The sequence below is a fragment of the Shinella sp. GW821-FHT11G07 genome, from assembly GCF_058808115.1.
In genome coordinates this window covers 1-57671 of sequence record NZ_JBXARJ010000002.1, presented here as the reverse complement: position 1 = coordinate 57671, position 57671 = coordinate 1, and the positions used below count along the sequence as shown (strand labels likewise).

Here is a 57671-nt window from a genome sequence, read left to right as displayed (position 1 = left end):
TCGATCGTCACGCCGACGGTCGAATCGAGGCCGTAAAGCACCATGCCGAGGCTGTCGCCGACCAGCATGAAATCGACATGCGGGTCCATGAGCTTGGCAACCGGCGTCGTATAGGCGGTGAGGCTGACAATGGGGCGTTCACCCTTGAGAGCCTTGATGTCGGACGGCGCCAGACGGCGTTTCGCAGTGTGTACGCTCATGTCACGCTACCTTTGCAATTTTCACGTTTTTTGGGTCGATGACCCGGTTATCGAGGAGTTTCGTGCCCCCAAAGCGCACGAAAAGCAACAAAAGAACCGGCGTTTCGCCGATCGTGTCGATTTCGGCCAGTGTTTCCGGATCGCGGATAGCAACCACTTCCGGCCTGGCCAGCGGCTCGGAGCGGATGAAGGCGGTTACCCCCTCCTCCACTGCCTTCGTGGTGGTTTCGCCCGCAGCAATCAGCCGTTCGGCCTCGTCCAGCGCACGCGGCACGATGGCCGCGGCGGCCCGCTCTTGGGCCGAGAGATAGACATTGCGCGAGGAACAGGCGAGCCCGTCCGCCTCGCGCACCGTCGGTACGCCGATCACCTCGACGGGCTGGGCGAGGTCTGCGACCATGCGGCGGATGATGGTGAGTTGCTGGAAATCCTTCTCGCCGAAATAGGCGCGGTCCGGCCCGGCAATGTTGAAAAGCTTGGTGACGACCGTCGCGACGCCCGCAAAATGGCCGGGGCGCACGGAACCTTCCAGCTCGGCGCCAAGCGTCGGCACGTCCACCACGGTTTCCATCGGCCGCGGATACATGTCCGCAACGCCGGGGGCGAAGAGATAGTGCACGCCTTCCGCTTCCAGCATCGCCTGGTCGCGGGCGAGATCGCGCGGATACCGCGCAAGGTCCTCGTTCTGGCCGAACTGCAGCGGATTGACGAAAATGGTGGCGACGACGATGTCGTTGTCGGCACGCGCGCGGCGGGCAAGCTCCATATGGCCGACATGAAGATAGCCCATGGTGGGCACAAGGCCGATCGTGCGGCCGTCGAGGCGGTGCGGCGCCAACGCCGCGCGCAAATCCGCGATGGTGGTGAAAGTCTGCATCGACGGCTCCTCCTTGCTCTCGCCCTCTCCCGCTGGCGATGCCACCCACGCGGTCTCTGCGGACTGCTTCAAGGGGCGCCGTTTTCTATCTTGTGCAGCGCAAAAAGACAATCGGCAAACGGTTTTGTCACCTATCACCCAAGCCACTGGGCAGCTTTGCGTTTTGCGCACTGTACATTTCACCCAATCCCGAGTAGAGAGCGCGTCAGCACACCCGATACGAACGGGCGCAGAGTGCGGCGCCAGATCGCCGCGGAACCCGAATTCCGAAAGACCCCATATGACGAGTTTTGCAGGCCTCGCTCCGGCGATGGCAAAGGCGTTGGACAAACGCGGCTATACCACTTTGACGCCGGTGCAGATCGCCGTCTCCGATCCGAAGATCGGGAATACCGATGCGCTGGTGTCCGCCCAGACCGGTTCCGGCAAGACCGTCGCCTTCGGCCTCGCCATTGCCCCGACGCTGCTTGAGGGCGAGGAGCGCTTCGATCGCGCCGCAAGCCCGCTTGCCCTCGTCATCGCCCCGACCCGCGAACTTGCCATGCAGGTCAAGCGCGAGCTGGAATGGCTCTATGAAATGACCGGCGCCATCATCGCCTCCTGCGTCGGCGGCATGGACGTGCGCAACGAGCGGCGTGCGCTGGAACGCGGCACCCACATCATCGTCGGCACGCCGGGTCGTCTTCGCGACCATATTACCCGCGGCAACCTCGATCTCAGCGCCATTCGCGCCGTGGTGCTCGACGAGGCCGACGAGATGCTTGACCTCGGCTTCCGCGAAGACCTTGAATTCATCCTCGAAGCAGCGCCCGAAGATCGCCGCACGCTGATGTTCTCGGCCACCGTGCCGAAGGAAATTGCAGCACTCGCGAAAAACTACCAGCGCGACGCCATGCGCATCTCGACGGCCGCCGAGCGCGAACAGCATGTCGACATCGAGTACCGCGCCCTGCTCGCCGCCCCGGCGGACAGAGAAAACGCGATCATCAACGTGCTGCGTTTCTACGATGCGCAGAACGCCATCGTCTTCTGCTCCACCCGTGCGGCCGTGAACCACCTGACGGCCCGCTTCAACAATCGCGGCTTCTCGGTCGTCGCTCTTTCCGGCGAACTCAGCCAGAACGAGCGCACCCACGCGCTCCAGGCGATGCGCGATGGCCGCGCCCGCGTCTGCATCGCGACCGACGTCGCCGCCCGCGGCATCGACCTGCCGAACCTGGAACTCGTGGTCCACGCAGACCTGCCGACCAATCCGGATACGCTGCTGCACCGCTCCGGCCGTACGGGCCGCGCCGGCCGCAAGGGCGTCAGCGCGCTCATCGTGCCGCTCAGCGCCCGCCGCAAGGCAGAACGCCTGCTCCAGATGGCAAACCTCAAGGCAGACTGGGCAAAGCCGCCGTCAGCCGAGGACATCCTGCGCCGCGACGACGAGCGCCTGCTGGCCGACCCGATGCTGACGGATACGATCAGCGAAGACGAGATCGAAACCATCGACGCCCTCGTCGCGCGCTTCGATGCCAAGCAGCTCGCCGCCGCCGTCGCCCGCTTCTTCAAGGCAGGCCGTTCGGCCCCGGAAGACCTGATCGAAGTCTCGCTTGAACAGCGCAAGCCGCGCGAGCGCGGCAACGACTTCATTCCGACGGAAACCAAACGCCCACGTGATTCTTTCGGCTCCAGCGTCTGGGTCTCCGTTTCGGTCGGCCGCAAGCAGCGCGCCGAACCGCGCTGGCTGATCCCGATGCTTTGCCGCAACGGCAACATCACCAAGAACGAGATCGGCGCAATCAAGATGCAGCCGGAGGAGACCTATGTCGAGATCTCCGCCGATGCCGCCGATGGCTTCCTCGGCGCCCTCGGCCCGGCCAGCATGCTGGAGCGCGGCATCCGCGTGACCAGGCTGGAAGGCCAGCCCGACCTCGCGCCACAGCCCTATAGCCGCACGCCCGGCGAGAAGACGCAGCGTTATGACAAGCCGGTCCGCAGCGAAGAGCGCCGCGCCGACTGGAAGCCCAAGGGCGAATTCGAGAAGAAGGGCGGCTTCGACAAGAAGCCCCGCTTCGAGAAGAAGCGCGACGGCGACAAGCCGGACGGTGCAGCGGCAGCAAAGCCGCACTGGAAGGACCGCGACGACAGCGCCAAGAAGCCCGCAAAGCCCTTTGCCGGCGCAAAGCCCTTCAAGGGCAAGCCGGGGGAAAAATTCGCCAAGCCGGAAGGCGGCCCGAAAAAGCCGAAGACCAAGAAGCCGGACCGCTTCTGACAACATCCGTGGCGCGGAACTTTAATCTCCGCGCCACGTTACCCTCGCGCTTCTGCGGGGGATTTCATGGCACGAGATGCGGCGCGCGCCATCGGCGACAGATCGGGCGACGGCAAGGACGAATTCAATCGCTTCGTGACCGGCCTCGGCCGGGGTGTTGCCGGCGCGCTCTTTCTGGCGCTGCCCATGCTGATGACCATGGAAATGTGGTATCTCGGCTTTTACATGGCGCGCGAACGCCTGCTGTTTCTGCTCCTCCTCAATATCCCCCTGCTTATCCTGCTTGCCCATCGCATCGGCTTCGAGGAAACGTTTACCTGGCGCGAAGCGGTCCGCGACGCGATCATCGCCTATGGCATCGGCATCGTTACCAGCCTCGTGGTTCTGACAGCGCTCGGCCTCCTGCGCGGCGGCATGCCGGCGAGCGAACTCGTCGGCAAGGTCGCGCTGCAATCGGTGCCTGCCAGCATCGGCGCCATGCTGGGCCGCAGCCAGCTCGGCCATGACGACGGAGATCGCGACGACGCAAAGGAGACGCGCTATCACGGCGAACTGCTGATGATGGCCGCAGGCGCGCTCTTCCTGTCACTCAACATCGCCCCGACCGACGAGATGATGGTGCTCGCCTACAAGATGACGATCTGGCATGCGCTTGTCGTCGCCCTACTATCGATGGCCCTCATGCACGGCTTCGTCTATGCGGTTTCCTTCATCGGCGGGCATGAGCTGTCGCCGGAAACGCCCTGGTGGCACGCCTTCGTGCGCTTCACGCTGCCGGGCTACGTCATCGCGCTGTCGATCAGCATTTTCACGCTCTGGATTTTTGAGCGCCTCGGCGGCAGTTCCGCCGTCGAGATCATGCTGTCCGTCATCGTGCTCGGCTTTCCCGCCGCACTCGGCGCGGCTGCCGCGCGACTGATCCTGTGAGGCGACCATGACAAAATCCGAACAGGGCCGCCATCGCGAACGCCACGATCCGCACTGGATCGAATGGCTGACGGGCATCGTCTCCGCCCTCCTCGTCGCCGGCCTTCTCGGCTGGATCGGCTGGGAAGCCTTTACGCGCGAGGCAACGCCGCCGGACCTCACGATCGCCGTGCTGACGACGGAGAAGACGGGTGCCGGCTATCGCGTCGCCTTCGACATCCACAACGCTGCGACGACCACCGCCGCATCCGTCACCGTCATCGGGCGGTTGATGGACGGCGACCGAGTGGTCGAGGAAAACCATGTCGTCTTCGACTATGTGGCAGCCGAATCCAAAGCGACCGGCGCCATTCTCTTCCGCAACGCGCCGATGGGCCGCACCGTCGATATCCGCGCTGCAGGCTATACCGATCCTTAGAAACGACGTTGAGTTGTGGAGGATGCTCCGGAAAGCGGAACCAATTGCGCTGGCGTGGATTGAGCAAAGGTCAAATGCCTGTGTCCAGCGGTGAGGAGGACATGGCTGATCCCGCAAGGTTAGTACCATGGAAATGCCTGTTCTCATCCTGTTGACCACCCAGATCCTCTTGCCGGCCTTCTTCCTGGTCTGGCTCTGGCTCCCAACCCCGGCCGACAGGCTGGGCTGGACGATGCGGGTGTTCTACGGCGCCTGTTACCTCGCCTTCGTCTCCGTTATCGGCCGCTGGGATTTTCTGAGTTCGACGCTGGCGATCGCGCTGCCGGTCGTTTACATCGCCTGCGCTGCCCTCTCCTTCCTGCGCATCCACAATCGTCCATGGAATACGTCCACCTCGCTGTTCCGCACGCATGGTTTCACCGCGGCGATGGCGGTCTTCTTTCTTGCGCTGACCGCGCGGGCGCTTTCGGGCTACGGTTATCAGGAAACAGCGGTAAACCTTGCCTTCCCCTTCGGCCCGGGCACCTACTATATCGGCCAGGGCGGCAGCACGACGTCGATCAACCATCATCACACGGACCAGAGCCAACGCTTCGCGCTCGATATCGTCGCGCTCAATGCATTCGGCGCCCGGGCCAACGGCCTCATGCCGAAGAATCTCGCAGACTATGTCGTCTATGATCGGGAGGTGAAGAGCCCGTGCACCGGCGTCGCCATCTCGACCCATGACGGCGTTGAAAACAACCGCATCTCGCAGACGAATACGCAGGAACCGGCGGGCAATTACATCATCCTCGCCTGCGGCACAGCGCGCATCATGCTCGCGCATTTCGAGAAGGGCTCTATTGCCGTTACCGGCGGCGAGATCGTCACGCAGGGGCAACCCCTCGGCCGCGTCGGCAATTCGGGCAATTCCTCCGAACCGCATCTGCACATGCATGCCTATATCGGCGGGACGATCGACTACAATGCCGGTGAGGGTGTCCCCATGACCTTCGACGACCGCTTCCTCGTGCGCGGCTCCACCGTCACGATCCCTTGATGAGCACGAACCAGCCGTCCTCGTCGATCACCTCGACATTGAACTCTTTTGCCTTGTCGAGCTTGGAGCCTGCTCCCGGCCCCGCCACCACGAGGTCGGTCTTCTTGGAAACAGAACCCGCTACCTTGGCGCCCAACCGCTCCGCCATGGCTTTCGCCTCGTCGCGCGTCATCTTTTCCAGCGAACCGGTGAACACCACCGTCTTGCCGACGACCGGGCTCGAGGTCACGACAACGGCCTCCGCGGCCTCCGGCGTGACTTCCTCCAAAAGCCGAACCATCACATCGAGATTGCGCGGCTCCTTGTAGAACTCCACCATGGCCCGGGCGACGACCTCGCCGATACCGTCGATGCTGTTGAGTTCGGTCCACGCTTCGCCCGTCAGCGACGCTGAAGCCTTCATCGCCTCCTCGAAGGCGGCGTAGGTACCATAGGCGCGTGCCAGCAGCTTGGCGTTCGTTTCACCGACATGGCGGATGCCGAGCGCGTAGATGAAGCGGTTGAGCGCAATCGAGCGGCGGGCGTCGATGGCATCATAGAGTTTCCGCACGCTGACCTTGCCGAAGCCGTCGATGTTTTCGAGCTTGGTCAGAGAATCGGCCTGCCGCTTCTCCAGCGTGAAAATGTCCGGCGCGGTGCGCACGGCAAGCGACGGGTCCTCTGCCTCGAAGAAGAAATCGATCTGCTTGGCGCCCAGCCCCTCGATGTCGAAGGCGTTGCGCGAGACGAAGTGCTTCAGATGCTCCACGGCCTGCGCCCGGCAGACGAAACCGCCGGTGCAGCGGGTAACGGAATCAAGCCGACCCGTCTTCTCGTTGCGCTCGCGCACGGCATGGCTGCCGCAGACCGGGCAGGTTTTCGGGAACTGGTAGCGCTCGGTCTCCGCCGGCCGCTTTTCCATCACCACGTCCAGCACCTGCGGGATCACGTCGCCTGCGCGCTGCACGATGATGGTGTCGCCGATGCGGATGTCGTGGTCTTCCGCGCGAATGCGCTCGCCGTTGTTGCCGATGCCTTCGATATAGTCGGCATTGTGCAGGGTCGCGTTGGTGACGACCACGCCGCCGACCGTAACCGGCGTCAGGCGCGCGACAGGCGTCAGCGCGCCGGTGCGACCGACCTGGATGTCGATCTTCTCGACTGTCGTAAAGGCCTGTTCGGCCGGAAACTTGTGCGCGGTCGCCCAACGCGGCGAACGGGAGCGGAAGCCGAGGCGCTCCTGAAGCGCCAGCTCATCGACCTTGTAGACGACGCCGTCGATATCGTAGTCGAGGTCCGGACGGGCGAGGCCGATCTCGCGGTAATGCGCGATGATGTCATCGACGCGCGACAGCCGCTGCGTCATCGGATTGACCGGGAAACCCCAGGATTTCAGCACCTCGATCATGCCGAACTGCGTGTTCGCCGGCATCTCGGACATTTCGCCCCAGGCGTAGGCGAAGAAGCGCAGCTTGCGGCTGGCCGTCACCGTCGCGTCGAGCTGGCGCAGCGAGCCGGCGGCGGTGTTGCGCGGATTGACGTAGGTCTGCTTGCCCTCCGCCGCCATTTTCTCGTTGAGCGCCAGAAAGTCGCTCTTGGCCATGTAGACTTCGCCGCGCACCTCGACGACGGCGGGCGCGCCGGCCGGCAGGCGGTTCGGGATTTCGCTGATCGTCTGGACATTGGCCGTGACATTCTCGCCCGTCGTGCCGTCGCCGCGCGTTGCGGCACTGACCAGCCGCCCGTTTTCATAGCGGATCGACATGGAAAGGCCGTCGATCTTCGGCTCGGCGGTGAAGGCGATCGATTCGTCCGGCAGGCGGCCGAGAAAGCGGTAGACCGAATTGACGAAATCCCGCACGTCCTCATCGGAGAACGTGTTGTCGAGTGACAGCATCGGGCGGGAGTGGGTGATCGGCGCGAAGGTCGGCAGCGGCGCAGAGCCGACGCGTCGAGAGGGGCTGTCGTCGCGCACGAGGGCAGGAAAGCGCGCCTCGATGTCTTCGTTGCGCCGCTTCAGCGCATCGTAATCGGCATCCGAAATCTCCGGCGCGTCCTGACCGTGATAAAGCTCGTCATTGCGCGCGATCTCCGCCGCCAGAAAGGCCAGCTCCGCTGCGGCTTCGTCTTCGGTCAGGTTTTCGACAGGGGTTTTCGCGTTCGCCATGACGTGCTCCGGATTCGCATCAGGTTTTAGAGCAAAGCTGGCGAAAGAAAAGATGCGAGCGCCGTACGGTGCTTACAGACCACCGGAAAGCAGCCGCGCCGCCGCCGCCCTTGCCTCATCCGTCACGGACGCGCCGGCGAGCATGCGGGCGATCTCTTCCGTGCGCGCACCATCATCCATGCGAGCGACACGGGTGGCGACCGTCTCGCTGCCTTCGACCGGCCCCTTGGAGATTAGGAGATGGGTTGCGGCGCGCGCGGCAACCTGCGGCGCGTGGGTAACGGAGAGCACCTGCACGGTGGAGGACAGGCGCTTCAGCCGTTGACCGATGGCATCGGCCACCGCGCCACCGACGCCGGTGTCGATTTCATCGAAGACGAGGGTCGGGGCCGAACCACGATCGGCAAGCGCGACCTTCAGCGCCAGCAGGAAGCGCGACAGTTCCCCGCCCGAGGCTACCTTCATGATCGGACCGGGCCGCGTGCCGGGATTGGTCTGGACATGGAATTCGACGGTGTCGATCCCCTCTTCCGCGCCGCCGTCCGGATCGGTGGTGATCTGGACGGTAAAGCGGGCACGCTCCAGCTTCAGCGCCGGCAGTTCCGCCATCACCGCTGCGGCAAGCGCATCGGCGGCGTGGTGGCGCTTTTCCGAAAGCGATCGCGCAGCAATCTCGAAGGCGAGGCGCGCTTCGCTCAGCCGGGCCTGAAACTGCACCAGTCTTTCCTCGCCGGCGTCGAGATCGGCGAGGTCGGTAATCATCTTGGCGGCAAGCGCCGGCAGGCCGGTGACGGGAACGGAATATTTGCGGGCGGCGGCGCGAAGCGCAAAAAGACGCTCTTCCGTGCGTTCCAGCTCCTTGGGGTCATACTCCGTCTTGCGCAACGCGGTCTCGACGGCCATCTGGGCGTTGGAAAGCTGATTCAGCGCCTCATCGAGCAACTCAACCGTTTCCTCCAGAAGACCCGGGGCCTCATGGCTCTTGCGCTCCAGGCGGCGGACCAGCGCGGCAATCAGCGGCACGGGTGAGGCATGGCCGTTCAGGAACTCGCTTGCCTCGTTGATGTCGCCGGCAATGCGCTCGGCCTTCATCATGCGGGCGCGGGTTTCCGCCAGCGCGTCCTCTTCGCCATCCTGCGGTGAAAGAATTTCCAGCTCTTCGACAGAGGACCGCAGGTAGTCGGCCTCGCGGGCGGCGGCCTCCACCTTGTCGCGGTGACGGCGCAAGGTGCGGTCGGCGTCCTTCCACTGATGATAGAGCGTGCCGACGTCTCCCGCCGCCTCGCCGAGGCCACCGAAAGCGTCAAGCAGCAGGCGGTGCGCATCGGTATCGACGAGTGCGCGGTCGTCGTGCTGGCCGTGGATTTCGACGAGAAACTGCCCGGCCTGCCGCATCAGCTGCACGGAAACCGGCTGGTCGTTGACGAAGGCCTTGGTCCGGCCGTCGGCGGATTGCTGGCGGCGGAAAATGAGATCGCCGTCGTCATCGATGCCGTTGTCACGCAAAAGCGCGCGGGCAGCATGGCCCATCGGCACATCGAAAACGGCCGTCACCTGGCCGCGCTCTATGCCGTGGCGTACGAGAGACCCGTCGCCGCGCCCGCCGAGCGCGAGCGAAAGACTGTCGAGAAGAATGGATTTGCCGGCGCCGGTCTCGCCCGTCAGCACGGAAAGACCCGGCTCGAAAGCAAGGTCAAGCCGTTCGATCAGGACGATATCGCGGATCGATAGCTGCGCCAGCATGGTCCTGCCATATCTCTTGCGTCAGGCGCCGAGTAGGCTCTTGCCGGCACGCGAAATCCAGGAACCCGAATTTTCGCGCGGCTCGAGACCCTTCGACTGAAGGAGCTTGTAGCTGTCGGCATACCACTGGCTGTCGGGGTAGTTATGGCCGAGCACCGCGGCAGCCGTCTGCGCTTCGGTGTCCACGCCCATGGCGTAGTAGGTCTCGACGAGACGTGCCAGCGCTTCCTCGATCTGGTTGGTCATCGGGTACTTTTCGACGACGACGCGGAAGCGGCTCGCTGCCGCGATATATTCCTTGCGTTCCAGATAGTAGCGGCCAACCTGCATTTCCTTGCCGGCGAGCTGGTCGCGGGCAAAACGGATCTTCGTGTTTGCATCCTCGACATATTCCGATTCGGGATATTTTTCGACGACGGCCTGCATGGCTTCCAGCGTCTGCTGCGACGTGCGCTGGTCCTGCGTCACGCTCGGAATCTGTTTCCAGTAGGCAAGGCCGATAATATACTGCGCATAGGCAGCATCCGAGGATCCCGGATAGAGATTGAGATAACGCTTGCCGGCCGTTATGGCCTCTTCGTTGCGGCCCTGGCGGTAATTCGTGAAGGCCGACATGACGAGCGCCTTGCGCGCCTCTTCCGAGAACGGATGCTGGCGATCCACGGCCTCGAACTTGCGGCTCGCTTCGGTCACCTTGCCGGAATTGAGGTTGGCAAGACCCTGATTGTAAAGCACATCGGCGGATTCAGTCTCGCCGGCCAATTTCGAAATATCGATGTCCGGATCCGACTGGCACGCGGAAAGAACGACAGACGACGCCGTAGCGAAAAGCGTAAGATAGACAATGCGCGCCGTCTTCTTCACACCAACAGACCCTGCAACAACCATGTGATAATCCCAGTTCAACGGCGCCCCATGCGGACGGGCCGCACACGCGCCCCGCGTTTTATCTCCAAATGTGTGAAGACCGCAACGCCATGCCGGCGCATTAACGCATTTTTATGGCGGAGGTGCCTGGAAAGAAGCAGGAGAAACCACCCTACAGCGCCGCGCGTCATTTATGACGCGGCGCTGTAGCACTTTGAATATCTTCAAAGAGACCAGGGCGCGAATTCCGGCGCGTTGACGGCGATCAGTTCCCGCTGTCCGACGCGCGAGCGCGGTGCGGCGGCTTCGACGACTTCATAGGCCGTGCGATCGCTGAGCAGCGCCTTCAGCGCATAGGCGTTCATCTTGTGGCCACCGCGATAGGAACGGTAGCAGCCGATGAACTGCGCGCCGGCGAGCGCCAGGTCACCCACGGCATCAAGCGTCTTGTGACGGGCGAACTCGTCCTTGGCGTAACGCAGGCCTTCGACATTGATCACGGTGTTGTCATCGGAAATGACGACCGAGTTCTCCAGCGACGAGCCGAGCGCAAGGCCCGCAGCCCAGAGCCGCTCGACATCCCGCATGAAGCCGAAGGTGCGGGCGCGCGAAATTTCGCTGCGGAAGGTGGCGGGCGACAAATCACCCTTCCACGACTGCCGGCCGATCAGCGGGCAGTCGAAATCGATCTCGACTTCAAAACGCGTGCCGTCATAAGGCGAAAACTCCGCCCAGGAGGCACCGGCTTCGACGCGAACCGGCTTGATGATTCGAATGTAGCGACGCTTCACGGCGAGGGGCACAAGGCCCACCTCGTCGATAGCATCGATGAAGGGAGCAGCACTGCCGTCCATGATCGGCATTTCGGCGCCGTGCACTTCGATCAGCACGTTGTCGAGGCCGAGCGCATAAAGCGCGGCCATCACATGCTCGATCGTGGCGATCGACGTTGCCGGGGAGAAACCAAGCACGGTGCAGAGATCGGTATTGCCGACCTGCGAAGAGACCGCGCGGTATTCGCTGACGGTGCCGTCGTCGTGCAGGCGCTGGAAGACGATGCCGCTGTCGGCTTCGGCCGGATTGAAGGTGATCGACACGGCCGCGCCGGAATGGACGCCCGTCCCGGCAATCGTCACCGGGCTGGAAATCGTCGTCTGGAAACCGAGCGTACCCATCGTCATCTGCTTTCGCCTTGTCTTACTGTCGGCTCATTCATTGCCGACATTCATAGTTCATGGCTCAACGGAGCCCTTGGCCGGACGCGCTGCGTCCGCCGACAAAGTTCGCCCAAACGTCTGTGTGATTTGATACTCCGGCGATGCCGGCGACCCGAATCCTGACTGGCTCCTGTGCCTAGCCTGAATGTAGTAGGTCCCTCAGTGTCATACAAATCACTGTTTCTTTCGCTTTGTTACGCTTCAATGAGCGACTAACCCATTGAACAAAATGCGAAATAGAAAATGCCCGGACCGAGGTCCGGGCATCCTGTTACAGAGCCGTTTGGCCTGGCGTCAGTTGGACTGGCGACGCAGGAAGGCCGGGATCTCCAGCTGGTCGTCCTCACCGAGCGAACGCGGCTGCGGGTTGGCGCGGCCGTGATCGTCAAGCTGGCCACGGCGCGGTGCGTAGAGGCTGGCTTCCTGCGACAGCGGGCGGCGCTGCTGCTGGGCGGCGGGTGCTGCTTCCTGAGCGACCGGAGCTTCCTCATGGCGGCCGAGCGACGAGGTCAGGCGCTTCAGAAGGCCCATCGGACCACGCTCTTCCTGGTGTGCGACCGGCTGCGGAGCCGAACGGTGGTCGATCTCTGCCTTCACGACCGGGGGAAAGTCCTCGATCTTCGGCATGCGCATGGTCTGCGGTTCCTGGCGGATGATCGGAGCGGCAGGCTCGACGCGCTGCTGCATGACCGGAGCCGGCTGAGGCTGCTGCTGCACCGGAGCCTGACGCTGGACCACCGGCGTTTCAGCCGGAGCCGAGAACAGGCGGTTCTGCAGGCGGGCTTCTTCCTGAACCTGCGCAACCGGCTGTACCGGGAGCGGGCGGCTTGCTGGAATGGCCAGCTCGCGCTCAAGGTTTTCTTCCGAGGCGCGGATCGCTTCTGCAATCGGATCGAAGGCCGGCTGCTGAACGATCGGCTGCTGCAGGACGGGCTGCTGCTGCAGAACCGGCTGCGGAGCAGGCGCGATGGTCTGGGTCGGAACGGCGGCGGACGGACGAATTACTGGCTTGCTCTGGCTGCGAAAGTCAGCATTACGTGCAGCCACCTCCGAGGCCGCGCGGTCGATGCCGGTTGCAACAACGGAGACGCGGATCAAGCCTTCAAGCTCTTCGTCGAAGGTTGCGCCGAGAATGATGTTTGCGTCCGGATCGACTTCCTCGCGGATACGGGTTGCGGCTTCGTCCACTTCGAAGAGCGTGAGGTCACGGCCACCGGTGATCGAGATCAGCAGGCCCTGTGCACCCTTCATCGAGGTTTCGTCGAGCAGCGGGTTGGCGATTGCTGCTTCTGCGGCGGCCATTGCGCGGCCTTCGCCCGAAGCTTCGCCCGTGCCCATCATGGCGCGGCCCATCTCGCGCATCACCGAGCGAACGTCGGCGAAGTCGAGGTTGATGAGGCCTTCCTTGACCATCAGGTCGGTGATGCAGGCAACACCCGAATATAGCACCTGGTCGGCCATCGCGAAGGCGTCGGCGAAGGTGGTCTTGTCGTTGGCGATGCGGAAGAGGTTCTGGTTCGGGATGACGATCAGCGTGTCGACCGACTTCTGCAGCTCCAGGATACCCTCTTCAGCAAGCCGCATGCGGCGGCCGCCCTCGAAGTGGAACGGCTTGGTGACGACGCCGACAGTCAGGATGCCCTTGTTGCGGGCTGCCTGTGCGACAACCGGAGCAGCGCCCGTACCCGTGCCGCCGCCCATGCCGGCGGTGACGAAGCACATATGCGTGCCGTTCAGATGATCGATGATCTCGTCGATGCACTCTTCAGCGGCTGCACGCCCGACTTCCGGCTGCGAACCGGCACCAAGACCTTCGGTGACCGCGACACCCATCTGGATGATCCGCGTTGCCTTGGTCATGGAAAGCGCCTGGGCATCGGTGTTGGCGACGACGAAATCAACGCCTTCGAGGCCGGCGGTGATCATGTTGTTGACAGCATTGCCGCCGCCGCCACCGACACCGAAGACGGTGATGCGGGGCTTCAGCTCAGTGATGTCCGGCTTCTGCAGCTTGATAGTCATTCCAGTGTTCCTTTCGTTTCCGGCCGCTTCGCCCAGCCGGTCTATTCACAAAACTCAGATGTCGGTCTCTCCCGGCGGCTGGCCGCCGGAAAACCCGTCAGAAACTTTCCTTCAGCCACAGGCCCATGCGGGCGATGCGGCCGTTGCCACCTGTCAGCTGCGAGAGCATGCCGCCCTGCACAGCGTGTTCTTCCAATTCCGCGACCTGCGGATAGATCATCAGGCCGACTGCCGTCGAAAAGGCCGGGCCCTTCGCCGCCGTCGGCAGGCCGGACACACCCAGCGGGCGGCCGATGCGGACGTTGCGGGCGAGGATGCGGCGGGCGACTTCCGGCAGGCCGGTCAGCTGGCTGCCGCCGCCTGTCAGAACGATCCGCTTGCCCACGATCGGCGAGAAGCCGGAACGCTGGATGCGGTCGCGAATGAGTTCGAGCGTCTCTTCGATGCGGCACCGCACGATGCGCGACAGCAGCGCGCGCGGCACATGGGTCGGCTGGTCGCGGTCGTCCTCGCCGATCGGCGGGACGGTGACGATATCGCGCTCGTCGACAGCGTTTGGCAGCGCAGAACCGTGCACGACCTTCAGGCGTTCGGCATCCTCGATGCGGGTCGAAAGACCGCGCGCGAGGTCGGTGGTGACGTGGTGGCCGCCAAGCGAGATCGCATCGGAATGCACCAGCTTGCCTTCCGCGAAGACCGAGATCGTCGTCGTGCCGCCGCCCATGTCGATGCAGGCGCAGCCGAGTTCGACTTCATCGTCGACAAGCGCCGACAGGCCGCTGGCATAAGGCGTCGCGACCATGCCCTCGACGGAGAGATGCGCGCGGTTGATGCAGAGTTCGAGGTTCTTCAGCGCCGCGCGTTCGGCGGTCAGCACATGCATGTCGACGCCGAGCACGTCGCCGAACATCGAGAGCGGATCGCGGATGCCGCGCTCGCCATCCAGCGAGAAGCCGGTCGGCAGTGAATGGAGGATGGCGCGGTCCTGACGCAGCGACTGCTGGCCGGCGACGGCGAGCACCTTGCGCAGGTCGTTGGCATCGACTTCCTGGCCACCGAGATCGATGGTCGCGGTGTAGACGTCGCTCTGCAGGCGGCCGGCGGAAACGTTGACGATGAGGCTTTCAATGGTGAGGCCGGCCATGCGCTCGGCGGCATCGACGGCGAGGCGCACGACGCTCTCGACGGCATCGAGATCGGTGATGACGCCATTCTTCACGCCGCGCGACTTCTGGTGGCCAATGCCGATGACGTCGACATTGTGCGTGCGGCCCGGCAGGAGTTCACTTTCGGCACGCGGCGTCAGCCGGCCGATCATGCAGACGACCTTGGTCGAGCCGATGTCGAGGACCGAAACGACGTGAGCCCGCTTGGAGGAAAGCGGCTTCAGACGTGGCAGGCCGAAATGGGACGAACCAAAAATACTCATGTGCGCTTCGCTGCCTTCTTGAGGTCCTTTGCCCGTTGCTCGACCGCCGCATTGCGGCGTTCCAGCGCGCCTTCCGTCAGGCGGACCGTCGTGCGGTCCTCCAGGCGGAGATCGACAGCGGCGACATCCCGTTCCAGAAGCCCCTGCTCCGCCTCCAGCGTCGCCAGCACGTCCATGGCGCGCGGCACGTTCAGCTCCGGCAGCTTCACGACGATGCCGTTGTCGAGGCGCAGATCCCAGCGCCGTCCGGCAACCCGGATATAGGCCTTCACCCGCGACTTGATTTCCGGCCAGTTGTCGAACTCGTCGGCAAAGCCGGCGGCGGCAGTCTCGGCATCGCGGCCGACGAACAGCGGCAGCTTGGAGAATTTGTTGTCACGCAGCGGCGCGATGACGCTGCCGTTCTTCTCGATCAGCGACAGGTCGGTGCCATGCTGCCAGATGGCGAAGGCCTCACGCTCCTTTAGCGCGATCTCGATCGTGCCCGGATAGATCTTGCGAACGGAGACGTCCTCCACCCAGGGAAGATCCGAAAGCTTCTGGCGCGCTTCCTTGACATCGAGGGCGACCAGCGAGGTCGTGCCGTCGAGGCCGAGGCGCTCGAGGATATCGATTTCCGACGTCTCACGGTTACCCGAGACCTTTACGTCCTCGATGGCAAAGCCGATGGCCGTCGTCGACGCCTGTGCAAAATCCTGCGAATGGCCGCCGAGCGACATGCCATAGAGGCCCGTCGCACCGAGAAACAGGACAGTCGCAACGCTGCCCGAATGGCGCGCAATATGAACGCGGCCGGCCGCAAGGCTGACCAGGAAACGGACGATCCGACGCAACGGGCGCGGCAGCACGCGGCCAGCTTCCGTGTCCGGAAGCCCGACGGGGCGCAGCCTGCTCTTCTTGGCGCTCAACGCAAACACGACGCGTCCTCCACCATCCACCTCAAGAATTCACCAAACGAATGGCCGGCATGGACGGCCATTTCGGGCACCAGGGAGGTAGGGGTCATGCCGGGCTGGGTGTTGACCTCCAGCCATACAAGCTCGCCAGTCTCGGAGAAACGATCGTCGTAGCGGAAGTCGGAACGGCTGACGCCACGGCACCCGATCGCTTGATGCGCCTTGAGGGAGAGTGTTTGTATTTTTTGGTAAATATTTGGTGAAATTTGCGCCGGAATGACGTGTTTCGAGCCGCCTTTCACATATTTGGAATCGTAGTCATAGAAGGCGTGTCCTTGCGGCACCACTTCCGTGACACCCAGCGCCACATCGCCCATGACGCCGCAGGTCAGTTCGCGACCATAGATGTAACGCTCGACCATGACGCTGTCGCCGTAGCGCCACTCCGACGAGGTGATGATCTGCGGCGGGTGCGACTGCTCTTCCTTGACCATGACGACGCCGAACGAGGATCCCTCGCGCACCGGCTTCACCACATAGGGCGGCTTCATCGGATGGGCCGAGGTGAAATCGAATCGGTTCATCAGCCGCTGTTCGGCGACCGGAATGCCGGCAGCCTTCGCGATGATCTTCGCCTGCGCCTTGTCCATGGCAAGCGCCGAGGCCAGCACGCCGGAATGGGTATAGGGGATTTCGAGAAATTCGAGGATGCCCTGGATCGTGCCGTCTTCACCGAAGGGGCCATGCAGGGCATTGAAGGCGACGTCCGGCTTCAGTTCGGCAAGCACGCTGGCAATGTCATGACCGACATCGACACGCGTAACCTGATAGCCCTCGGCCTCAAGCGCGTCGGCGCAGGCATTCCCCGACGAAAGGCTCACCGGCCGTTCCGACGAAAAACCACCCATCAGCATCGCGACATGCTTTACGCTCATAGAACCCCCAACTGTATTCCGCACATTGCCCCTCGTCGCTTGCGCGGACCTGATTTTCTCTACCGGCCCGACTCGACGAGCGAGATGGGACCACTAGAGCGCCATTAAGGTTAACGAAGCGTTTACTTTCGTTAACCTGACCCGGCTCAGGACAAATTTTCCTGTGCCGAATCAAAACTACACTTCGATTCCTCTTCTGGAATCAGAGAGTTGCAGCTGGCGCAAGAGCAACGGGGAAATTCAGCGACTTCGAATGCGCAATCCCGACAGCAACACCGGGACGCAGCGTTCGTAAACGGCGGGCCTTGCAGCAAGCACGAAAAGTACGATTTTCCGACCATTTGCGTACTTTAGTTGTTTCATTGACCGATAGGTTGACGTATCAGACGCCCGCTGCCTCCCAAGACGGCTTAAGAAAACCAGAAAGGCACCCCCATGAGTGAAACGCTCGCTTCCGGGTCGCCGACCGCACCGCATGCCAACCGCGCCGGGCTCAACTCCCCGGCACGCGTTCTCTTTGCAAGCCTGGTCGGTACGACCATCGAATTCTTCGATTTCTATGTTTATGCGACAGCCGCCGTGCTCGTCTTCCCGACGCTGTTCTTCCCGAACAGCGATCCGACGACGGCACTCCTCGCGTCCTTCGCGACCTTCTCCATCGCCTTCTTCGCGCGTCCGCTCGGCGCCATCGTGTTCGGTCACTATGGCGACCGCGTCGGCCGTAAGACGACACTCGTCGCGGCACTCCTGACCATGGGCGTCTCGACCGTGATCATCGGCCTCCTGCCCTCCTATGAAACGATTGGCGTGCTCGCGCCGCTGCTGCTGGCGCTTTGCCGCTTCGGCCAGGGTTTCGGCCTTGGTGGCGAATGGGGCGGCGCGGTCCTGCTCGCCACGGAAAATGCCCCGCCCGGCAAGCGCAGCTGGTACGGCATGTTCCCGCAGCTCGGCGCACCGGTCGGCCTCTTCCTGTCCTCCGGCGTGTTCTGGCTGCTGCTGCATGTGATGCCGCAGGAATCGCTGCTGGCCTGGGGCTGGCGCGTGCCGTTCGTCGCATCGATCATCCTGATCGCTGTCGGCCTCTGGGTTCGCCTGTCGATCACCGAAACGCCGGCTTTCCAGAAGGCAATCGAGAAGCAGGAACGGGTCGAAGTGCCCGTCGTCGAGCTCTTCCGCAATCACAAGCGCAGCCTCGTGCTCGGCACGTTCGTGGCGCTCGCGACTTTCGTGCTGTTCTATATCGGTTCGGCCTACCTGCTGTCCTACAACATCAAGGTTCTCGGCATCCCGTTCGTCGAGGCACTTGAAGTCCAGCTCCTGGGTTCCGTGCTGTTCGGTATCTTCATCCCGATCGCCGGCAAACTCGCCGAAAAATTCGGCCGTCGCGAAGTGCTCATCGCCACCACGGTGCTGATCGGCATCTTCTCGTTCTTCCTGCCGGCGCTGATGACCAGCGGCGAAACCGCCATCTTCGTCTTCGTCATCCTCGCGATGGCGCTGATGGGCATGACCTACGGCCTGATCGGTACGGCGCTCGCCGCCCCCTTCCCCACCAAGGTGCGCTACACCGGCTCGTCGATCACCTTCAACTTCGCCGGCATCTTCGGTGCGTCGCTTGCGCCTTACATTGCAACATGGCTGCAGGCGAACTACGGCATGACCTTTGTTGGCTACTATCTCGGCATTGCCGCCGTGATCACGCTGGTCTGCATCCTGCTTTCGGGCAAGGACGAGGTCTGAACCGTCAAAGGCTCGAATCAAAAACCCGCCGTGTTGCCACGGCGGGTTTTTTTATGCGCAGAGATCAATCGTCTTCGCCGACAACCTTCCAGATCACCGCGCCGATGACGGCGCCGACGATCGGAGCAACCCAGAACAGCCACAGCTGCGAAAGCGCTGCCGTATCGGCAAAGAACGCCACACCGGTCGAACGGGCCGGGTTCACCGAGGTGTTGGTGACCGGGATCGACACAAGGTGGATCAGCGTCAGGCCGAGACCGATGGCGATCGGCGCGAAGCCGACCGGAGCGCGGCCATGGGTGGAACCGAGGATGATGATGAGGAAGAACGCCGTTAGCACCACTTCGGCGACGAGCGCCGCCGTCAGCGAATAGCCACCCGGCGACAAGTCACCGTAGCCGTTCGAAGCGAAGCCACCCGCCTGAAAACCAGCCTTGCCGGAGGCAATCAGGTACAGCACGGCAGCCGCCACAATCGCGCCGACGACCTGCGCCACGATGTAGGGCACGAGGCTCGATGCCGGGAACTTCCCGGCGACCGTCAGGCCCACGGAAACGGCCGGATTGAAATGACCGCCGGAAATGCCGCCGACCGTATAGGCCATGGTGAGCACGGTCAGGCCGAAGGCAAAGGAGACCCCGAGAAAACCGATCCCGAGTTCCGGGAAGCCGGCGGCGAGAACGGCACTGCCGCAACCACCGAAGACGAGCCAGAACGTACCGAGAAATTCGGCAGAAAGCTTTTTGAACATGAATGCCCCCTGATCAAAAACCCCGCTGGAGCGAGGCTGAGTCGCGCAACTATCGCGCGATCGAACATAGCATGCTCTAAATTTCCTTGAATGGAGGCTGAACGAAATTTCAAATATGCGAAATTCCTAAATAAAAACGCGGATTTCCTTTCGCGGCGGCCGCCTCTTTGCGCCTCCGGTCAATCATTTTCGCCGACCACCTTCCAGATCAGCGCGCCGATGACGGCGCCGAGAATCGGCGCCAGCCAAAACAGCCACAGCTGCGACAGCGCCGCCGTATCGGCGAAGAATGCGACACCCGTCGAGCGGGCCGGGTTCAACGACGTGTTCGTGATCGGGATCGAAACGAGGATGATCACTGTCAGGCTGAGGCCGATGACAACAGGCGCAAAGTCCGTCGGAGCGCGACGATGGGTCGAGCCGAGAATGATGAAGAGGAAAAGCGCCATCAACACCACTTCGGCGACAAACCCCGCCGTCAGCGAATAGCCGCCCGGAGACAGGTCGCCGTAGCCGTTCGAGGCGAAGCCGCCTGCCTGGAAACCCGCCGTGCCGGACGCAACGAGATAAAGCATGGCGCCCGCCGCAGTCGCGCCCGCAACCTGCGCCACCACATAGGGCAGGATGCTGGAGGCAGGAAACTTTCCGGCAACCGCCAGGCCCACGGAAACAGCCGGGTTCATGTGCCCGCCGGAAATGCCGCCGATTGCATAAATCATGGCCATCAGCGCAAGGCCGGCGGCAAAGGACACGCCTACAAGGCCGATGCCGGCCTCCGGGAGGGCAGCGGCCAGCACGCCGCTGCCACAGCCGCAAAAGACCAGCCAAAACGTGCCGATGAATTCGGCGGAGAGTTTTTTGAACATGAATACCCCATCCACCCCGCGCAGCAGGGTTTCGTCGCGCTGCGATGGCGCGATCTCACACAGTTTTTGAGAAACTTGCCTGATGGGGGAGAGGGAGTGGCGCGACGTCCGGAGACGCCCGCGAACTCCCCAGCAAGAAGACGATGGATCAGGCCGTTGCGCGGCCCAGAAATTCCTTAACCTGGTAGCCCGGCATGAAAGTGCCGAGACGCTTGATTTCCCATTGCAGCAGGATGCCGGAATGCTCCAGCACGCGGCTGCGTACAGTCTCACCGAGATATTCGAGCTCGTAGCCCGTTGCCTGCCCGGTGTTGATCATGAAATTGCAGTGCATCGGCGACATCTGCGCGCCACCGATCATCATGCCGCGGCAGCCGGCCTCGTCAATCAGCTTCCAGGCGGAATGACCTTCCGGATTCTTGAAGGTCGAGCCGCCGGTCTTCTCGCGAATCGGCTGGACGGTTTCGCGATGCTGACGCACCGCATCCATCTTGGCGCGGATCTCGGTCTTGTCGCCGGCCTCACCCTGGAAGACGGCATGGGTGAAGATAAGGTCCTTGGCGGCCGTGGATTGGCGGTAGCTATAGCCCATGTCCGCATTGGAGAGCACAAGCTGGTTGCCCTTGCGGTCGACGGCATGCACCTCGACGACAAGATCCTTCGTCTCGCCGCCGTTGGCGCCGGCATTCATGCGCAATGCGCCGCCGATTGCGCCGGGAATGCCGTAGTAGAACTCGAAGCCGGCAATGCCGTGATCGAGCGCCATGGCGGCGATGTTCTTGTCCGGGCAGATGCCGCCGGCCTTGATGCGGTTTTCGCCGACGAGTTCGACATCGCCGAACCCCTTGGCCGACAGGCGAATAACGATGCCTGGAATGCCACCATCACGCACCAGCAGGTTCGAACCGACGCCGATGACGGTGAGCGGAACATCTTCCGGAACGATTTTGAGGAATGTGGCGAGGTCATCGACGTCATGCGGATGGAACATCAGCTCGGCAAGGCCACCGGCCCGGAACCACGTAACGCGGTCCATCGGCGCATCAGGCGTCAGGCGCCCGCGGACCTGCTTGATCCCCTCACCCAACGACGCCAGAAGTTTCTCACCATCGACCTGCTTCATGCTACCTGCCCCGAAATGCCCGCCAGTTCCTTCGGCAGCGTCTGCGCCCAATACGTGATACTGCCAGCCCCCAAGAGAACCACAAAGTCACCAGGCTTTGCAATGCCGGCGACGATCCCGGCCAATGCTTCTGGCGACGGCAGCAAACGCGCGTCGCGGTGGCCGCCGGATTTGATGCGCGAAACCAGCTCTTCCGCCGTCACGCCGTCGATCGGATCTTCACCCGCCGCATAGATCGGCGCAATCAGGATCGTGTCTGCATCGTTGAAGCAGCCGGCGAATTCCTCGAACAGGCTCGCCACGCGGCTGTATCGGTGCGGCTGGTGGACCGCGATGATTCGGCCCGAGCACGCTTCGCGCGCCGCACGCAGGACGGCCTTGATCTCGACCGGGTGATGGCCGTAGTCGTCATAGACGCTGACGCCGTTCCAGGTACCGGTCAGGGTGAAGCGGCGCTTGACGCCGCCGAAGCCTGCCAACCCCTTGGCAATCGCCTCCGGCGACATGCCGAGGCGTTGCGCGACGGCGATGGCCGCGGTGGCATTGGACACGTTGTGGCGGCCCGGCATCGGCAGGCGCAGGTCCATCATCGAGATCACCTGGCCGGTGCGGCGGCGGCGGATCTCGACGTCGAAGATCGAGGTCGCACCATCCATGCGGATATTGCCGAAGCGCACGTCGGCCTGCGGGTTCTCGCCATAGGTAATGACCTTGCGGTCCTCGATGCGGCTGACCATCGCCTGTACTTCCGGATGGTCGAGGCACATCACGCCAAAACCGTAGAACGGAACGTTCTCGACGAACTGGCGGAAGGCCGCGCGCACGGCGTCGAAATTGCCGTAGTGGTCGAGATGTTCGGGGTCGATATTGGTGACGACGGCGATATCGGCAGGCAGCTTCAGGAAGGTGCCGTCCGATTCGTCAGCCTCCACCACCATCCATTCGCCCTCGCCCATGCGGGCATTGGTGCCATAGGCATTGATGATGCCGCCATTGATGACCGTCGGATCGAGACCGCCGGCTTCGAGCAGCGTCGCGACCATCGAGGTGGTCGTGGTCTTGCCATGCGTGCCGCCGATGGCGATGGCATTGCGAAAGCGCATCAGTTCGGCCAGCATTTCGGCACGACGCACGACCGGCAGCAGCTTTTCACGCGCCGCGATGAGTTCCGGGTTGTTCTTCTTGATAGCCGTCGAGACGACGACGACTTCCGCCTCGCCCAGGTTTTCCGCCGTATGACCGACGAAAACCTCGATGCCCTTCTCGCGCAGGCGCTGCACATTGGCGCTGTCTGCCTGGTCGGAGCCCTGAACCTTGTGGCCGAGATTGTGCAGCACCTCGGCAATGCCGCTCATGCCGATGCCGCCAATGCCGATGAAATGAACGAGCCCTATGCTCTGCGGCATCTTCATGGTCGTTCTCCCTTGAATTGTGCGATCGTCTTTCCGCCCGCAATAGCCTCAACCATCAAGGCGAGCAAGCGCGCGGCATCCGGTTTTCCCGCCTTTCTGGCATTCGCGGCCATGGTCGCCATGCCCGCCGGATCGTGCATCGCCTTGGAAACGATCTTCGCCAGACGCTCCGTCGAAAGCTCCGCCTGCGGGATTACCTTCGCCCCGCCGCCGGAAGCCAGTGCCGCAGCATTCGCCGCCTGGTCATGATCCAGAGCATAGGGATAGGGCACGAGAATGGCCGGGCGGCCGATCACCGAGACTTCGGAAACAGTCGAGGCACCAGAACGGCTGATGATCAGATGCGCGTGGCCGATTCGAGACGCCATGTCGGTGAAGAAGGGCGAAACGTCGGCAGGAATGCCGAGATCGGCATAGGTGCGAACGACCTCGTCGCTGTCTTCCGGCCGCGCCTGCTGGGTGATCTTCAGCCGTGCACGGTCAGCGGGTTCCATCGCGGCGATCGCCGAGGGGATGGCCTTGGAGAAGAACTGCGCGCCCTGGCTGCCGCCAAAAACGACGAGGCGGAATTCGCCATCCGTCGAGGCTTCATAGGCAATATTGGCAGCCTCAAGCACGGCCGGGCGCACCGGGTTGCCCGTGGTCACGGTCTTTGCCGCATATTGCCCGCCGGTTTCCGGCAGGAATCCGCCGGCAATCGCCTTGACGCGGTTGGCCAGCGCCTTGTTGGCGCGGCCCATCACGGCGTTCTGCTCGTGGATCATCGATGGAATGCCCATGCCGGTCGCGGCGAGAAGCGGCGGCACGGTGGGATAACCACCAAAGCCGACCACGACCTTCGGCTTCAGCCGCGCCATCAGCTTGCGGGCGACACGAATGCCTTTCCACAGTGTGAAGAGCGATCGCGCGACACTGACCGGGTTCTTCGAGCCGATCGTCGCGGAGGGAACCACATGGATTTTATCCGCCGGGAATTTGCCGGCAAAACGCTCGGCGCGGCTGTCGGTGACGAGATGCACGGACCAGCCGCCGGCCTTCAGCTCATGCGCCAACGCCTCTGCGGGAAAGAGATGGCCGCCGGTACCACCGGCGGCGAGAAGAACGATGCCTTTGTCCATTCGGACTCCTTATTCGGCAGGCGCGACGATACCACCGCGGAAGAGACTGCGCTCCGAGGCGCGCTTTTCCGGGCGATGGCGTGTCAGCGCCAGGATGAAGCCGGCCGTCACGCAGATCGCGATCATCGACGAACCGCCATAGGAAATCAGCGGCAACGTCATGCCCTTGGCCGGCAGCAGTTCGAGGTTCACGCCAATGTTGATCATCGACTGCGTGCCGAGCTGCAACACGAGGCCGGCAACGGCAAAGCGCGTGAAATCATTGCGCTCCTTGAAGGCATGGTTGAGGCCGCGCATCACCACGAAGGCGAAGATCATAACGATGACCATGCAGAAGAGGATGCCGAACTCTTCCGCCGCGACGGAGAAGATGAAGTCGGTATGGCTATCGGGGATGATGCGCTTGACCGTGCCCTCGCCCGGCCCCTGGCCGAACCAGTCGCCGCGGATGATGGCCTCGCGCGCCGTATCCATCTGGAACGTGTCGCCCTCGCCCGTCATGAACTTGTCGATACGACCCGCCACGTGCGGCAGGAACGTATAGGCCGTCAGCAGGCCGCCGACGGCAGCGCCGCCGAGCACGATGATCCAGAGCCAGGGCATGCCGGCCATGAAGAACATGCCGCCCCAGACGGCGGCCGTGAGGATCGTCTGGCCAAGGTCGGGCTGCGCCACGAGCAGGGCCGCGACGATGCCGAACAGGATGATGGCGAAGAGGTTGCCGGGGATTTCCGGCTGGCGGGCATGCTCGGCAAACAGCCAGGCGCAGATGACGACGAACGCCGGCTTCATGAATTCGGAGGGCTGGATGGAGAAGCTACCGATCGAAATCCAGCGCCGCGAACCCTTGACCTCGACACCGAAGAACAGCGCCAGCACCATGGCCGCAAGCGAAATCACCAGCAGGATCATCGCCGCACGGCGCACCTGCCGCGGCGACATGAAGGAAATGCCAAACATGATGGCGATGGCCGGCAGCAGGAAAACCGCATGGCGCTTCACGAAGTGGAAGCTGTCGAGGCCGAGGCGCTCGGCCACCGGCGGGCTTGCCGCAAAGGACAACATGAAGCCCAACCCCATCAGCAGGATGAAGGCTGCGAGGAAGAACCGGTCTATCGTCCAGAACCAGTCCGCCAATGCACCACGTTCGGCACGACTAACCATGTCTCTTTCCTCTGTTTCCTTGCAATTCCGGGCGCAAACCGCCGCATGCGTGAGCCGGAACCGCGCTCGTCTAAACCTCGACCAGCATGGACATGCCGGGCAGTGCCGCGACATGTTTCACGAAGGCGTCGCCTCTGACTTCAAAGTTCTTGTACTGGTCGAAGCTTGCGCAAGCCGGGGACAGGAGAACGGCGACGGGGCCGGTTCCATCCTTCTCGGCATCTGCCGCCGCATCCTGAACGGCCCGCTCCAGCGTGCCCGACATCTCGAAGGGCACGGTCTCGCCGAGCGTCACCGCAAAGTCGGGCGCTGCCTGGCCGATGAGGTAGGCCTTGGCGACCTTCGGGAAGAACTCGCCGAGCGTCGAGATGCCGCCCTCCTTCGGAACGCCGCCGGCGATCCAGTAGATGCGCTCGAAACTGGAGAGCGCAGGGGCTGCGGCATCCGCATTCGTCGCCTTGGAATCATTGACGAAGAGCGCATCGCCCTTGCGGCCGACCGGCTGCATGCGATGCTTCAGGCCGGGGAACGAGGCAAGGCCGGCGCGGATGTCCGTCTCGCTGACGCCAACCGCGAGGCAGGCGCCGACGGCTGCGGCCGCATTCTGCGCATTGTGGCTGCCGCGCAATGTCTGGATCGACGAGAGGTCGGCGATTTCGCGCGTCGCACCCGCCTGCGCCAGGATGAGGCGGGCACCCTCGGCATAGATGCCATCGGCCAGCGCGGTGCGCTTTGAGATGCGCACAACCTTCGTGCCCGCCCGCTCGACGCGATCGGCAATCCGCTCGCAAAAGGTGTCATCGACGCCAACAATGGCTGTACGGCTCGCGGCGACCAGCCGCTCCTTGACGTCGGCATAGTGCTCCATGGAGCCGTGGCGATCGAGATGGTCGGGCGTGAGGTTCAAGAGGATGCCGGCCGACGGGTTCAGCGTCGGTGCCAGATCGATCTGGTAGGACGAGCATTCGACCACATAGAAGCGGCCGGCCTTCGGCGGATCGAGCGTCAGCACGGCCGTGCCGATATTGCCGCCAAGCTGCGTATCCCGCCCGCTCGCCTTCAGGATATGGGCGATCAGCGCCGTGGTGGTCGACTTGCCGTTCGTGCCGGTAATGGCGATGAAGGGGCAATCCGGCGCATGTGCGCGACGCTCGCGCGCAAAAAGCTCGACATCGCCGATCACCTCGACGCCGGCGGCGTGCGCGAGATCGGCGCTCCAATGCGGCTTCGGATGGGTGAGCGGAACGCCCGGTGACAAGACCAGCGCATCGATGCCCGTCCAGTTGAGATTGCGCAGGTCGCCGGTCTTCACACCAGCAGCAGCGGCATTCTCGACGCTCGCCGCACTATCGTCCCAGGCGGTGACATCTGCACCGCCGGCGGCAAGCGCCAGCGCCGTCGCAAGGCCTGATCCGCCGAGCCCGAAGAGCGCGACGGTCTTTCCCTTGAGCGAGGTGACGGGGATCATCGAGACCTCACCGCAGCTTGAGCGTGGAAAGGCCGACCAGCGCCAGCACGACGGCGATGATCCAGAAGCGTACGACGACCTGGCTTTCCGTCCAGCCCTTCTTTTCGAAATGGTGGTGGATCGGCGCCATCAGGAAGACGCGCTTGCCCGTGAGTTTGAACGAGCCGACCTGGATGATGACCGACAGCGTCTCGATCACGAAGAGACCGCCGATGATCGCCATGACGATCTCGTGCTTGGTGGCAACCGCAACCGTGCCGATCAGGCCGCCAAGCGCCAGCGAGCCGGTATCGCCCATGAAGATGGCGGCGGGCGGCGCGTTGAACCACAGGAAGCCGAGGCCGGCGCCGATGACAGCGCCAAGCACGACAGCAAGCTCGCCCGTGCCGGGCACGAAATGGATCTGCAGGTAGTTCGAGAAAACGGCGTTACCGGCGAGGTAGGCGATGACACCGAAGGAGGCGGCGGAAATCATCACCGGAACGGTGGCGAGACCGTCGAGACCATCCGTCAGGTTCACCGCGTTTCCGGCTGCGACAATGACGAAGCCGCCGAAAAACACGAAGAAGAAGCCGAGATTGAGCAGCAGGTCCTTGGCGAACGGAAAGGCGATCGAGGAGCCGAAGGTCGAGCCGTGGGGTCCGGCCGAAAGCGAGGCGCGCATCATGAAATATGTTGCAGCGCCGGCGATGAGGAATTCGAGGGCAAGCCGCGCCTTGCCGGAAAAGCCCTTGTCCGTCTGTTTCGTCACCTTGAGGTAGTCGTCGTAGAAGCCGATCGCGCCGAAGCCGAGCGTCACGAGCAGGGTCGCGACGACATAGACGTTGGAGAGGTCCGCCCAGAGCAACGCGCTACCGACGATGCCGGCCAAGATCATCAGGCCACCCATGGTGGGCGTGCCGGCCTTCTTGAAATGGGTTTGCGGACCATCGGCGCGGATCGGCTGGCCCTTGCCCTGGCGAATGCGCAGCGAGGCGATGATCATCGGGCCGAACAGGAAGACGATCGTTGCCGAGGTGAACAGCGCAGCGCCGGTCCGGAAGGTAATGTAACGAAACAGGTTGAACACCTGAACGGTGTCAGCCAGCTCGACGAGCCAAAGCAGCATTGTCACCCTTTCCCCAAAAGGTTCCCCAGGTCACCGCGGCGTGACAGGCCGGCGGACAGAGAAGAAAATTCCATAAAAGAGAAGGTCCGGCGGACGTCTGCCCGGCCGAACCCCTCTCAACTCTCGCGTTCCCTCTCGGAGAACGCCGGATATTTGTCAAGCAGGGCCGCCACGATGCGGCTGAATCCCGTGCCTTTCGACGATTTCACGACCAGAACGTCACCCGCGCGCACCGAACCGAGCGCGAAAGCCGCAAGCGCGTCCGCCGTGTCGCAGTATTCCCTCTCCACGCCGTCCGGCAGCACATCCCTCAACGCCGCCATGTCGGTCCCACCGAGCCAGACGTCGCCGATGCCCGCTTCGATCAACGGTTCGGCAAGGCCGGCGTGAACAGCTGGCGAATGTTCGCCCATTTCCAGCATGTCACCGAGCACGGCGATGCGCCGGCCACCGTCCTGCGGTTCGGCATCGCGCAGAAGCGCAATCGCAGCCCGCATCGAGGCGGGGTTGGCATTGTAGCTCTCATCGATCAGCGTGAACCAGCCGCCATCCTTGGCAAGCCTGTAGCGCCGGCCACGGCCCTTTTCCGCCTGCATGGTGGCAAGCCCGGCCATGGCCTTTTCGATGTCGCCACCGGCAAGGTGCACGGCGCCGAGGACGGCAACGGCGTTTTCGGCAATGTGCCGGCCGGGTGCGCCCATCGGCACTTCCAGCGTCTGCCCACCGACTGCCGCCCTGAGCAGGCTGCCCTCATTGCTCGCGATGAAATCGAGCAGCCGGAATTCAGCGCTCGGATCGGCACCGAAACTATGCACATGCGACACGCCGGCCGCATGCGCCGCTTTCTCCAGGAAAGCGAACTGTTCGTTGTCGCGGTTGAGAAGCGCATGGCCACCCGGCACGACACCCTCGAAAATCTCCGCCTTGGCCGCGGCGATCTCTTCGAGGTCGCGGAAATTGCCGAGATGGGCAGCGGCAATCGTGGTGACGATCGCCACATGCGGACGCACCATGGCGACCAGCGGGCGGATCTCGTTGGCATGGTTCATGCCGATTTCGAAGATGCCGTAGTCGGTCGTTTCCGGCATGCGGGCGAGCGTCAGCGGCACGCCCCAATGGTTGTTGAAGGAGGCGACCGAGGCGTGCACGCTGCCGGAGGGCGCAAGTGCCTGGCGCAGCATCTCCTTCGTCGTCGTCTTGCCGACGGAACCGGTGACGGCGATGATTCGCGCCGCCGTGCGGTCACGCGCAGCACATCCGAGATTGACGAGCGCCTCCAGCACATCCGGCACCACGATCATCGGCGTCACGAGGCGACCAAGCGCTGGCAGCTTGCCTTCGCTGACGACAAGCAGTGCTGCGCCATTGGCGACGGCAAAGCTTGCGAAATCATGGCCGTCGACGCGGTCGCCCTTGATGGCGAAGAAGGCTTCACCCGGCGCAATCGCCCGGCTGTCGATGGAAATCCCGGTCACGCCCTGCGGCAGGTTACCGATGGGACGGCCGTGCAGGGCCGCTACGAGATCACCGCTGGTCCAGAGCCATTTCACCGGTCGAGTTCCTCCAGTGCCTTGCGCAGTTCGGCGTGGTCCGAGAACGGCAATGTCACGGAGCCGACGGTCTGCCCCTCCTCGTGTCCCTTGCCGGCAACGATCAGCGTATCGCCGGACTGCAACATGCCCACGGCGCTGCGGATTGCCTCCGCACGATCGCCGATTTCGGTCGCGCCGTTGGCGGCAACCATAATCTCAGAGCGGATGACTTCGGGAACCTCGGAGCGCGGATTGTCGTCGGTGACGATGACGACGTCGGCCAATCGCATGGCGATCTCGCCCATGATCGGCCGCTTGCCCTTGTCGCGGTCGCCGCCACAACCGAAAACCACGATGACGCGCCCGGTCGTGAAGGGACGCACCGAGGTCAGCACGTTTTCCAGCGCATCAGGCTTATGGGCGTAGTCGACATAGGCGAGCGCACCGTTCTTGGCATGGCCAACCAGTTCGAGCCGGCCGGAAGCACCGATGAGCTTTTCAAGCGCCGCCATGGCGACGGTTGCGGGAACGCCGGTCGACATGGCAAGACCCGCCGCGACCAGCGCGTTCGCCACCTGGAAATCGCCGGCGAGCGGAATGTGCACTTCATAGATGTCGTCGCCGACATGAACTTCGGCGGTCTGCTTGTGGCGGAAATGCTCGACGCGCTTCAGCGCGAGATAATCACCCTTGCGGCCAACCGTGCGCACGTCGAGCCCGGCCTTGCGCGCGGCTTCGATCGCCACGCCGGACCATTCGTCGTCGGCATAGATGACGGCTGGCGCGCCCTTCGGCAGCAACCGGTCGAACAGCCGCATCTTGGAGGCCATGTAGTGCTCGACCGTCGGATGGTAATCCATGTGGTCGCGGCCAAGATTGGTGAAGGCGGCGGCCGCAAGCTTCACACCGTCGAGGCGCGACTGGTCGAGGCCATGGCTAGACGCTTCCATCGCGGCATGGGTAACGCCGGCATCGGCAAGTTCGGCCAGCAGTTCATGCAGCGAGACCGGATCGGGTGTCGTCAACGAACCGTAGTCGTTGCGGCCGGGAGCCACGACACCGGTGGTGCCGATCATCGCGGCCGCATGGCCGGCATGTGCCCAGATCTGGCGGGTGAAGGAAGCGACAGAAGTCTTTCCGGCGGTACCGGTGACGGCCACCATGGTTTCCGGCTGGCGGCCGTAGAAATGGGCAGCGGCAAGCGCCAGGAAGCGGCGCGGTTCGGCAACGGCAATGACCGGAACGGCGGCCTCGACAGAGGCACCCTCGGCAACGACGACGGCCGCGGCACCCCGCGAAACGGCATCGGCAACGAAGGCGCTGCCATCGGCCTTGGTGCCAGAGAGAGCAACGAAGAGGTCGCCCGGCTTCACCTTCCGGCTGTCACTCGCAATGCCGCTTACGTCTATCGTGGCTGCGGCGTTCGAGGGGTCGATTTCGGGTCCGGTGAGGTCGCTGATCTTCATTTTCGCTCTGCTGCTTTCTGTTGGCAGCCGGTTCGTTTCCGAATCGGCGTCCCGTCTTCTCCATTCAATAAGACACAAGCAAGGCGGACCCGTCCTCACCAAATTTCGGCTTTACACCAAGAAGGGATGCCGAACGGCGGATGATCTCGCCGACCATCGGCGCGGCGTTGAGGCCGGCGGTGCGGCCACCACCCTCGCCCGTCTGCGGCGCATCGATGAAGGTGAGAACCACATATTTCGGATCATCGATCGGGAAAGCGGACAGGAAGGCGTTGAAATTCTGTGTGTTGGAATAGCGCCCGCCGACAACCTTGTTGGCCGTGCCCGTCTTGCCGCCGACATTGAAGCCCGGAACCAGCGCGCGCCGGCCGGAGCCGTCGTTTGCGTTGAGCTTGAAGAGGTAGCGCATCTTGTCGACCGTGTCGGGATTGACGACGACCTTGGCGATCTCGTTCGCCTCTTCGGCCGTGCGCGGCAGGAAGGTCGGGTTGATGAGCCGGCCGCCGTTCATGAGGGCCGCCGCCGCCACTGCCGTCTGCAACGGCGTCGTGGAAACACCGTGGCCGAAGGAAATGGTGATCGAGTTGATCTTCTTCCATTCGCGCGGCTGCGACGGCGTCTTCACTTCCGGGAGTTCCGTCTCAAGCCGGGTCAGCAGGCCCATGCGGGTGAGGAATTCCTTGTGGCCGGCAATGCCGATGACGTCGGCCATCTTGGCCGTGCCGATGTTCGACGAATACTGGAAGATTTCGGGCACGGTCAGCACGCGGTGCTTGCCGTGAAAGTCCTTGATGGTGAAGCCGCCGATGCGGATGGGCGCGCGGGCGTCAAAACTGTCGGTGATCTTCACCTTGCCCGAATCGAGCGCCATCGCGGTGGTGAAGGTCTTGAAGGTCGACCCCATCTCGAACGTGCCGTTCGACATGCGGTTCATCCAGCCGTCCTTGGCGCCGGCGGCCGGGTTGTTCGGGTCGTAATCCGGCACGGAGGCCATGGCGAGAATCTCGCCGGTATTGACGTCCATCACGACGGCACCGGCGGCGAGCGCCTTGTACTTCTCCATGCCCGTCGCCACGACGTCACGCACGATCGCCTGCACGCGCAGATCGATGGAAAGCCGCACCGGCTCCATCTTGGCATCGCTCGTCATGCCGATCGCGGCAAGGTCGGCGAGACCCTGGCTGTCGATATAGCGCTCCATGCCGGCAATGCCGCGGTTGTCGATGTTGACGTGGCCGACGACGTGCGACGCGGTGACACCGCCCGGATAGAAGCGACGCTTCTCCGGCCGGAAGCCGACGCCGGGAATGCCGAGCGCCAGGATACGGCTCTGCTGCTTGGGCGTCAGCTGGCGCTTCAGCCACTGGAAACGGGATTTCGAGGTCAGCTTGCGGTAGATGCCGCGCCGGTCGAGGTCCGGCATCACTGTGGCGAGCATTTCGACGGCCTCGTCCGCATCGACGATCTTGTGCGGCTCGGCATAGAGCGAAACGGTACGGATGTCGGTCGCGAGGATTTCACCGTTGCGGTCGATGATATCGGGACGCGAGGCCATCAGGTGATCGGCCGGGCCGATCGAGGAAACGGTTTCCGGCGAGGCCATGCCATATTGCACGAGGCGGCCGCCGATGACCGCATAGACCATGCCGAAGCAGCAGATGATGACGGCGACGCGGCTGCGCGCCTGCGAACCGGAGCGCTTGCGCGTGCCTTCGAAAACCTGCCCGTTGGGGCCGGTCCGGTTGTTGTTGCCGCCGGCGTTGAAATGCGCCTTGCTCTTGAGGTCCATGATGCGGGAGAGAAACGACATCAGTTTGCCACCGATCCGGTTTGGATTGCGTCCGCGTCCGAGGCTTTCTTCTTGTTCTTGGCGATCTTTTCGTCCTTCTTGCCGTCCTTTTCAGGCTCCAGCGCCGGCAATTCGGCCATCGGCATCGGCAGCTCGCTCGGCTGCGCAAGCTGGGTCGATTCGGTCGGCACGAGCTTCAGGTCGGCTTCGAAGGTCTTGACGAGACGGTTCAGGCGGTTCGGCTGGGTGAGAAGCGCCCAGTCGGCCTTGAGCAGATCGATCGTGTCTTCCTCGAGCTTGATCTCGGAATCGAGCTTGCGCACCACCTCAAGCTTGTTCTCGGCCTGATGCTTGATCGAATAGGTAACGGTGGCTGCTGCGGTCATGACGGCGATCATCACGACATCAAGGGTACGGAACATCACTCAGCTTCCCATCTTCTCAAGGGCGGCAAGGTTGGGCAGGTTGAAAATGGACAGATCATCCGTCCCGGCAGGGGCGCTGGTGCGCTCGCCTGCCCTCAGCTTCGCGGATCGGGCACGCGGATTGACCGCACTCTCCTCGTCGCTGGCCGCCACCATAGGGCGCCCGACTGGTGCGAAGGTTGCGGCCTTGTCGTGAACTTCCGGCAGATGCCGCGAACCGGCGGCCTTTCCGGAGCGATCCTGGAAGAATTTCTTGACGATGCGGTCTTCCAGCGAATGGAAGCTGACAATGACCAGGCGACCGCCCGGCTTCAGCGCGCGCTCGGCGGCAAACAGCGCCTCGGCGAGTTCGCCCAACTCATCGTTGACGAAAACGCGCAGCGCCTGGAAGACGCGGGTCGCCGGGTGGATCTTGTCCTTGGCCTTGCGCGGCGTCGTCAGCTCGATGAGGTTTGCAAGCTGGCGCGTCGTGGTGAAGAATTCCTTCTCGCGCGCCTTCTCGATGGCGCGGGCGATGCGGCCGGCCTGCTTCTCTTCGCCGAGAAAGCCGAAGATGCGGATGAGGTCGGAGATTTTTGCGCGGTTGACCACGTCGGCTGCCGAAACGCCGGACGCGGACATGCGCATGTCGAGCGGGCCGTTCTTCTGGAACGAAAAACCGCGCTCGGCCTCGTCGATCTGCATGGAGGAAACGCCGATATCGAGCACGACGCCATCGAGCCCGCCCGCGGGTGCATGCTCGGCAAGTTCGGAAAAGCGGGAATGGATGAGCGTCAGACGCCCGCCGGATGATTCGACCAGTTCCTGACCGCCGGCAATGGCGTTCGGATCACGGTCGAGCCCGATGACGTTTGCGCCTTCGGCGAGGATGGCGGATGTGTAGCCGCCTGCCCCGAAGGTACCGTCAAGAATGACCTGGCCGGGTTTCGGCGCGAGCGCCGCGATGACCTCGGAGAGAAGAACCGGAATGTGACGGATCGGTCCGCCATCGGCATCAGAAAACCCTCCGCCAAGATCCGCCGTCATTCCGATTCTCCGTCTTACCCCGAGCCCAGACCTCGCAACCTGAACTCTTCCCGGGCCGCCGCCTGCGTGGCTTCGAATGCCTGCGGTGCCCAGAGCTGAAAATGATCCGCCCGACCGACAAAGGTCACGTCCGTGGTGATGCCCGTATAGTCCCGGATAAAATCCGTGACCGACAGGCGCCCTTCCGAATCGAGCTTCATGAAGACGCCGCCCCCGTGAATGAGGAGCGACATCCGATTGGCTTTCGGCGAAAACGCATCCTCGCTGGCGATCTGGCGCTCGAAACGATCGAGCAAATCCAGCCCACCGACGCTGATCGCCGGAAACATGAAATCCTGGAAGCAGTACAGCTCCCGGATGTCGCGTTGCGACAGGACGGATCGAAAAGCCGAAGGAACGGAAACCCTTCCCTTGGCATCGATCCTGTTCGTCGCATTCGACAGGAACCGGTTCATGACACGATACAGCCGTTTCCCCTACCCCGACGCTGTGCATCCGTCTGGGCAAATCCAACACAACACCACGCGCACGAACCAGCCTTGATGCAGCGCGTTCGCGCCACACCGTCCCCAGCCGGTTTGCCTCAAAGCTTTGCGATGATCGGACGCTCATGCGTCCTCGTGCAGTGTGATTTTGGGATACCATGGGACCATATGGGCGTCAATGGGAAGAGACCTCATCCCCCGTGTTCAGACCGTCAAACGTTTATAAGGCGTTAAGTTTAACAAAAGGTTAGGAAAGGCCTGCCAACGCCTTGTATTTGCAAGATGTGAAACACCACTCGCGTGCGTTTCAGCACACAGCAAGGCATGCGCGAACCCCAAGGAATTCAGCGCATTAGAGCGTCGTAAAAAATCGTCTTCCGGAGAAAGATTTTTGCCAGTTGGCCTGTAAGCCGGGTTCTGTATGGCCCCGGTTTGCACCGGAACGTGGCAGCCATTCATCTGGGACCGGACTTGCGCCCGGCCTCTTGCAACCCACCCGGATGACCGGCCCGGAAACGGGCTGAAACGCTTGCGCGTTTCGCGTCATCCCTATTCGGTTTTGCTCCCGGTGGGGTTTGCCTTGCCAGCCCTGTTGCCAGGACCGCGGTGGGCTCTTACCCCACCCTTTCACCCTTACCTTCCAAGGAAGGCGGTTTGCTTTCTGTGGCACTTTCCCTAGGGTCGCCCCCGCCGGACGTTATCCGGCACCGTGTTTCCGTGGAGCCCGGACTTTCCTCACCTTGCGGTCTTTCGACCCTTGCAAAGCGCGGCTGCCCGGCCAACTGGCAGGCGCTGACTAGCTGATACCGACGGGAAAGACCAGAGACAAACGTGGCTTAGCGGAAATGAACCGCAAAATCCGTTGCGTAGTCCGGTTCGTCGAGCCGGCCGCGAATCACCAGGTCGGCGCCGATGCGACCGATCTCGTCCGAACTCTTCGCCGCCGCACCGTTGCCGCCCGTCAGCAGCGCCACGCGGTCACTCTCGACGAAGCCGGCATAGGGATAGCCGTGCGGCGTATAGGTCGTAATGCAGGGAATGGAGATCAGCCGCACCGGGTCGAGGTCCGGGATGGCGCGCGCAAGCAAATGCTTGAGATGCACGATCGCCTCCGGACGGCCTTCGCCACGGAACCAGTCGCGGACAGCCTGCTCGTCCTCGATCTCGACTTCGGTCGGGTCGCCGCCGATCTTGAGATAGGTCTGGCCGTCCGGGTAGACGATGGGCGGCAGGAAATAGAAATGGTCGGCAGGATCGGTGCTCTCGTCGATCCACGACGGCATATCGCGATAGGCCTCCGCCTGCGCCGGCGTCAGCTGCGCCAGCACGACGGTGCGCGCCTTCACAACGAGGGCCGGCACCTTCGGCAGCAGCCCCGGCGCCCGCGAAAAACCGCCGGTCGCAACGAGTACGCGCCCGGCGGTGACAGTAGCTCCCGATTTCAGGGACACGGACCCGCGACCGCCGGCGTCGGTGACCGAAACCGCATCGTCGAGGATGGAAACGCCGCCGGCCTTTTCCATGCAGACAACCTGCGCCGAAACGAGCTTGCGCGGATCGACATAACCCGCATTCGTCGCCTCGAAGACACCCGCCGAGGTTTCAGGCAGGTCGAACCACGGAAAGCGGCTTCTCAGAGCAGCGCGATCGAACAAGGGCGCATCCAGCGCATAGCGCCTGGCGACGGATTCGACATTGTTGAGAAAATTGCCGCCCGCCGCACCCGTGATCAGGCAACCGGTCTCGCCGTAGAAGGTGATGCCGCTTTCCGCTTCGATGTCTCGGTAGCGGGCGATCGAGCGGTTGGCGAGCAACGCCCAGTCCGGGTTCTGGTCAATGGTTCGGGTGATGCGGCCGCTGTCATAGTGGCTGGAGAAAACGCCGTCGTGGTTCTTCCAGTCGGCGGGCTCTCCCCGTCCAACGAGCGCCACGGAGGCGCCCGTTTTTATAAGATGGCGCGCCGCCGCCGCCCCCATCATGCCCCTGCCTACAACGACGAAATCGAAATGCCGATCCATGCTTCACCCTCACGTTTCAGGGATGGCATAGCAATTCCAGGAAAAGTGTGAAGCGGTTTTCAGTCCGGAATTGCGTAAATTCAGACAGGGATGGCCGCGGGCCGGTTGCAGCCCGCGAAAAATCGCCCATCGGCATGATCAGTCGATGATGCTCTGGATCTTGCCGCAATAACGCTTGGACACCGGGTTCATGCGCTTGGCGCCATGGCCGGCGTTGTATTTCAGGATGGTGCCGCAGGTCGTGCCGCCGCTGAGGTCATGCGCCATGGCGAGGTACTTCATGCCGAACTTGATGTTGGTTTCCGGATCGTAGAGCCCCTTGGGGCCGCCGCGATAGCCCATCATGCGCGCCGTCGCCGGCTTGATCTGCATGAGGCCGATTTCGCCGGCACTGCCACGGGCACGCGGATTGAAATTGCTCTCGACGCGAACGACGGCATGCGCCAGATCGCTCGGAACACCGTAAGCCTTCGCATAGGACTGGATGAGGCTGGAATAGCCCGCGGCCTTCACGCCCGTCGCCAGCGGATTTTCCGCCTTGGGGTAGCCGGTCGTGCTCTTGAAGGTCTTCAGCTTGCCGACGACGACGCCGTCCTTGTTGATCCCGGCCTTACGCTTGTTGCGCTTGCTGGAAACCTTGCGGGGCTTTTCCTTCGCAGCGACGTCCTTCTTGGCAGAGGTTTCGAACAGATATCGTTTCTTGGCCGGGCCGTTCTTGGCTTCGGCATGCGCCATGCTGGCGGAAAATACGGACACACAAAGGCAGGCCGCGCTGAAGGCAGCAAGAAGTCTTCTCATCTAGTTCCAGTCTCCAAAAAGCGCAAAGGCAGGGCCCTGGGCCGCAGCAGCTACAGCTGCGCACCCTGCGCTGACGTCTCGATCCATGTTGAGTGCGATCAGGCCCTGACCGCATGTTGCGCTGCAACGAACGCAGTCGGAAAAGACATGGCCAATCGGGTCAGGATGTGGCGAAACGGTAAACTTCTGTTACAGACTGTAATATTCTAATATTCGGATAAGCTATCAGGCGGCCAGCCGCGGCAGCGCGGAAAGCAGCCGGTGCAGCGTGTCGATGGTCGAAAAATCGGCTATCCCATCGACCCGTTCCGGCCGGAAATGACGCTGGAAAGCGGCAACGTCGCCTTCGGTTTTTTCCGAGTAATATCCATTGATTTCCGTACCATAGCCGTAGAGAGACAGCATGGTCTGGAGCGCCTCCACCGGCTGGCCGGCGTCGCCCTGCTGGAAGAACCGCCCGCCGGCAATCGGAGATGGCTCCACCCAGTGCCCGACACCCGCCGCGTGCAGGCGGTTCCACGGGAATTTTTCACCCGGATCAACCTTGCGAATCGGGGCCACATCCGAGTGCGCAAGCACCCGCTCAGGGGCGATTTTCCACCTTCGGCCACAATCGAGACACAATTCGACGACCGCGTTCACCTGCGCTTCGGGGAATTCCGGCAGCCCGCCGGGATGGCCGGCATTGGCAATCTCGACACCGATCGAGGCCGAGTTGATATCCGCCTCGCCCTTCCACAGGCTTTTCCCGGCATGCCAGGCACGATCCGCCTCGCGCACGAGTTGCTCGACGCGTCCGTCCTCGTGCACGAAGTAATGACAGGAGACCTGGCTTTCGGGCGCACAAAGCCATTTCAGCGCGCCGTCCGCCGTTTCCATGCCGGTATAATGCAGGAGGATGATGTCTGGTTCCCGCCCGCCGGCGCGTTCGCCAAAGTTCGACGACGGCGCGGCGGTCGCACCGGAATAATCACATGTGAATGCGCTCATGCAGCGCAGCGTTCCTTCTCGATCGCCTCATAGGCAGCGTTGAGCGCGGCCATGCGGTCGTTCGCAATCTGACGGAACTCGGCCGGCACGCCACGCGCCACCAGCCTATCAGGATGGTTCTCCGAGGCAAGCACGCGATACCGCTTGCGGATCTCGGTGAAATCGTCGCTCGGCTTCACACCGAGCACCTTGTAGGGGTCACGCCCGCTGACATGGACGTGACGCGCGATGATCTGTTCGAAGCGCTCCTCGACCATGCCGAAGATTTCCGCGACGCGGCCAAGGAAGGCCATTTCCTTGTCGTGGATCAGCCCGTCCGCCTTGGCGATATGGAACAGGCCGTCGACGATATCCTCGAGGATCGGGCAGTTCTTCTCGCAGGAGACGCAGAGCGCCATCATCTTCTCGGCATAGGCCTCGTAGCCGGCAACGTCCTGCCGCGCGAGGTTATAAAGCCGCGCGACATTGGCCGCCTGGTTGTCGGGGTACTTGAAGATGTCCTTGAAGGCATCGACCTCGGCGGTCGTGACGATGCCGTCGGCCTTCGCCATCTTGGCGGAAAGCGCGATCATCGCGACGGAAAACGCCACCTGCTTGCGGGTTTCCGGGTCGCCTTCAAACAATGTGCGCACCGCCTCTACCACGCCGGACAGCACATTGCTGGCGGCATCGGAGACCATGCCGACGAGACGATCCCACACGGCACTGATGAAGCAACTGGGCGAATTCTGGAACATAAGGTGATTTTGATCAGACAATTGCAGGGAAAGCAAGGCATGGAGCCGCCATTTCGCCCCGAATGACAAAATTTTGATGGCCCTCATGAAGTGGCGCCATCGAAATATACTGCGACCAAATTTTCGCCTGCCGGGCATAGCAGACAATCCGTCATGGAATGCGGATAAGTTCGCCGCGCCGTTCCCCTTCCGGGGAATTTGCGCTACGAGCAACTCCAGCAAAAGTGCGAAGCGGTCTGGCGTCCGGAGTTGCTAAAACAAAGACCAGAACGCCCGCTATAGAGACTGTGGAAACCGAGGAGGAATTATGGCCAAGCAGAAAGTCGCAATGCTGACCGCCGGCGGGCTCGCGCCCTGTCTGTCGTCCGCTGTCGGGGGCCTCATCGAGCGCTACAGCGACATCGCACCGGATATTGAGCTCGTCGCCTATCGCTCCGGCTATCAGGGCCTGCTCCTTGCCGATCGCATCGAAATCACCAAGGACATGCGCGAGAAGGCGCCCCTCCTCCATCGTTATGGCGGCTCGCCGATCGGCAACAGCCGCGTCAAGCTGACCAACGCTGCCGATTGCGTGAAGCGCGGCCTCGTCAAGGAAGGCGAAAATCCGCTGCGCGTCGCGGCCGAACGTCTTGCCAAGGACGGCATCACCATCCTGCACACGATCGGCGGCGACGACACCAACACCACGGCGGCCGACCTTGCCGCCTATCTGGGTGCGAACGGCTACAACCTCACCGTTGTCGGCCTGCCGAAGACCGTCGATAACGACGTCGTACCGATCCGCCAGTCGCTCGGCGCCTGGACGGCTGCGGAAGTCGGCGCCGGCTTCTTCGACCATGTCAGCAACGAGCAGAGTGCCGCGCCGAAAACCCTCGTCGTGCACGAAGTGATGGGCCGCCACTGCGGCTGGCTCACCGCCGCAACGGCGCGCGCCTATATCCAGAAGACCAACGGCAACGACTATGTCGACGGCTTCATGATGAACAAGCAGCTAAAGAACATCGACGGCCTCTACCTGCCGGAGCTGGACTTCAACCTGGAGACCGAGGCCGAGCGGCTGAAGGCGATCATGGACCGCGCCGGCTTTGTGACGCTCTTCGTCTCGGAAGGCGCCTGCCTCGACGCCATCGTCGCGGACCGGGAAGCGGCCGGCGAAACCGTCAAGCGCGACGCCTTCGGCCATGTGAAGATCGACACCATCAATGTCGGCAATTGGTTCACCAAGCAGTTCGCCGCCCTCCTCGGCGCCGAACGCTCCATGGTGCAGAAGTCGGGCTACTATGCTCGCTCCGCGCCCGCCAACCGCGACGACCTGCGCCTTATCCAGAGCATGACCGACCTTGCCGTCGAAAGCGCGCTGAACAAGGTGTCCGGCGTCACCGGCCATGACGAGGGCCAGGGCGGCAAGCTGCGCACCATCGAGTTCCCGCGCATCAAGGGCGGCAAGCACTTCGACACTTCGGCCAAATGGTTCGGCGAGGTGATGGACGTCATCGGCCAGAAGTGGAAGCCCGCGGCCTGACGCATACCGCGGTTTTGCGCGACACGCGCCAACATCGGGCTTGACGCGCAAAATTCGTGATGGCTTGCTCCCCGGATTGCACTCGATCCGGGGAGTTTTTCATGTCCTTCGAACACTGGCTTGCCTTCGCCGCCGCATCCGCCGTGATGCTGGCCATTCCAGGCCCGACGATCCTCCTCGTGATCTCCTATGCGCTCGGCCATGGCCGCCGCACGGCCGGCGCCACCGTCGCCGGCGTGGCGCTCGGCGATTTCACAGCGATGACGGCCTCCATGCTCGGCCTCGGCGCCCTGCTCGCCACCTCCGCGGCGATCTTCACGGTGTTGAAGTGGGTGGGCGCTGCCTATCTCATCTGGCTCGGCATCAAGCTGTGGCGCGCACCGGTGTCGGTTGGCGCCGAAGGTGAAGCCCCGGCAGAGGAAAAACCCTTCCGCATCTTCGCCCATACCTATGTGGTGACGGCGCTGAACCCGAAGAGCATCGTCTTCTTCGTCGCCTTCCTGCCGCAGTTCCTCGACCTGTCGCAGCCGATGCTGCCGCAGATGGTGATCTTCGAAATCACCTTCCTGGTGCTCGCGACGCTGAACGCCTTTTCCTATGCCCTGCTTGCCTCGGCCGCGCGCAAGACGATCCGCAAACCGTCCGTCCAGAAGGCCGTCAACCGCACCGGCGGCACGCTCCTGATCGGCGCCGGATTGCTGACGGCGGGGCTCAAACGGGCGACGGCGTGACACACCGCGAAGCCTACGGGTTGCCGCGTCCCGTCTGATCGGTTAATGACGGGACACGGCCACGGCCGGTTGATTTGCAAAACGCCCGGGCGTCAGACGCCCCCGCACCCCGGCAAACCGAGAACGACGACCATGGCTGACACTTCCGCTCCCCGTCCGGCACGCATCGCAGCGCTTGCCTGCGCAGGCCTTCTTGCAACGCTTGCAGGCTGCGCCAGCGTCGCCGACGATGCGACGACGGCGAAGACCGTGACGCCCGCTTCGACGACGACGGACATTGCCGCAGCGGATGGCACGACCACGGAAGTCGCCTACGCCGCCATGCCGGCGGCCAAGCCAGGCACGGAGAACACGCCGGAAGCATTGCCGACGCCGATCGTTGCTGCAGGCGAGATTGCCGGCGCCGCCGTTCCGGTCTCGGCCCTCGCCGAGGCAAAGCCGGTCACCGGCGCTGCCGCAGCCACAGCTGCCCTTGCAGGCAACACGGTCGAGACGGCCAGCGCGACGACCGGCATGCAGCAGGGCTACGACACCGTCATCGGCGTCTCGGTGATGGAACCGGGCTTTGACAGCGGCGAACCGGAAGGTCTCGAACAGCTCGTCGCCAGCCGCAAGATCGTGCCGATGGCAAAACCCGCCCTGATCAGCAATGCGGTCTTTACCACCGAAACGCGTCTGATGGTTCCGCAGGCCGAGCAACCGTTCAAGAAGTCCGGCACGCCGATCGACGCGTTGATCACCAAATATGCGGCTCTCTACGGCATTCCGGAATCGCTTTTGCACCGTGTCGTGAAGCGTGAAAGCACGTACAATCCCAGGGCTTTCAATCGCGGCCACTATGGCCTGATGCAGATCAAGTACTCCACAGCCAAGAGCATGGGCTTCGAAGGCCCGGCCGAAGGCCTGTTCGACGCCGAGACGAACATCAAATATGCCGGCAAGTACCTGCGCGGCGCCTGGATGGTTGCCGACGACAAGAACGACGGCGCCGTGCGCCTCTATGCGGCCGGGTACTATTACCACGCCAAGCGCAAGGGCCTGCTCGACGAGACCGGCCTGAGATAAGCCGGCCTCCCTGTCAGCGCGCCGGCTTCAGCCAGAACGACATCGGTTTTTCCGTCTCATCCGTCTCGCCAATATCCTGCCAAGCAAGCATCGTTCGCAAATCGGTGTGATGCGCGTAACCGCGCCTGCCCCAGAATTCATCAAGCGGTACATAGTCCGCCGGACGGAGCGGATGATCCTTCGGCCGTTCTACGGCGCAGAATGCGCACCAGTCGAAACGCCCGAGACGGCGCGCATAGCTCTCCCGCTCCTCGAAGAAGCGCACACCGAGCCCCCTGCCCCGATAGCTGGAAAGCAGCACGGACTCGCCGAAATAGAAGACCGTCTCCGGTACGATGCCGGTCTTGACGAACGGCGCCCTGAAGACGTCCGAGGCATCCGTCATCGGCACGCCCGTCGAGGCGCCGACGATCCGCTCCCCATCGAGCGCCAGCACGAAAAGACTTTCCGGCGATTGCGCATAGGTCGCAAGATAGGAGGCCTCATAATCCTCGCTTCCCTCGTAGAGATAGGGAAAGGCGCGAAAGACCTCCGTGCGCAGGCGCGCAAGATCCGCGATATGGGGCGTCACGGCGTCGCCGTGGACAATCTTGACCTGCATGATCCTTGAATGTTCCCAAAGGTTTGAGCAATGTTATAAGGCGATCGGGTTCGCCCGTGCGACAACAGTATGAGGGATGGCATGCCAGCAAAAGAGACGATCCGCGCCTATTACGATGCTTTCAACAGGCAGGACATGGAAACCTTCTTCGATCTCCTGCATGACGATGTCGTGCACGACATCAACCAGGGCGGCCGACAGGTCGGCAAGGCCGCGTTCCGCGATTTCATGGCGCACATGAACCGCAGCTACCGGGAGACGCTGACGGACATCGTCATCATGTCGAGCGAGGATGGCCGGCGCGGTGCAGCGGAGTTCGTCGTCAACGGCCAGTATCTCGCCACCGACGAGGGTCTGCCGGAGGCGAACGGCCAGACCTATGTGCTGCCGGCCGGCGCCTTCTTCGAGATTCGCGACGGCAAGGTCGCGCGCATTTCCAACACCTACAACCTCAACGACTGGATCGCTCAGGTCGGCGCCTGACCGGCCTGAAGGTCGTCCGCATCCAAGAGATCGAGGATGCGCTTGATCAGCAATTGGGGCTGATAGCCGAGTTTCGACGGCGTCAGCCCCAATCGGATAAACGCAAGCTTGCGCGAGGGAACAATCGCCGCGAACTGGCCGTCGTGCCCGCGCAGCCAGAACGTATCGGCCGGCAGGCCATGCTCCGCATCGGTTTTCGGCCCTGGCCCCCGGAGCCAGGTTTGCATGTGGCTGTAGGTGCCGTTCGAGGCTTTCGTCGGCGTCGCCATGGCAGAAACGAAACCGTCGGGCAGCAGCCGGTTTCCCTTCCAGACACCGTCGTTCAACAGCAGAAGCGAGAAACGCGCCCAGTCGCGCGCCGTCGCATAGAGATAGGACGAGCCGACGAAGATGCCGGTCTCATCCACTTCCATCACAGCGCTCGCCATGCCGAGCGGCATGAAGAGCGCGCGCGCCGGGAAGGACAGCGCCTGGCTTCGCCCACTAAGCGCGCCCATCCAGATCCGCGACAGCAGCACGGCGGTGCCACTCGAATAATTGAAGCTCTCGCCGCGATTGGCCTCGAGCGGTAGCGACAGCACGAAGCGCGACATGTCCGGCTCAAGGAAGAGCATGCGCGTGACATCCGTCACCTCGCCGTAATTCTCGTTGAAGACCAGCCCGCTTTCCATGGAGAGCAGGTCGCCGAGCGTTATCTCAGCCCGCGCATCACGACGCCATTCGGGGAAAAGTCCCTTCATGTCGGGCGAGAGCGCGCCCGCCTGCATCAGGCGTCCGATCAGCGCGGCGTTGACCGACTTGGTCATCGACCAGCCGAGCAGCGGTGTCGTTGCGGAAAAACCCTCGCCATATGCTTCGGCAACAATGCGGCCGTCATGTACCACCACGGTTGCCCGCATGCCGGGGCCTGTCAGTGCGCTATCGGCCAAGAGCGCGGAGAACCGCTCATCCGGCGCCACGGCCTCGCCATCAGGCCAGGTGACAGCAGGGTCCCCCAACGGGATTTTGGAAATCGCCACATCCGAAACGGCCTGCCGTGCAGCCCGGAAATCGCCATCCGGCGCACCGGAGCAGCCAAAACCCTCATGCCAGACGGCATAGCCAGGCGCGAAGAGGCCGAGCAGACGAACCGTCACTGTCTTTTCAGAGAGATCGACGTCCTGCCGCATCAGTTTCAGCAGCGGATGGCCGGGGGCCTGGACGTCTTCGGCGAGCACCTGCTGTGCATCGCGGCCGGAGACGAAGACATTCGAGCAGACGATCTTGGCGGCGTAACCGGATCCGACGCTCAGAAGCGCAGGCGGCGATACGATGAGCCAGCTTGCCCCCACGATGAGGACAACGGCAAGGACGGAAAGCGTCCAGGCGGCCAGCTTGTAGAATCGTCTCATCGTGGCCTCTCCTTCCACCCGGGAAGACAATCAGGATTTGACTGTCATGGAAAGGTTTTTCGCGCGTGTGACAGGTTTCAGGCCGACATCCGGTTTTCTGCCGGAGCAAGGAAGCGCCCGACCTCCGATGCGGCCACCGGTGCGGAAATCAAATAGCCCTGCGCCTCGGAGGCGCCGCGCTGGCGAATGAATTCGAGCTGGCTCTCGCATTCTATGCCCTCGACGGTCGTCGTCACCTGGAATGTCTGGCCAAGCTTGAGGATGATGTCGACGAGATCGGCGTCCCGCTGGCTCTCCATCATCGCCCTTGCAAAGGAGCGGTCGATCTTCAGCTGGTCGATTGGAAAGGCCCTGAGATTGTTGATCGAGGAAAAGCCGATGCCGAAATCATCGAGTGCGACGCGCACGCCGTGGCTGCGCAGGTCGCTGAGGCTTTCGCGGATCACCGTCTCATCAACGGAGAAGACGGATTCCGTCACTTCAATCGTCAAGCGCCCTGGCGCCAGCCCCGCTTCGGCAAGGCACTGCTTCACATAGTCGACGAAGTCGCGGTCCTTGAATTGATCACCAACCACGTTGACGGCGACACCGGCCGGCCCGGGCCATTTTGCTGCCTCGAGGCAGGCCGCGCGCACCACCCATTTGCCGAGCGGCAGGATAAGGCCGGTCTTTTCCGCGGCCGGAATGAAGAGGTCCGGCATGATCCGTCCCCTTTCGGGATGCCGCCAGCGCAGCAGCGCCTCGAACGAGCGTACGATTCGGCTCTCGACACCGACAATCGGCTGGTATTCGAGGAAAAATTCATCCGCCGCGATTGCCCGCGCAAGGTCATGTTCGATCACGGCCCGTTCCTGCACGTCCGCGGCAAGCGCCGCATCGAAGAAGCGGAAGCCGCTGCCGGGTGTCTCCTTCGCCGCGTAGAGCGCGACGTCGGCGCGCTTCAGAAACTCGGACATCGAGATATCGTCCGCCTCCATGAAGGTCACGCCGATGCTGCAGCCGCTGGCAATGCGGGTCCGCTTCAAGTCGAACGGGTCTTCGAAGAGGCCGCAGACCGTGCGGCAGACGTCCTCGACCTTGCCGGCAGAGGGGCGTCCGCAAATCGTGACGACGAACTCGTCGCCGCCGAGCCGGTAGACACGAGCCGTTGCCGCAAGACCGCGGCGCAGGCGCTCACCGATCGCCGTCAGCAATTCGTCGCCCGCATCGTGGCCAAGGCTGTCGTTGACGAACTTGAAGCGATCGAGATCAAGCAGCAGCAAAGCCGGACGATTGTCGTCGTCCCGCGCCTCGACAACCGCCTGGATATCCCGTTCCAGGCAGAAACGGTTTGCAAGCCCGGTCAGCCGGTCATGATAGGCGTCGTGGGTCAGTTGCTGCTCGGTCTGCCGGCGCTGGTTGAGCTCTTCGAGCAATTGCGCCTTCGAGCGCCCGATCTGGTAGAAGCCGACGCCGAAGAAGACCGGCATGAGCGCCAGGGCGGTCGCGGTGGGGGCGGAAAAGCCGAAGAGACTTGTTTGCGCATTATCGCGCAAAACCTGGTCCGCGGCGATGCAGATGGTCGGCAGGAAAGCTCCGAAAATCGATCCCGTCAGCGCATAGCGCTGCTCGGTCTTCGGCAACAAGGTCTTCAACATCATGTAACCCTAAACCGTTGTTATCATGACAACAGGGCGCAGCGGCCGGGTATCGGCCTGTCGATGTTCTAGAGGACAAAGAATGACAGAGTGTTAAGGGAGCGTTCGCGCCCGCCCCCTAGAATCAACGGGACTTCTTGGCCCCGGAACCATGGCCCGTTTCAAGCGTTTAGGCGGTTGTTGTCATTCGTGCGTGGGGCTTCGCGCGTCTATCGAGTGGGAAGGACCATCAGATGAAATCCATGATTTTCGGTGCCGCCGGCATTCTCGTCACCGCCGGGACGCTTCCGGCTTTTGCAGCCGACATGACCGTCTCCGAACCGCCTGTGGAAACACCGATCGTCGAAACGGCGGCCGGCGTCTACGACTGGGGTGGCTTCTATGTCGGCGTGAACACCGGCTACGCCTGGACCAATGCGAGTTCCGACGGCCCGGCCCCCGCGATCGACCAGGGTCTCGACGGCTTCGCGCTTGGCGCCTTCGCCGGTTACAATATTTACAACAATGGCTGGGTCTACGGTGTCGAAGCCGATATCAAGCACGACTTCAACAGTGACCGGTTCTCGTCGGGCGGAACGGACTATGAGGCGGAGACGAACTGGGGCGGCTCGGTCCGCGCTCGTCTCGGTTATGCCTTCGACCGCACGCTGATCTATGCGACGGGCGGTTGGGCCTTTACGCGGGCCGAACTCGAAAACGAAGACACCGGCGTGCGGGAGAAGGATACCGCGCATGGCTGGACGATCGGCGCCGGCGTCGAGCAGGCCATCACCGACACCGTGGCCGGCCGTCTTGAGTATCGCTACACGGACTATCGCAACTCCGACATCTTCAACGCTGCCGGCCGCGATGGCGATCTTGATTCGCATTCGATCATGCTCGGCGTCAGCATGAAGTTCTGATGCTCAAGCCGGGCGGTTCATCCGCCCGGCTTAACCGGCCGCTAACCATAATTTTACGCAAATATGCGAGAGGTCGAGACCCTGTCTCGTGCGCTCCCCTTTACGGCCCGCCTCGTTCAAGGCAGGATTAGAAAACGCGCGAACAACGGGACCCCCATGCGTCGGCTCATTCTGGCTCTCCTGCCCCTCGCCCTTCTCGCCACGTCCTGTTCCACCACCGACTACGACCTCGTATCGACCGCGTCGGTGCCGCCGCGTTTCGAGGACAAGGATCCTCAGGATTTCGGGGCCCGCACGCCGCATCGCCACCAGGTGCACGGCATCGACGTGTCGAAGTGGAATGGCGATATCGACTGGCCGGCCGTCAAGAACGGCGGCGTTTCCTTCGCCTTCCTGAAGGCGACCGAGGGCACCGACCGGCTGGACAGCCGCTTTGCCGAATATTGGCGCGGTGCGCGCGCGGCCGGTGTCGCCCATGCGCCCTATCACTTCTATTATTTCTGCTCGACGGCGGATGCCCAGGCGGACTGGTTCATCGCCAATGTGCCGAAGGAGGCAGTCCAGCTGCCACCGGTGCTGGATGCCGAATGGAACGCCGCCTCGCCGACCTGCAAGCTCCGCCCGCCGGCGGACGAGGTACGCGTAGCACTCCAGCGCTTCATGGACCGCCTCGAAAAACACTACGGCAAGCGGCCCATCATCTACACGACCGTCGACTTCCACCGCGAAAACCTCGTCGGGCATTTCGAGGGCTACCATTTCTGGCTGCGCTCGGTAGCGAACCACCCGGAAAACATCTATTCGGCCCGCAAGTGGGTCTTCTGGCAATATACCTCTACCGGCGTGGTGCCGGGCATTTCGACGGACACCGACATCAATGTCTTTGCCGGCTCGGCGAAGAACTGGAAGACGTGGGTCGCCTCGGTTTCCCGCTGACCAAAACAACATTTGCGTGACAAAGGGCGACAGCACGCCGCGGTTGCCTTTTTCTTCTTGCTTCGGTCACATTCATCTGAGACAGCCGGGTCAATCAGAGCGTGTCGCGCAAACGTGTGCAGCAGTTTTGCGATGACGGCATGCTGAAGTCAAAGACAGCAGGGCAACGGGCCCAAGGAGCATTCAAGATGCGGCAGAACCTGAAGACGACACTTGCGGCAGGCCTTGCGGCCTTTCTGCTGGCCGGCAGCGCGCATGCCCAGACGGCGACAGCAACGGCAGCCGCCTGCGGCGGCGATTTCAACGCCTTCCTGCAGGGCGTGAAGGCCGAAGCGTTGACGCGCGGCGTTTCCGCCGATGTCGCCGATCGGGCGCTCGCCGGTGCCGCCATCGACCAGAAGGTCCTGTCGCGGGACCGTGCCCAGGGCGTCTTCCGGCAGACCTTTCTTGAATTCTCCAAGCGCACGGTCAGCCAGTCGCGCCTCGATATCGGCCGCAAGAAGCTGAACGATCTCTCCTCGGTCTTCGCCCGTGCCGAGCAGGAATTCGGCGTCCCTGGCCCCATCATCGCCGCCTTCTGGGCCATGGAAACCGATTTCGGCGCGGTGCAGGGTGATTTCAACACCCGCAACGCGCTGGTGACGCTCTCGCACGACTGCCGTCGTCCGGAACTCTTCCGTCCACAGCTGATCGCCGCGGTCGAAATGGTCGGCCATGGCGACCTCGATCCGAACGGCACGACGGGCGCCTGGGCGGGCGAAGTCGGCCAGGTGCAGATGCTGCCGAAGGATATCATCGAATTCGGCGTGGACGGCGACGGCGACGGCCATATCGACGTCAAGAAGAGCGCACCCGACGCGATCCTGACCGCCGCGAAGTTCATCCAGCATCTCGGCTTCACCAAGGGCCAGCCGTGGATCCAGGAAGTCTCGGTGCCGGACGTCCTCCCGTTTGAAAAGACGGGCCTCCAGCCCGGCATGAAGGCCGCCGACTGGTTCGCGCTTGGCGTCAAGCCGCGTGACGGCGACACCTCCTTCGGCAATCTCGAAGCCTCGCTGGTGATCCCGCAGGGCCGCAAGGGTCCCGCTTTCATCACTTATCCGAACTTCAACATCTATCTCGAATGGAACCAGTCCTTCATCTACACGACGTCGGCCGCCTATTTCGCGACCCGTCTCGCCGGCGCCCCGCCCTATGAGCGCGGCGTACCGGAGGAAGGTCTTTCGGAAGAAAGCATGAAGCAGCTGCAGACCAAGCTGCAGGGTCTGGGCCATGACGTCGGCAAGGTCGACGGCATTCTGGGTTCCGGTACACGCGCCGCGATCCAGAAGGAACAGCTCCGCCTTGGCCTTCCGGCGGACGGCTGGGCGACGCAGGCGCTGCTTTCCTCCCTCTGACGGAAATCGGGTGGCTGAACGCCGCCCGAATGCTATAGGCAAAAAGAGACCCAGAGCGGCATGCCCCGGATCACGACCGGGATGCCGCTCTATCTTTTTCCCCTGCCGCATTTCTGGCGCAGGAGGCCTTGGGAGGACAGGATGGAGCAGACCGTATCGGCACCAGCACGCATGAGCGCGCAGACCTGGGGTCTGCTTGCGCTGCTCGGCATGATCTGGGGCGGTTCCTTCTTCTTCGCGCGCGTCGCCGTCGCCCATGTGCCGCCGGCAACGCTTGTGCTGCTGCGCGTCGGCATCGCCGCGCTGGCCCTGCACATCTATATCGCCGGCCGTTTCGACATCTACCCGACGCTGCGCGCCCGCTGGCGTGAATTCCTGCTGCTCGGTCTCGTCAACAATGCCGTGCCGCATATGCTGATCTTCCTCGGCCAGACGCAGATCGGCGCCGGCCTTGCTTCCATCCTCAACGCGACCACGCCGATCTTCACCGTGCTCATCGCCAACCGGTTGACCGCCGACGAAAAACTCTCATCCAAGAAAATCGCAGGCTGCCTCATCGGCCTCGCCGGCACCGCCGTGCTGATCGGCCCGCGCGCACTGGCCCCCTTTACCGGCGACAGCGGCCCGCCGCTCTGGGCGGTCCTCCTGCCGGTGCTTGCGGCCGTCTCCTACGGTTTTGCCGCGACCTACGGTAAACGCTTCCGCGGCGTTGCCCCACCGGCTATCGCCGCCGGCCAGCTCACCGCCTCGACGCTGCTGATGCTGCCCGTCTCCTTCGCGCTCGATGCGCCCTGGCAGCTTCCCCTGCCCCCGCTGAGCGCGATCCTCGCCGTGCTCGCGCTGGCGCTCCTCTCGACGGCGTACGGCTATATCCTCTTCTTCCGAATCATGGCAGCGGCCGGCGCAACCAACACATCGCTCGTCACCCTTCTCGTGCCGCCGAGCGCGATTCTCGCCGGCATGCTCTTCCTCGGAGAACAGCTGACACCGCTCGGCATGCTCGGCATGGCGCTCGTTTTGCTGGGCCTCGTGGTGCTCGACGGCCGGGTTTTCGCCCGTTTCCAAGCCTCCTGAAGAAAATCAGGAACAAAATGCCTTCCCGGTCGTTTCAAGACGATACGCCAGATTGCGGCGCCGACATTTCGCCACACTGGTAAATGCACACTGTCGGCATTCGTCATTTGGTAGGGATTGTGAATTTTTTGTGGCATGCATAATAGCGTAGGAAATTCAGTAGATTAGCACTGTGAATAACCATCCGGCGAAGACCGGATGTTGCAATGCAGCAACAAAATACCTTTCCAACCCGCTTTTTTCGGTCGTAATATCCGACCGTCAACGCAAGGAGGTAAGCCGATGGGACTCACACATTCCTTGAATGTTCTGATGATCAGTGCAGCATTCCTCTTCGTCGCAACGATGATCTTCATCTAAGGCGACCAAAGCGAAGCAGAGAGAGGCCAGGGACAAAATCAAGAAACCCTGCCGAAGCTCATTATAGAAATGCATGGCCCCGGAGACGGCGCCATGCATTTTCATTTCCAACTCAGAAACCGTATCAGGCGGCAGCGCCCGTCGCGCGCTGACGGTCGATCCGGGCGAAGCCAACACCATCGCAGACCGCCGAAACCATGGTCGAACGGTTCATCGTATAGAAGTGGAACTCGCTGATGCCGCGGGTGATGAGGTCGCTGACCTGGCGGATGGCCAGCTCGACCGCCACGGCCGTCCGCTCCTGCGGCCGGTCATCGACCGGGCCGAGGCGATCGGCCAGCCAGCCGGGCACGGAGGCGCCACAGAGGCCGGCGAATTTCTGGACCTGCGCGAGATTGTGCACCGGAAGGATGCCCGGCACGACCGGAATGGTGATGCCCGCCTTGCGCACACGCTCGAGATAGCGCTCGAAATCATCGTTCTCGAAGAAGAACTGCGTCAGCGCACGCGTCGCGCCCGCATCCACCTTGCGCTTCAACATATCGATATCGGCGGCGACATCCGCGCTCTGCGGATGTTTTTCCGGATAGGCCGAGACGGAGATCTCGAAATCGGCAAGACCATGCAGGCCGGCGGTAAGCTCGGCCGCATTGGCATAGCCGTCAGGATGCGGCTGATAGGCCGCACCGACACCGCCCGGCGGATCGCCGCGCAGCGCCACGAAATGCTTGACCCCGACGGCCTGGAACTCGGCGACGACGGCGTGAACCTCTTCCTTGGTCGCGCCGACACAGGTGAGATGCGAGGCGGCCGGCAGCCCCATGGTCAGAAGCTGGCGCACGGTCGCCAGCGTCGGCGCCTTGGTGGACCCGCCGGCACCGTAGGTGACCGACATGAAACCCGGCGCATAGGCCGAAAGCGCTACCGCCGTCTCCCAGAGCTGGCCTTCGGCCTCCGCCGATTTTGGCGGGAAGAATTCGAAAGACAGGCGGATGTCCCTGCGGCTCAAGCTTGCGGTCGCCGGGTTCATGTCAACTCCTCCTGCGGATTGCGATAGGGTCGGCCGCCTGTTCGCGCTGGTCGCGGGCAAGCCAGATGGTGACGGTCAGCGCATCGGCGGTCGATGGCGCGGGTTTCAGGTCGACGACCTCTTCAACGACCAGCCCCGCCTTCTCCAGCCATTCGGAGAGGGTCTGGTGCGAAAAGCCGAGACGGATATGGGCGTGCTCGTCGCGCAGGTGCTCCAGGGCATGCGGCGCAAGGTCGATGATGGCGAGCCGGCCGCCGGGCGCCAGCATGCGGGCCGCCTCGGCGACCGCCGCTTCCGGCTCTTCGAGGAAGTGCAGCACCTGGTGGATCGTCACCACGTCGAATTCGTCACGCTCCAGCGGCAGGTTGAAAATGTCGCCGTGGCGGATCGAGGCCTTGGTGATGCCGGCCCGGTCGAGATTGGCGCGGGCGACGGCCAGCATGTCGCGGCTGGCATCGACGCCGACGCCGCGCCGGTAAAGCCCCTCGAACAGTTGGAGGATGCGCCCGGTGCCGGTGCCGAGATCCAGGAAGGCATCGACGGGGGCGGTGCCGATCATCGCCGCGAGCTTCGCCTCGACTTCGGCCTCGCTGACATGGAGGCGCCGCATCGCGTCCCAATCGGCCGCGTTGCGGCTGAAATAGGCCTGCGCCTTGTCGGAACGGATTTTCTTGAGCGCCCGCAGCCGCTCGTCGTCGCGGGCAAAAACCGCATCAGCCGGATCGGCAGCATCGAGAAGCTGGCGGACAAGGTTCACGGCCGGGCCGCCCTGGCTTAGCCGGAAGAACGCCCAGGCCCCCTCCTGGTAGCGATCGACGAGGGCTGCTTCCGCAAGCAGCTTCAGATGGCGGGAGATGCGCGGCTGCGACTGGCCGAGGATATCGGTGAGGTCCGTCACGGTCAGGTCGCCGTGGAACAGGAGCGCGAGCAGGCGAAGGCGCGTCGGCTCGCCCGCCGCCTTCAGGATCTCCACGATATCATCCAGTCCGAGTTTCTGCGTGTCGCCCATGGCCAATCCAATCAAGACATAAAGATATGTTTATGTGATTACCCTTTGTCGCGCAAGGGCAAATCCGTGTCGCCGATCTTCCCATCAACAGCCCCAAAGAAAAACCCCGGCAAGCCGGGGTTTTTCAGATGATGCGAATGAGCGGTCGGATATTTCCGCGGCCTCAAATGCCTATCGCGTCAGGCGCTTGTAGGACTGGCTGCCGGGGTTGAGGGCATCGGGGCCGAGACGACGGACCTTGTCCTCCTCGTAGTCCTCGAAGTTGCCTTCGAACCATTCGACATGGCCATCGCCTTCAAAGGCCAGGATATGCGTCGCCAGGCGGTCGAGGAACATGCGATCGTGGCTGATGATGATGGCGCAGCCGGCAAAGTTCTCGAGCGCGCTTTCAAGCGCACCCAGCGTTTCCGTGTCAAGGTCGTTGGTCGGTTCGTCGAGCAGCAGCACGTTGCCGCCGGCCTTCAGCATCTTGGCAAGGTGAACGCGGTTGCGTTGGCCACCGGAGAGGTTGCCGACCTTCTGCTGCTGGTCGCCGCCCTTGAAATTGAAGGCGCCGCAATAGGCTCTGGAGTTCATGTCGAACTTGCCGAGCTTGATGACTTCGGCACCGCCGGAGATTTCCTCCCAGACGGTCTTGCTGCCGTCGAGCGCATCGCGGCTCTGGTCGACATAACCGAGGTGAACGGTGTCGCCGATGCGGATCGAACCGGCATCGGGCTTTTCCTGACCGGTGATCATCTTGAACAGCGTCGATTTGCCGGCGCCGTTCGGGCCGATGATGCCGACAATGCCACCCGGCGGCAGCTTGATCGACAGGTCGTTGATCAGCGTGCGGCCGTCAAAGCCCTTCGTGACGCCTTCCAGCTCGATGACCACGTTGCCGAGGCGTTCGGAAACCGGGATGATGATCTGCGCGTCGCCGGGCCGGATGTTTTCGGCCGCGTCGACCAGCTGCTCGTAGGCCTTGATACGCGCCTTGGACTTCGCCTGCCGCGCCTTCGGGCTGGACGCGATCCATTCCTGTTCGCGCGACAGCGCCTTCTGGCGGCCGGCTTCTTCGCGGCTTTCCTGCTTCATGCGCTTGGCCTTGGCCTGCAGGTAGGCGGAGTAATTGCCTTCGTAGGGAATGCCGCGGCCGCGGTCGAGCTCGAGGATCCAGCCGGTCACGTTGTCGAGGAAGTAGCGATCGTGGGTGATCATCATCACGGCGCCCGGATAGTCGCGCAGGTGCTTTTCCAGCCAGGCGATGGTCTCGGCGTCGAGATGGTTGGTCGGTTCGTCGAGCAAAAGCAGGTCCGGCTGCGACAGCAGCAGGCGGCAGAGCGCGATGCGGCGGCGTTCACCACCCGACAGCAGCGTGACGTCGGACTCCTTCGGCGGGCAGCGCAATGCTTCCATCGCCATCTCGACCTGCTGCTCCAGATCCCAGAGGTTCTGGCTGTCGATGATGTCCTGGAGCTTGGCGCCTTCATCCGCCGTCTCGTCGGAATAGTTCATCATCAGTTCGTTGTAGCGATCGATGATGGCAGTCTTGTCGGCGACGCCGACCATGACGTTCTCGAAGGCGTTCTTGGTCGGATCGAGGTGCGGCTCCTGCTCCAGGTAGCCGACGGTCGCGCCTTCGGCCAGCCAGGCTTCACCGGTATATTCCTTGTCCTGGCCGGCGATGATGCGCAGCACGGTCGACTTACCGGCGCCGTTCGGGCCGAGGATACCGATCTTGGCGTCAGGATAGAAAGACAGGTTGACGTTTTCGAGGATTTTCTTGGCGCCGTAGGACTTGTTGAGCCCCGACATGTGATAGATGAACTGACGTGCCATTAAGCGTGCTCCGCATGGAAATTTGCCCGCTATGTAGGCGAATTCTGCCGCCGCGGCAATCACGGAAAGCCGTGCTTGCACAGCACCGGAGCACTTCCGCACTGCATTGTCCGTTCTTCGCGCCCTTTTATTGCAAGGCAGCGTGATCGATGCGGAAGAGCTGGAAGTTCGTTTCGACCGGCGAAGCAAGGCGCACGAGACCCGGCCAGTCCCTGCCGGCCGACAGGGCCGCATAAAGCGGCGCGAAAGCGGGGTCGGATTCCAGCGGAAACCGACAAACGGCGACGTAGTCAAACGGCGCCAACGCCATCTTGCGCACGGCAGGATCACCGGACAAAAACGCCTCGTACATGCGCTTCATGCCAGGGGCTGCCCGATGAAAGGGAATGGCAGCGACGGAAAAGCCATCCGGCGCCGAGAACAGGATCGGCAAGCTTATGCCATTCGGTGCGGCGATACGGCCTGGGGTGATGGTGGCGAGCACGGAGAAATCCTGCCCCTTGCACTCATCGAACGTCATGTAGTCGGCGGCATCCAGCCTCCAGTCAAAGGTTGGGGCCACAAGGTAGAGCCCGCCGAAAACCGCCAGGCACGATGCAGCGGCACCCGTCATGGACCGACGGCCAATTTCCCGGCCCGGCCCGTGGAACGTCCAGGCAACGAACGCTGGAATGACGAGCGGCACAAGCGCGAATGGAAAGCGAACGTAGCGTGTCATTACCAAAGCGAACAGTAAGGCAACGACGGCCATGGCGTAAGTGACAAGCCGAGACATGACCGGCGCGCGAACCTTCGCGAAGACCAGCGGGGCCGCGGCAGCGAGCACAGCAGCCATAAGGCCCAGTAGTGCAAGAAGATCGAACTGGCCGTTGCCGTAAAAGTACAGGATGCTGTGCTCCTGCCATATACGGTCAAACCAGTAGGTCTTCGACAATGGGTCGATCATCGCATAGGGCCCGGAAAGACAGGCCGTAAAGCCAAGCGAAACAATCGCCAAAAGACAGGCGGCCGGCACCGCAAGGAAGGCGAGACGGACGAAAGCGGAGCTGGAGGCCGGCGTCAGCACGCTGCATAGGCCAAGGATACCGGAGCCCCCCAGCATCAGCGCGATATAAGGCGCCGAGAAGGCATCGCATTGGACGGACAGGGAGCCGGGAATGCCTAGAAACGCCGCAGCACTCACGACGGTCGCTATGAACATGCCGAGCGAAGCGGTCCACAGCATGGCGCGGGCGCCGCGCACGTCGAAAATGAATGCGCCAACGAGCGCGCCATAGGCAAGCACCACGAAAGGTAGGCATTCGAGGCCGATCACGACGGATAACGCACTGGCACCGCCGAGCAGCAGACCGCCCCACCGATCCCACCGGCTCGCCCCCGCGGCGATGGCAAGGAGGGTGAGAATTTGGGCATTGTGATGATCGATGCGGCCCGGCGCGAACTCCAGAGCCGCGATCGACATGAAGACCGTCATCAGGACCAGCACGGCCATATGCGCCCCGCGGGGAAGCACGGCACCGTCCATCAGCCGCGTCGCGACGGAGACCGCAAGCACGCTGAAGATGGCGAGCATGACCAGCGGCCAGAGCCAGAACGCTGCCTGAAGGGCCATGTCCGCGGGCATTGCAACGGAAAGGCCCTTGGCAATCGCAACATAGGGGAGATCGACAAGCCGCGACCAGGGCGAGACATAAGGCCCCGGCGTCGTGACGAAGGGAAGCGTCAGGTCGTACCAAGCCCCCTTCGCCGACAGCAGGAACCGGATCTGCAACTCGCGCAGCTTGTCGTCGACATCGGCATGGAAGAGACGACCATCGGCCATGTCCGCAAAAATGATCAGGAGAGCGGTTGCATAGACGATGCAGGCGGATTGCAGCACGGAAAGCCGCTCCCGCACACCGGCACCAAACGCCACGCCTGAAACACCACTCGCCATCACCGTTCCCTGTCTTTTCAAGGCCGAACGATAGGGCGCGCCGCTTAAGATTGAGTTGCCTTTCCCAAACGGGGCGGATCACGCGCCGGCGCGGAGCGCCGACGGAGCCACGCTTACAACTAACCCGCCTGCGCGGCCCCTGTGACGCCACCGGTACAGCGGGATTTCGTCGGAGATGAACCCTTAATCAGTGCAGCCAGGTTCCCCTCGCCCGCCGCAAGCCCGATGGTCAGGCCGATCACGATAGTCTTGTCGCCTGTCTTGCGGCAGCTGAGCCGTACCCGCTCGCCGGCACCGGCACCGAAGATAGTGTCGAAGGTAGTGCGAACTTCTGCGAGCGTCACCGCCGCACCCGCCCTGCCCGCGAAAAGCGCCCGCACCGGAGAGGCATTCAGTTGGTCCATCAGGTCCAGCGAACGGCTGTAATACACCTCTGCCGAGGCGGCGACGCAGCTGCCGCTCCTTAGCCATTGCTGACGGTCGAGGCCAAGGCGTGCGGCAGGCATGGCGGCGAGCAGGCGCTCTTTCGTGCCTGACGCGAGCACGATCTCCGGCAGATCCGTCCACTTGCCCTTGCGCGCCTTTTGCTTGAGGTCGTCTTCGATACCGCAATAGCTCTTGCGCACCTGGAAGCGGCTGAGCAGCGAAAGCTGCCGGGCAGCCGGCGAGGTCGCCGAAAAATCGGCACAGCCGCGGCTCTTCGGTCGTGACCTTGCCCCGTTGAAATAATCCATTTTGAAGTAAGCTCTGGCCCATTGAGAGGACCAGGGAATGAAGCGCAACC

At 62.9% G+C, this 57671-nt stretch carries 49 protein-coding genes and 1 other RNA gene (1 of these 50 running past the window's edge); 13 read left to right on the top strand and 37 right to left on the bottom strand.

From position 1 onward, the window contains the following. Both panB and panC read right to left on the bottom strand, forming a co-directional pair. On the bottom strand, positions 1-200 hold the 5' portion of the coding sequence (gene panB / locus AC1RT2_RS03775; protein WP_069058334.1) for a 3-methyl-2-oxobutanoate hydroxymethyltransferase. 625 nt of this gene lie to the left of the window's left edge; only the first 200 of its 825 coding nucleotides appear in the window; the start codon lies at positions 198-200; the stop codon falls past the left edge of the window. A 1-nt stretch (position 201) separates the two neighbouring features. Then, positions 202-1077 (bottom strand): pantoate--beta-alanine ligase, encoded by an 876-nt coding sequence (gene panC, locus AC1RT2_RS03770; RefSeq protein WP_493099627.1) that lies wholly within the window; start codon positions 1075-1077, stop codon positions 202-204. Positions 1078-1357: 280 nt separating this feature from the next. On the opposite strand from panC, the gene AC1RT2_RS03765 reads away from it, so the two are divergent. The 4 genes from AC1RT2_RS03765 (at position 1358) to AC1RT2_RS03750 (ending at position 5721) form a co-directional block, all read left to right on the top strand. Beyond that, positions 1358-3334, top strand: a complete 1977-nt coding sequence (locus tag AC1RT2_RS03765) for a DEAD/DEAH box helicase (protein WP_069058332.1) — start codon at positions 1358-1360, stop codon at positions 3332-3334. 66 nt (positions 3335-3400) lie between these two features. Further along, positions 3401-4261, top strand: coding sequence for a TIGR02587 family membrane protein (locus AC1RT2_RS03760; RefSeq protein WP_493099625.1), 861 nt, complete (start codon positions 3401-3403; stop codon positions 4259-4261). 7 nt (positions 4262-4268) lie between these two features. Further along, the gene (locus AC1RT2_RS03755; RefSeq protein ID WP_493099623.1) at positions 4269-4679 is read left to right on the top strand and encodes a TIGR02588 family protein; all 411 of its coding nucleotides are present in this window, start codon (positions 4269-4271) and stop codon (positions 4677-4679) included. 127 nt (positions 4680-4806) lie between these two features. Next, the gene (locus tag AC1RT2_RS03750) at positions 4807-5721 is read left to right on the top strand and encodes a M23 family metallopeptidase (protein WP_493099621.1); all 915 of its coding nucleotides are present in this window, start codon (positions 4807-4809) and stop codon (positions 5719-5721) included. On the opposite strand, the gene ligA is transcribed toward AC1RT2_RS03750, so the two are convergent. The 8 genes from ligA to AC1RT2_RS03710 all read right to left on the bottom strand — a co-directional run bounded on the left by ligA (position 5708) and on the right by AC1RT2_RS03710 (position 16976). Then, positions 5708-7867, bottom strand: coding sequence for an NAD-dependent DNA ligase LigA (gene ligA / locus AC1RT2_RS03745; RefSeq protein WP_493099619.1), 2160 nt, complete (start codon positions 7865-7867; stop codon positions 5708-5710). The two genes, AC1RT2_RS03750 and ligA, sit on opposite strands and share 14 nt — an antisense overlap. 72 nt (positions 7868-7939) lie before the next feature. Then, complete coding sequence (gene recN / locus AC1RT2_RS03740; RefSeq protein ID WP_493099617.1) at positions 7940-9610, bottom strand: DNA repair protein RecN; 1671 nt, start codon at positions 9608-9610, stop codon at positions 7940-7942. Between the two features lie 21 nt (positions 9611-9631). Continuing rightward, a complete protein-coding gene (locus tag AC1RT2_RS03735) occupies positions 9632-10498 on the bottom strand; it encodes an outer membrane protein assembly factor BamD (RefSeq protein WP_160856902.1) in 867 nt (288 codons plus the stop codon). 203 nt (positions 10499-10701) lie between these two features. Then, a complete protein-coding gene (lpxC, locus tag AC1RT2_RS03730) occupies positions 10702-11658 on the bottom strand; it encodes a UDP-3-O-acyl-N-acetylglucosamine deacetylase (protein WP_493099615.1) in 957 nt (318 codons plus the stop codon). 330 nt (positions 11659-11988) lie between these two features. Further along, a complete protein-coding gene (ftsZ, locus tag AC1RT2_RS03725) occupies positions 11989-13716 on the bottom strand; it encodes a cell division protein FtsZ (protein ID WP_493099613.1) in 1728 nt (575 codons plus the stop codon). Positions 13717-13813: 97 nt separating this feature from the next. Further along, on the bottom strand, positions 13814-15145 hold the full coding sequence (ftsA, locus tag AC1RT2_RS03720; RefSeq protein ID WP_493099611.1) for a cell division protein FtsA: 1332 nt from the start codon (positions 15143-15145) through the stop codon (positions 13814-13816). Beyond that, complete coding sequence (locus AC1RT2_RS03715; protein WP_069058323.1) at positions 15142-16062, bottom strand: cell division protein FtsQ/DivIB; 921 nt, start codon at positions 16060-16062, stop codon at positions 15142-15144. The genes ftsA and AC1RT2_RS03715 overlap by 4 nt, the downstream gene beginning before the upstream one ends. Then, the gene (locus tag AC1RT2_RS03710) at positions 16050-16976 is read right to left on the bottom strand and encodes a D-alanine--D-alanine ligase (protein WP_069058322.1); all 927 of its coding nucleotides are present in this window, start codon (positions 16974-16976) and stop codon (positions 16050-16052) included. The genes AC1RT2_RS03715 and AC1RT2_RS03710 overlap by 13 nt, the downstream gene beginning before the upstream one ends. Before the next feature lie 435 nt (positions 16977-17411). Here AC1RT2_RS03710 and AC1RT2_RS03705 point away from each other — a divergent pair, with 435 nt between their 5' ends. Beyond that, positions 17412-18716, top strand: a complete 1305-nt coding sequence (locus AC1RT2_RS03705) for an MFS transporter (RefSeq protein ID WP_069058321.1) — start codon at positions 17412-17414, stop codon at positions 18714-18716. A gap of 64 nt (positions 18717-18780) precedes the next feature. Here AC1RT2_RS03705 and aqpZ (AC1RT2_RS03700) read toward each other — a convergent pair whose 3' ends face one another. The 19 genes from aqpZ (AC1RT2_RS03700) to AC1RT2_RS03610 all read right to left on the bottom strand — a co-directional run bounded on the left by aqpZ (AC1RT2_RS03700) (position 18781) and on the right by AC1RT2_RS03610 (position 38992). Further along, positions 18781-19467: an aquaporin Z gene (gene aqpZ / locus AC1RT2_RS03700; protein ID WP_493099608.1), complete on the bottom strand. Its 687-nt coding sequence runs from the start codon at positions 19465-19467 to the stop codon at positions 18781-18783. A gap of 179 nt (positions 19468-19646) precedes the next feature. Beyond that, positions 19647-20333: an aquaporin Z gene (gene aqpZ, locus AC1RT2_RS03695; protein ID WP_493099606.1), complete on the bottom strand. Its 687-nt coding sequence runs from the start codon at positions 20331-20333 to the stop codon at positions 19647-19649. 148 nt (positions 20334-20481) lie between these two features. Further along, positions 20482-21456: a UDP-N-acetylmuramate dehydrogenase gene (gene murB, locus AC1RT2_RS03690; RefSeq protein ID WP_493099604.1), complete on the bottom strand. Its 975-nt coding sequence runs from the start codon at positions 21454-21456 to the stop codon at positions 20482-20484. After that, on the bottom strand, positions 21453-22868 hold the full coding sequence (murC, locus tag AC1RT2_RS03685; protein ID WP_493099602.1) for a UDP-N-acetylmuramate--L-alanine ligase: 1416 nt from the start codon (positions 22866-22868) through the stop codon (positions 21453-21455). The genes murB and murC overlap by 4 nt, the downstream gene beginning before the upstream one ends. Continuing rightward, a complete protein-coding gene (gene murG, locus AC1RT2_RS03680) occupies positions 22865-23986 on the bottom strand; it encodes an undecaprenyldiphospho-muramoylpentapeptide beta-N-acetylglucosaminyltransferase (RefSeq protein ID WP_493099600.1) in 1122 nt (373 codons plus the stop codon). The genes murC and murG overlap by 4 nt, the downstream gene beginning before the upstream one ends. Before the next feature lie 9 nt (positions 23987-23995). Beyond that, positions 23996-25150: a putative lipid II flippase FtsW gene (gene ftsW, locus AC1RT2_RS03675; RefSeq protein ID WP_069058315.1), complete on the bottom strand. Its 1155-nt coding sequence runs from the start codon at positions 25148-25150 to the stop codon at positions 23996-23998. 70 nt (positions 25151-25220) lie between these two features. Then, positions 25221-26618 carry a UDP-N-acetylmuramoyl-L-alanine--D-glutamate ligase gene (gene murD, locus AC1RT2_RS03670; protein WP_493099598.1) on the bottom strand — a complete coding sequence of 466 codons (1398 nt, stop codon included), beginning with the start codon at positions 26616-26618 and terminating at the stop codon, positions 25221-25223. Between the two features lie 7 nt (positions 26619-26625). Continuing rightward, positions 26626-27726, bottom strand: a complete 1101-nt coding sequence (gene mraY, locus AC1RT2_RS03665) for a phospho-N-acetylmuramoyl-pentapeptide-transferase (RefSeq protein WP_069058313.1) — start codon at positions 27724-27726, stop codon at positions 26626-26628. 116 nt (positions 27727-27842) lie between these two features. Further along, a complete protein-coding gene (locus AC1RT2_RS03660; RefSeq protein WP_493099595.1) occupies positions 27843-29276 on the bottom strand; it encodes a UDP-N-acetylmuramoylalanyl-D-glutamyl-2,6-diaminopimelate--D-alanyl-D-alanine ligase in 1434 nt (477 codons plus the stop codon). Further along, a complete protein-coding gene (locus AC1RT2_RS03655) occupies positions 29273-30724 on the bottom strand; it encodes a UDP-N-acetylmuramoyl-L-alanyl-D-glutamate--2,6-diaminopimelate ligase (protein ID WP_493099594.1) in 1452 nt (483 codons plus the stop codon). The genes AC1RT2_RS03660 and AC1RT2_RS03655 overlap by 4 nt, the downstream gene beginning before the upstream one ends. Before the next feature lie 64 nt (positions 30725-30788). Next, a complete protein-coding gene (locus AC1RT2_RS03650; protein WP_444797065.1) occupies positions 30789-32534 on the bottom strand; it encodes a peptidoglycan D,D-transpeptidase FtsI family protein in 1746 nt (581 codons plus the stop codon). After that, positions 32534-32935, bottom strand: coding sequence for a cell division protein FtsL (gene ftsL, locus AC1RT2_RS03645; RefSeq protein WP_444797064.1), 402 nt, complete (start codon positions 32933-32935; stop codon positions 32534-32536). The genes AC1RT2_RS03650 and ftsL overlap by 1 nt, the downstream gene beginning before the upstream one ends. Positions 32936-32938: 3 nt before the next feature. Next, positions 32939-33964 carry a 16S rRNA (cytosine(1402)-N(4))-methyltransferase RsmH gene (rsmH, locus tag AC1RT2_RS03640; RefSeq protein ID WP_493099593.1) on the bottom strand — a complete coding sequence of 342 codons (1026 nt, stop codon included), beginning with the start codon at positions 33962-33964 and terminating at the stop codon, positions 32939-32941. A 14-nt stretch (positions 33965-33978) separates the two neighbouring features. Then, positions 33979-34419, bottom strand: a complete 441-nt coding sequence (mraZ, locus tag AC1RT2_RS03635) for a division/cell wall cluster transcriptional repressor MraZ (protein WP_493099592.1) — start codon at positions 34417-34419, stop codon at positions 33979-33981. A gap of 420 nt (positions 34420-34839) precedes the next feature. Beyond that, positions 34840-35235: RNase P RNA component class A (gene rnpB, locus AC1RT2_RS03630), an RNA gene on the bottom strand. A gap of 50 nt (positions 35236-35285) precedes the next feature. Continuing rightward, positions 35286-36467: an FAD-dependent oxidoreductase gene (locus AC1RT2_RS03625; RefSeq protein ID WP_493099591.1), complete on the bottom strand. Its 1182-nt coding sequence runs from the start codon at positions 36465-36467 to the stop codon at positions 35286-35288. Between the two features lie 138 nt (positions 36468-36605). After that, entirely contained in the window at positions 36606-37265 is a 660-nt protein-coding gene (locus AC1RT2_RS03620; RefSeq protein ID WP_493099590.1) for a lytic transglycosylase domain-containing protein, read from the bottom strand. Positions 37266-37490: 225 nt separating this feature from the next. Beyond that, positions 37491-38255, bottom strand: coding sequence for an N-acetylmuramoyl-L-alanine amidase (locus AC1RT2_RS03615; RefSeq protein WP_493099589.1), 765 nt, complete (start codon positions 38253-38255; stop codon positions 37491-37493). Further along, positions 38252-38992 (bottom strand): J domain-containing protein, encoded by a 741-nt coding sequence (locus tag AC1RT2_RS03610; protein ID WP_069058304.1) that lies wholly within the window; start codon positions 38990-38992, stop codon positions 38252-38254. The genes AC1RT2_RS03615 and AC1RT2_RS03610 overlap by 4 nt, the downstream gene beginning before the upstream one ends. A 307-nt stretch (positions 38993-39299) precedes the next feature. Between AC1RT2_RS03610 and AC1RT2_RS03605 the strand changes: the two genes are divergently transcribed. The 3 genes from AC1RT2_RS03605 to AC1RT2_RS03595 all read left to right on the top strand — a co-directional run bounded on the left by AC1RT2_RS03605 (position 39300) and on the right by AC1RT2_RS03595 (position 42310). Next, a complete protein-coding gene (locus tag AC1RT2_RS03605; RefSeq protein WP_493099588.1) occupies positions 39300-40514 on the top strand; it encodes a pyrophosphate--fructose-6-phosphate 1-phosphotransferase in 1215 nt (404 codons plus the stop codon). 101 nt (positions 40515-40615) lie between these two features. After that, positions 40616-41245, top strand: a complete 630-nt coding sequence (locus tag AC1RT2_RS03600) for a LysE family translocator (RefSeq protein WP_493099587.1) — start codon at positions 40616-40618, stop codon at positions 41243-41245. 132 nt (positions 41246-41377) lie between these two features. Beyond that, the gene (locus AC1RT2_RS03595; RefSeq protein WP_493099586.1) at positions 41378-42310 is read left to right on the top strand and encodes a transglycosylase SLT domain-containing protein; all 933 of its coding nucleotides are present in this window, start codon (positions 41378-41380) and stop codon (positions 42308-42310) included. A 13-nt stretch (positions 42311-42323) separates the two neighbouring features. On the opposite strand, the gene AC1RT2_RS03590 is transcribed toward AC1RT2_RS03595, so the two are convergent. Then, positions 42324-42911 (bottom strand): GNAT family N-acetyltransferase, encoded by a 588-nt coding sequence (locus tag AC1RT2_RS03590; protein ID WP_493099585.1) that lies wholly within the window; start codon positions 42909-42911, stop codon positions 42324-42326. A gap of 81 nt (positions 42912-42992) precedes the next feature. Here AC1RT2_RS03590 and AC1RT2_RS03585 point away from each other — a divergent pair, with 81 nt between their 5' ends. Then, positions 42993-43394, top strand: coding sequence for a ketosteroid isomerase-related protein (locus AC1RT2_RS03585; RefSeq protein ID WP_069058299.1), 402 nt, complete (start codon positions 42993-42995; stop codon positions 43392-43394). On the opposite strand, the gene AC1RT2_RS03580 is transcribed toward AC1RT2_RS03585, so the two are convergent. Both AC1RT2_RS03580 and AC1RT2_RS03575 read right to left on the bottom strand, forming a co-directional pair. Next, the gene (locus AC1RT2_RS03580; RefSeq protein WP_493099584.1) at positions 43379-44785 is read right to left on the bottom strand and encodes a serine hydrolase domain-containing protein; all 1407 of its coding nucleotides are present in this window, start codon (positions 44783-44785) and stop codon (positions 43379-43381) included. The genes AC1RT2_RS03585 and AC1RT2_RS03580 overlap by 16 nt on opposite strands. A gap of 77 nt (positions 44786-44862) precedes the next feature. Next, positions 44863-46422 carry a putative bifunctional diguanylate cyclase/phosphodiesterase gene (locus AC1RT2_RS03575; RefSeq protein ID WP_493099583.1) on the bottom strand — a complete coding sequence of 520 codons (1560 nt, stop codon included), beginning with the start codon at positions 46420-46422 and terminating at the stop codon, positions 44863-44865. 233 nt (positions 46423-46655) lie between these two features. Between AC1RT2_RS03575 and AC1RT2_RS03570 the strand changes: the two genes are divergently transcribed. From AC1RT2_RS03570 to AC1RT2_RS03555, 4 genes are all read left to right on the top strand, one after another. Further along, on the top strand, positions 46656-47324 hold the full coding sequence (locus AC1RT2_RS03570; RefSeq protein ID WP_493099582.1) for an outer membrane protein: 669 nt from the start codon (positions 46656-46658) through the stop codon (positions 47322-47324). 156 nt (positions 47325-47480) lie between these two features. Beyond that, the gene (locus AC1RT2_RS03565; RefSeq protein ID WP_493099581.1) at positions 47481-48260 is read left to right on the top strand and encodes a glycoside hydrolase family 25 protein; all 780 of its coding nucleotides are present in this window, start codon (positions 47481-47483) and stop codon (positions 48258-48260) included. 188 nt (positions 48261-48448) lie between these two features. Further along, positions 48449-49657 (top strand): lytic murein transglycosylase, encoded by a 1209-nt coding sequence (locus AC1RT2_RS03560; RefSeq protein ID WP_069058295.1) that lies wholly within the window; start codon positions 48449-48451, stop codon positions 49655-49657. Between the two features lie 141 nt (positions 49658-49798). Further along, a complete protein-coding gene (locus AC1RT2_RS03555) occupies positions 49799-50731 on the top strand; it encodes a DMT family transporter (protein WP_493099580.1) in 933 nt (310 codons plus the stop codon). 484 nt (positions 50732-51215) lie between these two features. On the opposite strand, the gene metF is transcribed toward AC1RT2_RS03555, so the two are convergent. The 5 genes from metF to AC1RT2_RS03530 all read right to left on the bottom strand — a co-directional run. Then, positions 51216-52121 (bottom strand): methylenetetrahydrofolate reductase [NAD(P)H], encoded by a 906-nt coding sequence (gene metF / locus AC1RT2_RS03550; protein ID WP_493099579.1) that lies wholly within the window; start codon positions 52119-52121, stop codon positions 51216-51218. Position 52122: 1 nt separating this feature from the next. Beyond that, positions 52123-53130 carry an ArsR/SmtB family transcription factor gene (locus AC1RT2_RS03545; RefSeq protein ID WP_493099578.1) on the bottom strand — a complete coding sequence of 336 codons (1008 nt, stop codon included), beginning with the start codon at positions 53128-53130 and terminating at the stop codon, positions 52123-52125. 171 nt (positions 53131-53301) lie between these two features. Continuing rightward, complete coding sequence (gene ettA, locus AC1RT2_RS03540) at positions 53302-54951, bottom strand: energy-dependent translational throttle protein EttA (protein WP_493099577.1); 1650 nt, start codon at positions 54949-54951, stop codon at positions 53302-53304. Positions 54952-55078: 127 nt separating this feature from the next. Next, positions 55079-56887, bottom strand: coding sequence for a hypothetical protein (locus tag AC1RT2_RS03535; RefSeq protein ID WP_493099576.1), 1809 nt, complete (start codon positions 56885-56887; stop codon positions 55079-55081). A gap of 119 nt (positions 56888-57006) precedes the next feature. Continuing rightward, positions 57007-57671 (bottom strand): ribonuclease T2 family protein (locus AC1RT2_RS03530; protein ID WP_493099575.1); only part of this gene is annotated, 665 nt, incomplete at its 5' end.

Coding starts and splice junctions, on each gene's coding strand:
- mraZ (WP_493099592.1), bottom strand. CDS start 34,419: ATGAACCGGTTCCTGTCGAATGCGACGAACAGGATCGATGCCAAGGGA.
- AC1RT2_RS03620 (WP_493099590.1), bottom strand. CDS start 37,265: ATGAGAAGACTTCTTGCTGCCTTCAGCGCGGCCTGCCTTTGTGTGTCC.
- murG (WP_493099600.1), bottom strand. CDS start 23,986: ATGGACAAAGGCATCGTTCTTCTCGCCGCCGGTGGTACCGGCGGCCAT.
- AC1RT2_RS03545 (WP_493099578.1), bottom strand. CDS start 53,130: ATGGGCGACACGCAGAAACTCGGACTGGATGATATCGTGGAGATCCTG.
- AC1RT2_RS03560 (WP_069058295.1), top strand. CDS start 48,449: ATGCGGCAGAACCTGAAGACGACACTTGCGGCAGGCCTTGCGGCCTTT.
- ftsZ (WP_493099613.1), bottom strand. CDS start 13,716: ATGACTATCAAGCTGCAGAAGCCGGACATCACTGAGCTGAAGCCCCGC.
- AC1RT2_RS03615 (WP_493099589.1), bottom strand. CDS start 38,255: ATGAGCGCATTCACATGTGATTATTCCGGTGCGACCGCCGCGCCGTCG.
- AC1RT2_RS03710 (WP_069058322.1), bottom strand. CDS start 16,976: ATGAGCGTAAAGCATGTCGCGATGCTGATGGGTGGTTTTTCGTCGGAA.
- rsmH (WP_493099593.1), bottom strand. CDS start 33,964: ATGACGGCGGATCTTGGCGGAGGGTTTTCTGATGCCGATGGCGGACCG.
- AC1RT2_RS03610 (WP_069058304.1), bottom strand. CDS start 38,992: ATGTTCCAGAATTCGCCCAGTTGCTTCATCAGTGCCGTGTGGGATCGT.
- AC1RT2_RS03575 (WP_493099583.1), bottom strand. CDS start 46,422: ATGTTGAAGACCTTGTTGCCGAAGACCGAGCAGCGCTATGCGCTGACG.
- AC1RT2_RS03580 (WP_493099584.1), bottom strand. CDS start 44,785: ATGAGACGATTCTACAAGCTGGCCGCCTGGACGCTTTCCGTCCTTGCC.
- panC (WP_493099627.1), bottom strand. CDS start 1,077: ATGCAGACTTTCACCACCATCGCGGATTTGCGCGCGGCGTTGGCGCCG.
- murD (WP_493099598.1), bottom strand. CDS start 26,618: ATGATCCCCGTCACCTCGCTCAAGGGAAAGACCGTCGCGCTCTTCGGG.
- AC1RT2_RS03590 (WP_493099585.1), bottom strand. CDS start 42,911: ATGCAGGTCAAGATTGTCCACGGCGACGCCGTGACGCCCCATATCGCG.
- AC1RT2_RS03535 (WP_493099576.1), bottom strand. CDS start 56,887: ATGGCGAGTGGTGTTTCAGGCGTGGCGTTTGGTGCCGGTGTGCGGGAG.
- ftsW (WP_069058315.1), bottom strand. CDS start 25,150: ATGGTTAGTCGTGCCGAACGTGGTGCATTGGCGGACTGGTTCTGGACG.
- AC1RT2_RS03655 (WP_493099594.1), bottom strand. CDS start 30,724: ATGAAGATCAGCGACCTCACCGGACCCGAAATCGACCCCTCGAACGCC.
- AC1RT2_RS03650 (WP_444797065.1), bottom strand. CDS start 32,534: ATGTCGTTTCTCTCCCGCATCATGGACCTCAAGAGCAAGGCGCATTTC.
- murC (WP_493099602.1), bottom strand. CDS start 22,868: ATGAAGATGCCGCAGAGCATAGGGCTCGTTCATTTCATCGGCATTGGC.
- AC1RT2_RS03565 (WP_493099581.1), top strand. CDS start 47,481: ATGCGTCGGCTCATTCTGGCTCTCCTGCCCCTCGCCCTTCTCGCCACG.
- AC1RT2_RS03605 (WP_493099588.1), top strand. CDS start 39,300: ATGGCCAAGCAGAAAGTCGCAATGCTGACCGCCGGCGGGCTCGCGCCC.
- AC1RT2_RS03570 (WP_493099582.1), top strand. CDS start 46,656: ATGAAATCCATGATTTTCGGTGCCGCCGGCATTCTCGTCACCGCCGGG.
- AC1RT2_RS03760 (WP_493099625.1), top strand. CDS start 3,401: ATGGCACGAGATGCGGCGCGCGCCATCGGCGACAGATCGGGCGACGGC.
- AC1RT2_RS03755 (WP_493099623.1), top strand. CDS start 4,269: ATGACAAAATCCGAACAGGGCCGCCATCGCGAACGCCACGATCCGCAC.
- metF (WP_493099579.1), bottom strand. CDS start 52,121: ATGAACCCGGCGACCGCAAGCTTGAGCCGCAGGGACATCCGCCTGTCT.
- AC1RT2_RS03585 (WP_069058299.1), top strand. CDS start 42,993: ATGCCAGCAAAAGAGACGATCCGCGCCTATTACGATGCTTTCAACAGG.
- AC1RT2_RS03735 (WP_160856902.1), bottom strand. CDS start 10,498: ATGGTTGTTGCAGGGTCTGTTGGTGTGAAGAAGACGGCGCGCATTGTC.
- ftsA (WP_493099611.1), bottom strand. CDS start 15,145: ATGAGTATTTTTGGTTCGTCCCATTTCGGCCTGCCACGTCTGAAGCCG.
- recN (WP_493099617.1), bottom strand. CDS start 9,610: ATGCTGGCGCAGCTATCGATCCGCGATATCGTCCTGATCGAACGGCTT.
- ligA (WP_493099619.1), bottom strand. CDS start 7,867: ATGGCGAACGCGAAAACCCCTGTCGAAAACCTGACCGAAGACGAAGCC.
- AC1RT2_RS03750 (WP_493099621.1), top strand. CDS start 4,807: ATGGAAATGCCTGTTCTCATCCTGTTGACCACCCAGATCCTCTTGCCG.
- lpxC (WP_493099615.1), bottom strand. CDS start 11,658: ATGACGATGGGTACGCTCGGTTTCCAGACGACGATTTCCAGCCCGGTG.
- aqpZ (WP_493099608.1), bottom strand. CDS start 19,467: ATGTTCAAAAAGCTTTCTGCCGAATTTCTCGGTACGTTCTGGCTCGTC.
- ftsL (WP_444797064.1), bottom strand. CDS start 32,935: ATGTTCCGTACCCTTGATGTCGTGATGATCGCCGTCATGACCGCAGCA.
- murB (WP_493099604.1), bottom strand. CDS start 21,456: ATGAAGCAGGTCGATGGTGAGAAACTTCTGGCGTCGTTGGGTGAGGGG.
- mraY (WP_069058313.1), bottom strand. CDS start 27,726: ATGCTGCTTTGGCTCGTCGAGCTGGCTGACACCGTTCAGGTGTTCAAC.
- AC1RT2_RS03625 (WP_493099591.1), bottom strand. CDS start 36,467: ATGGATCGGCATTTCGATTTCGTCGTTGTAGGCAGGGGCATGATGGGG.
- AC1RT2_RS03600 (WP_493099587.1), top strand. CDS start 40,616: ATGTCCTTCGAACACTGGCTTGCCTTCGCCGCCGCATCCGCCGTGATG.
- ettA (WP_493099577.1), bottom strand. CDS start 54,951: ATGGCACGTCAGTTCATCTATCACATGTCGGGGCTCAACAAGTCCTAC.
- AC1RT2_RS03555 (WP_493099580.1), top strand. CDS start 49,799: ATGGAGCAGACCGTATCGGCACCAGCACGCATGAGCGCGCAGACCTGG.
- AC1RT2_RS03595 (WP_493099586.1), top strand. CDS start 41,378: ATGGCTGACACTTCCGCTCCCCGTCCGGCACGCATCGCAGCGCTTGCC.
- AC1RT2_RS03765 (WP_069058332.1), top strand. CDS start 1,358: ATGACGAGTTTTGCAGGCCTCGCTCCGGCGATGGCAAAGGCGTTGGAC.
- AC1RT2_RS03705 (WP_069058321.1), top strand. CDS start 17,412: ATGAGTGAAACGCTCGCTTCCGGGTCGCCGACCGCACCGCATGCCAAC.
- aqpZ (WP_493099606.1), bottom strand. CDS start 20,333: ATGTTCAAAAAACTCTCCGCCGAATTCATCGGCACGTTTTGGCTGGTC.